Origin of the sequence: Solimonas soli DSM 21787, assembly GCF_000474945.1 — a bacterium.
GTDB lineage: Bacteria > Pseudomonadota > Gammaproteobacteria > Nevskiales > Nevskiaceae > Solimonas > Solimonas soli.
Map to the genome: position 1 here is coordinate 121,857 of NZ_KI440839.1, position 55,500 is coordinate 177,356.

At 70.2% G+C, this 55,500-nt stretch carries 55 protein-coding genes and 1 pseudogene (1 of these 56 cut by a window edge); 19 read left to right on the plus strand and 37 right to left on the minus strand.

The genetic code is table 11. From position 1 onward, the window contains the following. Positions 1–403 precede the first annotated feature (403 nt). The 9 genes from K344_RS0118335 to K344_RS0118375 all read right to left on the minus strand — a co-directional run bounded on the left by K344_RS0118335 (position 404) and on the right by K344_RS0118375 (position 7,851). A complete protein-coding gene (locus K344_RS0118335) occupies positions 404–1,543 on the minus strand; it encodes a flagellar basal body P-ring protein FlgI (RefSeq protein WP_157623107.1) in 1,140 nt (379 codons plus the stop codon). 17 nt (positions 1,544–1,560) lie between these two features. Then, positions 1,561–2,235 (minus strand): flagellar basal body L-ring protein FlgH, encoded by a 675-nt coding sequence (gene flgH / locus K344_RS0118340; RefSeq protein WP_245586265.1) that lies wholly within the window; start codon positions 2,233–2,235, stop codon positions 1,561–1,563. An 86-nt stretch (positions 2,236–2,321) separates the two neighbouring features. Next, a complete protein-coding gene (flgG, locus tag K344_RS0118345; protein ID WP_028081891.1) occupies positions 2,322–3,107 on the minus strand; it encodes a flagellar basal-body rod protein FlgG in 786 nt (261 codons plus the stop codon). 96 nt (positions 3,108–3,203) lie between these two features. Beyond that, entirely contained in the window at positions 3,204–3,947 is a 744-nt protein-coding gene (locus tag K344_RS0118350; RefSeq protein WP_028081892.1) for a flagellar basal body rod protein FlgF, read from the minus strand. 77 nt (positions 3,948–4,024) lie between these two features. Continuing rightward, complete coding sequence (flgE, locus tag K344_RS0118355) at positions 4,025–5,239, minus strand: flagellar hook protein FlgE (protein WP_028081893.1); 1,215 nt, start codon at positions 5,237–5,239, stop codon at positions 4,025–4,027. 12 nt (positions 5,240–5,251) lie between these two features. Further along, positions 5,252–5,926 (minus strand): flagellar hook assembly protein FlgD, encoded by a 675-nt coding sequence (locus tag K344_RS0118360; protein ID WP_028081894.1) that lies wholly within the window; start codon positions 5,924–5,926, stop codon positions 5,252–5,254. 18 nt (positions 5,927–5,944) lie between these two features. Then, the gene (gene flgC, locus K344_RS0118365; protein WP_028081895.1) at positions 5,945–6,352 is read right to left on the minus strand and encodes a flagellar basal body rod protein FlgC; all 408 of its coding nucleotides are present in this window, start codon (positions 6,350–6,352) and stop codon (positions 5,945–5,947) included. Positions 6,353–6,366: 14 nt separating this feature from the next. Continuing rightward, entirely contained in the window at positions 6,367–6,741 is a 375-nt protein-coding gene (gene flgB, locus K344_RS0118370; RefSeq protein WP_028081896.1) for a flagellar basal body rod protein FlgB, read from the minus strand. A gap of 162 nt (positions 6,742–6,903) precedes the next feature. Then, positions 6,904–7,851, minus strand: a complete 948-nt coding sequence (locus K344_RS0118375) for a chemotaxis protein (protein WP_028081897.1) — start codon at positions 7,849–7,851, stop codon at positions 6,904–6,906. 98 nt (positions 7,852–7,949) lie between these two features. Here K344_RS0118375 and flgA point away from each other — a divergent pair, with 98 nt between their 5' ends. Genes flgA through K344_RS0118390 form a run of 3 tightly spaced genes read left to right on the plus strand, consistent with a single transcriptional unit; the run spans position 7,950 to position 10,262 of the window. Next, entirely contained in the window at positions 7,950–9,053 is a 1,104-nt protein-coding gene (gene flgA, locus K344_RS23240; RefSeq protein WP_051362405.1) for a flagellar basal body P-ring formation chaperone FlgA, read from the plus strand. Continuing rightward, positions 9,050–9,523 (plus strand): flagella synthesis protein FlgN, encoded by a 474-nt coding sequence (locus K344_RS0118385; RefSeq protein ID WP_028081898.1) that lies wholly within the window; start codon positions 9,050–9,052, stop codon positions 9,521–9,523. Before flgA ends, K344_RS0118385 begins: the two co-directional genes overlap by 4 nt. 7 nt (positions 9,524–9,530) lie before the next feature. Continuing rightward, on the plus strand, positions 9,531–10,262 hold the full coding sequence (locus tag K344_RS0118390) for a PilZ domain-containing protein (RefSeq protein ID WP_028081899.1): 732 nt from the start codon (positions 9,531–9,533) through the stop codon (positions 10,260–10,262). A gap of 1 nt (position 10,263) precedes the next feature. On the opposite strand, the gene K344_RS0118395 is transcribed toward K344_RS0118390, so the two are convergent. Together K344_RS0118395 and K344_RS0118400 are read right to left on the minus strand one after the other, a co-directional pair. After that, positions 10,264–10,605, minus strand: a complete 342-nt coding sequence (locus tag K344_RS0118395) for a DUF3175 domain-containing protein (RefSeq protein ID WP_051362406.1) — start codon at positions 10,603–10,605, stop codon at positions 10,264–10,266. 2 nt (positions 10,606–10,607) lie between these two features. Then, positions 10,608–11,114: a hypothetical protein gene (locus tag K344_RS0118400; protein ID WP_028081901.1), complete on the minus strand. Its 507-nt coding sequence runs from the start codon at positions 11,112–11,114 to the stop codon at positions 10,608–10,610. 126 nt (positions 11,115–11,240) lie between these two features. Here K344_RS0118400 and K344_RS0118405 point away from each other — a divergent pair, with 126 nt between their 5' ends. From K344_RS0118405 to K344_RS0118415, 3 genes are read left to right on the plus strand one after another with little or no spacing between them, the layout of a single operon-like run. Continuing rightward, the gene (locus K344_RS0118405) at positions 11,241–11,756 is read left to right on the plus strand and encodes an O-acetyl-ADP-ribose deacetylase (protein WP_028081902.1); all 516 of its coding nucleotides are present in this window, start codon (positions 11,241–11,243) and stop codon (positions 11,754–11,756) included. A gap of 46 nt (positions 11,757–11,802) precedes the next feature. Then, on the plus strand, positions 11,803–14,109 hold the full coding sequence (gene rlmKL / locus K344_RS0118410) for a bifunctional 23S rRNA (guanine(2069)-N(7))-methyltransferase RlmK/23S rRNA (guanine(2445)-N(2))-methyltransferase RlmL (protein ID WP_028081903.1): 2,307 nt from the start codon (positions 11,803–11,805) through the stop codon (positions 14,107–14,109). Beyond that, a complete protein-coding gene (locus K344_RS0118415) occupies positions 14,106–15,743 on the plus strand; it encodes an MFS transporter (protein ID WP_028081904.1) in 1,638 nt (545 codons plus the stop codon). Before rlmKL ends, K344_RS0118415 begins: the two co-directional genes overlap by 4 nt. Before the next feature lie 9 nt (positions 15,744–15,752). On the opposite strand, the gene K344_RS24240 is transcribed toward K344_RS0118415, so the two are convergent. Then, positions 15,753–15,911 carry a hypothetical protein gene (locus K344_RS24240; protein ID WP_157623109.1) on the minus strand — a complete coding sequence of 53 codons (159 nt, stop codon included), beginning with the start codon at positions 15,909–15,911 and terminating at the stop codon, positions 15,753–15,755. Positions 15,912–16,078: 167 nt separating this feature from the next. Here K344_RS24240 and K344_RS0118425 point away from each other — a divergent pair, with 167 nt between their 5' ends. Further along, positions 16,079–17,317 carry a TCR/Tet family MFS transporter gene (locus K344_RS0118425; RefSeq protein ID WP_028081905.1) on the plus strand — a complete coding sequence of 413 codons (1,239 nt, stop codon included), beginning with the start codon at positions 16,079–16,081 and terminating at the stop codon, positions 17,315–17,317. Position 17,318: 1 nt separating this feature from the next. Here K344_RS0118425 and K344_RS0118430 read toward each other — a convergent pair whose 3' ends face one another. The 3 genes from K344_RS0118430 to K344_RS0118440 all read right to left on the minus strand — a co-directional run bounded on the left by K344_RS0118430 (position 17,319) and on the right by K344_RS0118440 (position 19,874). Beyond that, positions 17,319–17,831, minus strand: coding sequence for a GNAT family N-acetyltransferase (locus K344_RS0118430; RefSeq protein ID WP_028081906.1), 513 nt, complete (start codon positions 17,829–17,831; stop codon positions 17,319–17,321). Next, positions 17,828–18,427, minus strand: a complete 600-nt coding sequence (locus tag K344_RS0118435) for a MarC family protein (RefSeq protein WP_028081907.1) — start codon at positions 18,425–18,427, stop codon at positions 17,828–17,830. Before K344_RS0118435 ends, K344_RS0118430 begins: the two co-directional genes overlap by 4 nt. A gap of 538 nt (positions 18,428–18,965) precedes the next feature. Continuing rightward, positions 18,966–19,874 (minus strand): phosphoribosylaminoimidazolesuccinocarboxamide synthase, encoded by a 909-nt coding sequence (locus K344_RS0118440; RefSeq protein ID WP_028081908.1) that lies wholly within the window; start codon positions 19,872–19,874, stop codon positions 18,966–18,968. Positions 19,875–20,007: 133 nt separating this feature from the next. Here K344_RS0118440 and rpe point away from each other — a divergent pair, with 133 nt between their 5' ends. After that, positions 20,008–20,709 (plus strand): ribulose-phosphate 3-epimerase, encoded by a 702-nt coding sequence (rpe, locus tag K344_RS0118445; protein WP_028081909.1) that lies wholly within the window; start codon positions 20,008–20,010, stop codon positions 20,707–20,709. A 6-nt stretch (positions 20,710–20,715) separates the two neighbouring features. Here rpe and K344_RS22520 read toward each other — a convergent pair whose 3' ends face one another. Further along, the gene (locus K344_RS22520) at positions 20,716–21,891 is read right to left on the minus strand and encodes an MFS transporter (protein ID WP_169729324.1); all 1,176 of its coding nucleotides are present in this window, start codon (positions 21,889–21,891) and stop codon (positions 20,716–20,718) included. A gap of 289 nt (positions 21,892–22,180) precedes the next feature. Between K344_RS22520 and trpE the strand changes: the two genes are divergently transcribed. Next, complete coding sequence (gene trpE, locus K344_RS0118460) at positions 22,181–23,632, plus strand: anthranilate synthase component I (RefSeq protein ID WP_028081910.1); 1,452 nt, start codon at positions 22,181–22,183, stop codon at positions 23,630–23,632. A gap of 25 nt (positions 23,633–23,657) precedes the next feature. Beyond that, positions 23,658–24,017, plus strand: coding sequence for a hypothetical protein (locus K344_RS0118465; protein ID WP_028081911.1), 360 nt, complete (start codon positions 23,658–23,660; stop codon positions 24,015–24,017). Between the two features lie 33 nt (positions 24,018–24,050). On the opposite strand, the gene K344_RS0118470 is transcribed toward K344_RS0118465, so the two are convergent. The 3 genes from K344_RS0118470 to K344_RS0118480 form a co-directional block, all read right to left on the minus strand. Beyond that, complete coding sequence (locus K344_RS0118470; RefSeq protein WP_028081912.1) at positions 24,051–24,518, minus strand: MaoC family dehydratase; 468 nt, start codon at positions 24,516–24,518, stop codon at positions 24,051–24,053. A gap of 72 nt (positions 24,519–24,590) precedes the next feature. Beyond that, positions 24,591–25,574 carry a sensor histidine kinase gene (locus K344_RS0118475; protein WP_157623111.1) on the minus strand — a complete coding sequence of 328 codons (984 nt, stop codon included), beginning with the start codon at positions 25,572–25,574 and terminating at the stop codon, positions 24,591–24,593. Positions 25,575–25,600: 26 nt separating this feature from the next. Further along, positions 25,601–27,013, minus strand: coding sequence for a sigma-54-dependent transcriptional regulator (locus K344_RS0118480; protein WP_084197613.1), 1,413 nt, complete (start codon positions 27,011–27,013; stop codon positions 25,601–25,603). 212 nt (positions 27,014–27,225) lie between these two features. Here K344_RS0118480 and K344_RS0118485 point away from each other — a divergent pair, with 212 nt between their 5' ends. The 6 genes from K344_RS0118485 to K344_RS0118510 all read left to right on the plus strand — a co-directional run bounded on the left by K344_RS0118485 (position 27,226) and on the right by K344_RS0118510 (position 30,992). Continuing rightward, complete coding sequence (locus tag K344_RS0118485; RefSeq protein WP_043114947.1) at positions 27,226–27,549, plus strand: BON domain-containing protein; 324 nt, start codon at positions 27,226–27,228, stop codon at positions 27,547–27,549. 14 nt (positions 27,550–27,563) lie between these two features. Continuing rightward, positions 27,564–27,728, plus strand: coding sequence for a DUF1328 domain-containing protein (locus tag K344_RS23700; protein WP_028081916.1), 165 nt, complete (start codon positions 27,564–27,566; stop codon positions 27,726–27,728). A 63-nt stretch (positions 27,729–27,791) separates the two neighbouring features. Next, positions 27,792–28,277: a hypothetical protein gene (locus K344_RS0118495; protein WP_157623113.1), complete on the plus strand. Its 486-nt coding sequence runs from the start codon at positions 27,792–27,794 to the stop codon at positions 28,275–28,277. Positions 28,278–28,315: 38 nt separating this feature from the next. Further along, positions 28,316–28,501, plus strand: a complete 186-nt coding sequence (locus K344_RS0118500) for a hypothetical protein (protein ID WP_028081918.1) — start codon at positions 28,316–28,318, stop codon at positions 28,499–28,501. Continuing rightward, complete coding sequence (locus tag K344_RS0118505; RefSeq protein WP_043114949.1) at positions 28,491–28,922, plus strand: hypothetical protein; 432 nt, start codon at positions 28,491–28,493, stop codon at positions 28,920–28,922. Before K344_RS0118500 ends, K344_RS0118505 begins: the two co-directional genes overlap by 11 nt. Before the next feature lie 141 nt (positions 28,923–29,063). Then, on the plus strand, positions 29,064–30,992 hold the full coding sequence (locus tag K344_RS0118510) for a PAS domain-containing hybrid sensor histidine kinase/response regulator (protein WP_436278837.1): 1,929 nt from the start codon (positions 29,064–29,066) through the stop codon (positions 30,990–30,992). A 15-nt stretch (positions 30,993–31,007) separates the two neighbouring features. On the opposite strand, the gene K344_RS0118515 is transcribed toward K344_RS0118510, so the two are convergent. The 7 genes from K344_RS0118515 to K344_RS0118545 all read right to left on the minus strand — a co-directional run bounded on the left by K344_RS0118515 (position 31,008) and on the right by K344_RS0118545 (position 39,573). Further along, positions 31,008–31,712 carry a glutathione S-transferase N-terminal domain-containing protein gene (locus K344_RS0118515; protein ID WP_028081921.1) on the minus strand — a complete coding sequence of 235 codons (705 nt, stop codon included), beginning with the start codon at positions 31,710–31,712 and terminating at the stop codon, positions 31,008–31,010. 14 nt (positions 31,713–31,726) lie between these two features. Further along, a complete protein-coding gene (locus K344_RS0118520; RefSeq protein ID WP_028081922.1) occupies positions 31,727–33,190 on the minus strand; it encodes an efflux transporter outer membrane subunit in 1,464 nt (487 codons plus the stop codon). Further along, a complete protein-coding gene (locus K344_RS0118525; RefSeq protein ID WP_028081923.1) occupies positions 33,187–34,284 on the minus strand; it encodes an alkene reductase in 1,098 nt (365 codons plus the stop codon). Before K344_RS0118525 ends, K344_RS0118520 begins: the two co-directional genes overlap by 4 nt. Before the next feature lie 69 nt (positions 34,285–34,353). Continuing rightward, the gene (gene trxA / locus K344_RS0118530; RefSeq protein WP_028081924.1) at positions 34,354–34,698 is read right to left on the minus strand and encodes a thioredoxin; all 345 of its coding nucleotides are present in this window, start codon (positions 34,696–34,698) and stop codon (positions 34,354–34,356) included. A gap of 45 nt (positions 34,699–34,743) precedes the next feature. Continuing rightward, on the minus strand, positions 34,744–35,028 hold the full coding sequence (locus K344_RS0118535; RefSeq protein WP_028081925.1) for an SDR family NAD(P)-dependent oxidoreductase: 285 nt from the start codon (positions 35,026–35,028) through the stop codon (positions 34,744–34,746). Positions 35,029–35,137: 109 nt separating this feature from the next. Next, positions 35,138–38,317: an efflux RND transporter permease subunit gene (locus K344_RS0118540; protein WP_028081926.1), complete on the minus strand. Its 3,180-nt coding sequence runs from the start codon at positions 38,315–38,317 to the stop codon at positions 35,138–35,140. A gap of 35 nt (positions 38,318–38,352) precedes the next feature. Next, a complete protein-coding gene (locus K344_RS0118545; protein ID WP_051362408.1) occupies positions 38,353–39,573 on the minus strand; it encodes an efflux RND transporter periplasmic adaptor subunit in 1,221 nt (406 codons plus the stop codon). A 206-nt stretch (positions 39,574–39,779) separates the two neighbouring features. Between K344_RS0118545 and K344_RS0118550 the strand changes: the two genes are divergently transcribed. Both K344_RS0118550 and K344_RS23245 read left to right on the plus strand, forming a co-directional pair. Continuing rightward, positions 39,780–40,427, plus strand: a complete 648-nt coding sequence (locus tag K344_RS0118550) for a TetR/AcrR family transcriptional regulator (RefSeq protein ID WP_028081928.1) — start codon at positions 39,780–39,782, stop codon at positions 40,425–40,427. 70 nt (positions 40,428–40,497) lie between these two features. Then, a complete protein-coding gene (locus K344_RS23245; RefSeq protein ID WP_157623115.1) occupies positions 40,498–41,346 on the plus strand; it encodes a hypothetical protein in 849 nt (282 codons plus the stop codon). A gap of 151 nt (positions 41,347–41,497) precedes the next feature. Here the strand turns inward: K344_RS23245 and K344_RS22530 are convergent, their stop codons facing one another. Next, on the minus strand, positions 41,498–42,673 hold the full coding sequence (locus K344_RS22530; RefSeq protein WP_169729325.1) for a lipid A deacylase LpxR family protein: 1,176 nt from the start codon (positions 42,671–42,673) through the stop codon (positions 41,498–41,500). 243 nt (positions 42,674–42,916) lie between these two features. Between K344_RS22530 and K344_RS0118570 the strand changes: the two genes are divergently transcribed. After that, the gene (locus K344_RS0118570) at positions 42,917–43,564 is read left to right on the plus strand and encodes a TetR/AcrR family transcriptional regulator (protein WP_028081931.1); all 648 of its coding nucleotides are present in this window, start codon (positions 42,917–42,919) and stop codon (positions 43,562–43,564) included. Between the two features lie 35 nt (positions 43,565–43,599). Here the strand turns inward: K344_RS0118570 and K344_RS0118575 are convergent. From K344_RS0118575 to K344_RS0118620, 10 genes and pseudogenes are all read right to left on the minus strand, one after another. After that, a pseudogene (locus tag K344_RS0118575) lies at positions 43,600–44,292 on the minus strand (MBL fold metallo-hydrolase); the annotation flags it as partial. A gap of 28 nt (positions 44,293–44,320) precedes the next feature. Next, positions 44,321–44,782, minus strand: a complete 462-nt coding sequence (locus K344_RS0118580; protein WP_028081933.1) for a DUF6691 family protein — start codon at positions 44,780–44,782, stop codon at positions 44,321–44,323. Continuing rightward, a complete protein-coding gene (locus tag K344_RS0118585; protein WP_436278838.1) occupies positions 44,779–45,204 on the minus strand; it encodes a YeeE/YedE family protein in 426 nt (141 codons plus the stop codon). Before K344_RS0118585 ends, K344_RS0118580 begins: the two co-directional genes overlap by 4 nt. 64 nt (positions 45,205–45,268) lie before the next feature. Beyond that, positions 45,269–47,677, minus strand: a complete 2,409-nt coding sequence (locus K344_RS0118590; protein ID WP_157623117.1) for a TonB-dependent receptor — start codon at positions 47,675–47,677, stop codon at positions 45,269–45,271. A 65-nt stretch (positions 47,678–47,742) separates the two neighbouring features. Continuing rightward, positions 47,743–48,837, minus strand: coding sequence for an efflux RND transporter periplasmic adaptor subunit (locus K344_RS0118595; RefSeq protein ID WP_028081936.1), 1,095 nt, complete (start codon positions 48,835–48,837; stop codon positions 47,743–47,745). Beyond that, a complete protein-coding gene (locus K344_RS0118600) occupies positions 48,834–49,853 on the minus strand; it encodes an efflux RND transporter periplasmic adaptor subunit (RefSeq protein WP_028081937.1) in 1,020 nt (339 codons plus the stop codon). The genes K344_RS0118595 and K344_RS0118600 overlap by 4 nt, the downstream gene beginning before the upstream one ends. Before the next feature lie 7 nt (positions 49,854–49,860). After that, the gene (locus tag K344_RS23250) at positions 49,861–50,469 is read right to left on the minus strand and encodes an ankyrin repeat domain-containing protein (protein WP_051362410.1); all 609 of its coding nucleotides are present in this window, start codon (positions 50,467–50,469) and stop codon (positions 49,861–49,863) included. Next, entirely contained in the window at positions 50,466–51,371 is a 906-nt protein-coding gene (locus K344_RS22540; RefSeq protein ID WP_169729326.1) for a peptidylprolyl isomerase, read from the minus strand. The genes K344_RS23250 and K344_RS22540 overlap by 4 nt, the downstream gene beginning before the upstream one ends. Positions 51,372–51,473: 102 nt before the next feature. Next, a complete protein-coding gene (locus K344_RS0118615; protein WP_157623119.1) occupies positions 51,474–54,305 on the minus strand; it encodes a hypothetical protein in 2,832 nt (943 codons plus the stop codon). 206 nt (positions 54,306–54,511) lie between these two features. Beyond that, on the minus strand, positions 54,512–55,500 hold the end of the coding sequence (locus K344_RS0118620; protein WP_028081939.1) for an efflux RND transporter permease subunit. It continues 2,086 nt past the right edge of the window; 989 of the gene's 3,075 nt are visible here — the last part of the coding sequence; its start codon lies beyond the right edge, outside the window; it ends in the stop codon at positions 54,512–54,514.

The window sequence follows — 55,500 nt, forward strand, 5'->3', positions numbered from 1 at the left end:
AACAGACTCCCTCTCCCCGCTTGCGGGGAGAGGGTTGGGGTGAGGGGCGCTGTTGCCGTGGCTTTTGACTTTGGGCCCCTTTGCGAAGCGCCGAGAAGCGCAGCCGGGCCGGGGCTGTCCGGCGCTGACTGTCTGAGCGGGCGCAGCCCGCGAGTTTCAGCGACGGCCGGCCCGGCGAGCATCACAGGGCACCCTCCGCGCAGCGGAGGGCGCGAAAGCCAGGGTGTGCTTTCTTTTGGGTACTTTTCTTTGCACAAGCAAAGAAAAGTACCTCGCGCGACAGCGCGAAAGCGGAAAGCCGGATCAATGGCTGCGCGCGCAGCCACAGCACCGCTAATTGCCCTCGCCGAACTTCCCTCGCGGCGAGAGACGGGGAGAATCCTGGAAGGAGACGAGGCGCGCATCAGATCACCACCAGCTCCGCGCGCAGCGCACCCGCTTCCTTCAGCGCCTCGAGGATGGCGACCAGATCGCCCGGCGCGGCGCCGACCTGGTTCACCGCTTTCACCAGATCGTCGAGACTCACGCCGGCGTCGAACACGAACATGCGGCCGCTGCCCTCCTGCGTCACCTCGATCTGCGAGCGCGGCACCACCGTCGTCTGGCCATCCGAGAACGGCGCCGGCTGGCTGACCTGCGGCTTCTCGGAAATCGTCACCGCCAGCGAGCCGTGCGAGACCGCGGCCGGCATCACGCGCACGCGGTTGCCGATCACCACGGTGCCGGTGCGCGAATTGATCACCACGCGCGCCGCGGCATCGCCCGGCGCGACCTCGATGTTCTCGACCACCGACAGGAACGTCACGCGCTGATCGGCGTCGGCCGGCGCGTCGACGCTGACCGTCACCGCGTCCTCGGCTTTCGCGAAGCTGCCGCCGAGCGTGGTGTTGATGCTCTGCGCCATGTGCGCAGCGGTGGTGAAGTCCGGCGCGTTGAGATTGAAGCGCAGCGCCGGCGTCGCGGCGAAGCGGCTGGCGACCACGCGCTCGACCTGCGCGCCGTTCGGGATGCGGCCGGCGCTCGGCACGTTGATCGACACGCGCGAGCCGTCCTTGCCGGAAACGCCGAGGCCGCCGACCACGACGTTGCCCTGTGCGATCGCATAGGTCTGGCCGTCGGCGCCCTTCAGCGGCGTCATCAACAGCGCGCCGCCGCGCAGCGAGCCGGCGTTGCCGAGCGAGGACACGGTGACGTCGATCTGCTGGCCGGGCTTGGCGAAGGCCGGCAGCTCGGCGCTGACGGCGACGGCGGCGACGTTCTTCAGCTGCGGATTGACGTTGGCCGGCATGGTGATGCCGAGCTGCGCGAGCATGGACTTCAGGCTCTGCGTGGTGAACGGCGCCTGCGTGGTCTGGTCGCCGCTGCCGTCGAGGCCGACGACCAGGCCGTAGCCGATCAGCGGATTGCTGCGCACGCCTTCGACGCTCGCGAGATCCTTGACGCGCTCGGCGTGCGCCATGTCCGGCACCAGCATGAGCAGCGCGACCAGCGCCTGCTCGATGTGGCGGAGGCGGTTCCTGCGGCGCATGAGCAGATGGCGCATGACGGATCCTTCCCGCATCAGAACGGGAACAGCACGGAGTTGAAGAAGCGCGCGAGCCAGCCCATGGCATTGGCGTCGGCGACCGCGCCGCTGCCGGCGTAGCTGATCTTGGCGGCGGCGACGCGGTCGGAGCTGACCGTGTTGTTGGTCGCGATGTCGACCGGCCGCACGATGCCTTCGAGCGCGACGCGCTCGCTGCCCTGGTTCAGCGCCAGCTGCTTCTCGCCGCGCACGACGAGATTGCCGTTCGGCAGCACGCGCGTGACGAACACCGTCACCGAGCCGGACAGCGCGTTGGACTGCGTCGACGCGCCGCTGCCGGTGAAGGACTGGTCGGAACCGAGATCGAAGCCGAGCACGCCGGTGCCCTTGACGCTCAGCGGCCGGCCGAACAGCGTCGGGTTGACGATGTCGTCGCTGGTCTTCTTCGCGGTGCTGGTGTTGGCTTTCTTCTCGGCGTTGGTCTTCTCGACCAGCAGCACCGTCAGCAGATCGCCGACGCGGTGCGCCTTCTGATCCTCGAACAGCGCCAGGCCGGCGCCCGCCGCGTAGATCGAGCCGTCGCCGGACGGCGCGACCGTGGCCGCGGCTTCCGGCGGCACGACGAGCGAATCGTCGCGCGCCGGCGCCATGGCGCATGCGGCGAGCGAGGTGGTGAAGGCGAGGAGCGCAATGCGGCGGCCTCCCCTCACCCCACCGCTCTCCCGCTTCGCGGGCGAGGGACTTGCGTCGGCCGCCGAAGGCGGCCGTTGCCTGGCCAAGCGAAGCATGGCGCCGCTCACAGGTTCTGGGTGACGAACTGCAGCATCTGGTCGCTGGTGGCGATCGCCTTCGAATTCATTTCGTAGGCGCGCTGCGTTTCGATCATGTTCACCAGCTCCTCGACGACGTTGACGTTCGAGGACTCGAGCGCGCCCTGCTGCAGGGCGCCGAAGCCGCTCTGCGACGGCGCGCCGGTCTGCGGCGAGCCGCTGGCGGCGGTTTCGGTGTAAAGATTCTCGCCGCGCGCCTGCAGGCCGGCGGGATTGATGAAGTCGGCGGTCAGCAGCTGGCCGACCTGCTGCGGCGCGCTGTTGCCGGCGACCTGCACGGAGACGATGCCATCGGTGCTGATCGAGATGCTCTGCGCGCCGGTCGGAATCTGGATGCCCGGCTGCACCGGGTAGCCGCCCGCGGTGACGAGCTGGCCCTGGCTGTCGAGCTGGAAGCTGCCGTCACGCGTGTAGGCGAGCGTGCCGTCCGGCATCTGCACCTGGAAGAAGCCGCGGCCGTTGATGGCGACGTCGAGCGCGTTGCCGGTCTGCGACAGATTGCCCTGCGTGAAATTCTTGTCGGTGGCGACCACGCGCACGCCGGTGCCGAGCATCAGGCCGGTCGGCGACTGCGTCTGCTGCGAGGTCTGCGCGCCCGGCTGGCGCACCGTCTGGTAGAGCAGATCCTCGAAGGCGGCGCGGCCTTTCTTGAAACCGGTCGTGTTGACGTTGGCGAGATTGTTGGAGACGACGCTCATGCGCGTCTGCTGCGCATCGAGTCCGGTCTTGGCGACCCACAGGGCCTGGTTCATGGTTGGGCTCCCGACGGAAATCCGTCTGCTGCGGGAGCTCTACAAGTTCCGGACCAGCGATCGGCGCGGCGCAATGCCGGCGCGCGAACGGCGCGGTCAGCCGGTCAGGCGGGCCAGCGTCGAGGACGCGGCGGCGTTGTCCTCGGCCGTCTTCATCAGCTTGGTCTGCAGCTCGAACTGCCGCGCCAGGCTGATCATGTTGACCATCGCTTCCGGCAGGTTGACGTTGCTGCCTTCGAGCGCGCCGCTGGTGACGACGCTGCCGCTGGCGGCGTCGAGCGTGACGCCGGCCCTGGCCCGCATCAGGCCGTCCTCGCCGCGCTGCAGCTGCTCCGGCGTGGCGCGCACGACACGCAGGCGAGCGACCGCGGCGAGCGTTTCGCTGCCGCTGCCGAGCGGCTGGATGCTGACGGTGCCGTCGCCGCCGATGCTCAGGCCCTGGGCCTGCGGCAGCGTCAGCGGACCGCCGTCGCCGAGCACGGCGAGGCCGGACGCGGTGCGCAGCTGGCCGTTGGCGTCGATCTGCAGATCACCGGCCTTGCTGTAGGCCTCGCCGCCGTCCGGCGCCTGCACGGCGAGCCAGGCGTCCTCGGTGAACGCCACGTCGAGATCGCGCCCGGTCTGCTGGATGCTGCCGCCGCGCGCGTCCCAGCCCTCGACGCCGTCGGTCGCGTTGACGCGCGTCGGCAGGCCCGGCCCCTGCACCGCCTGCGCGGCGCTGGCGAGCAGTTGCGCGCGAAAGCCGGTGGTCGAGGCGTTGGCGAGGTTGTGGTTGTTGATCGCCTGCTGGCGCAGCGTTTCGCTGGCGCCGGTCATCGCGACGTAGAGGGCGCGGTCCATGTTCTTCTCCGTGATGCGTGATCGGTGATTCGTGACTGGCGACGCCCTTGCGCGAATCACCGATCAACCGGCACGAATCACCGGATGTTGATGATGGTCTGCGTGATCTGGTCGGCGGTCGAGATCATCTGCGCGTTCGCCTGGTAGTTGCGCTGCGCCGTGATCATGTTGACCAGCTGCGCCGAGAGATCGACGTTCGAGCCCTCGAGCGCGCCGGACTGGATCGCGCCGAAGTTCGGCGAATCGCCGCTGCCGCGGATCGGCTGGCCGGCGGCGAACGTCTCGCCCCAGCTGGTGTCGCCGAGCTGCTGCAGGCCCTGCGGGTTCGGGAAGCGCGCCAGGGCGATCTCGCCGAGCGGCGTCGCCTGGCCGTTGGTGTAGCGCGCCTGCACGACGCCTTCGGCGGTGATCTCGATCGTCGTCAGCGAGCCGGTCGTGTAGCCGTCCTGCTTCAGCGAGTTGACGGCGAACTCGTCGCCGTACTGCGTCGAGGCACCGACGTCGAGCGTCAGGTTCATGGCCGCCGCGCCGGTGCCCGGCGTGTAGGCCGGCAGCGTGATCTTGCCGCCCGCCGGCGTCAGCAGCGTGCCGCTGTCGGAATAGCTCATCGTGCTGGTGCCGACGTCGGTGCCGTCGACCTGCACGTGCACGTCCCAGGTGTTGGCGGCCGCGCCCTTGACGAAGTACATCGACGCCTGGTGCGCGGTGCCGAGCGAGTCGTAGACCTGCACCGAGCGCGTGTCGTTGTAGCTGGTCGCGTCGTTCGCATCGAACGGCGTGGTCGCCGGCGCGCTGGCGCTCGACGGCAGGTTGACGTTCGCGGTGATGCTGGCGGAGGCCTGCGGCGGGTTGGTGGTGGTCGACAGCTGCAGGTCGGCGAGGCGCGCGGAGTCGAAGCCGCCGCCGCTGGTCGGCGGAAACACCTGCAGGCGCTGGCCGGCGGCGTTGACCACGTAGCCGCTCTTGTCGGTGCCGAAGGCGCCGGCGCGGGTGTACACCATCGCGCCGTTGTCGGACAGCGTGAAGAAGCCTTCGCCGGAGATCGCCAGATCGAGCGTGTTGCCGGTGGTGTTGATCGAGCCCTGCGCGAGCTGCTGGGCGACGCGCGCGGTGCGCACGCCGACGCCGGTCGCCGTCGCGGCGAGGCCGTAGGCGGAAATCGGATAGAGATCGGCGAACTCGGCGCGCGACTGCTTGAAGCCGGTGGTGTTGACGTTGGCGATGTTGTTGGCGGTGACGTTGAGGTCGGCGGAGGCGGCGTTGAGGCCGGACAGCGCAATCTGGAATGGCATTGGAGGAATCCCTTAGAGAATCTGCATGACATCGCTGAGCGAAAAGGCCCCGAGGCCCTGCAGGTCGAGCGTCAGCCCGCTCGATCCGAATTGCACGCTTTGCACGGCACCGCGCGCGTAGGTGGTCAGCGCGGTTTCGCTCGTGCCCTGCACGAGCCGCGCCTGCAGCTTGTAGGCACCGGACGGCAGGCTTTCGCCCGCGCCGTTCTTGCCGTCCCAGGAGAAATCGACGACGCCGGCGCTCTGCGTGCCGAGATCGAGCGTGCGCACCACGGCGCCGCCGGCATCGAGCACGTCGACCTGCACGTCGCCGCCGCTGCCGGTGCTCACCGCGCCGTCGAGCGTGCCGTCGCTGCCGAGCCAGCCGGCGCTGCTCGGCACCAGCACGTCGTGGCCGACGAGCTGCGCCGCCTGCAGGGACTGGTAGCTGGACAGCGAGCTGGCGAGTCCGCTGAACGAGCTGTTGAGCTTGTCGATGCCGGACACCGTGCTGATCTGCGCGAGCTGGCCGAGGAAGGCGGTGTTGTCGACCGGATTCAGCGGATTCTGGTTCTGCAGCTGCGTGGTCAGCAGCTTGAGGAAGGCGTCCTGGCCCATCGCGTTGCCGCCGCTGCCCGCCGTCGACGACGTGCCGAGGCCGAGCGCCGCGTAGGGATTACTGTCGGTGACGCCGTTGGTGGTGCTCATGAGCGTTCTCGCGCCTGCTTACTTGCCCAGCGTCAGCGTGCGCATCGCCAGTTCCTTGGCGGTGTTCATCACGTCGACGCTCGATTGATAGGACCGCGAGGCGGAGATCATGTTGACCATCTCCTCGACGACGTTGACGTTCGGCGCATAGACGTAGCCCTCGGCGTCGGCCAGCGGATGGCCGGGCTCGTAGCGCTTCTCCGGCGCCTTGCCGCTCTCGACGATGCCGAGCACCTGCACGCCGGCGCTGTCCTGGCTGCCGGGCTCGACCAGCGTCTTGAACACCGGCAGGCGCGCCTTGTAGACCTCGTCGGGATTGCCGGCGACGGCGTCGGCGTTGGCGAGGTTGCTGGCGACCGTGTTGAGGCGCGCCGACTGCGCGCTCATGGCGCTGCCGGCGATGTCGAAGATGCGGAACGAGGACATGCGCTATCCCTTGCCTATTGCCCGCTCAGCGCGGTCATCAGGCTCTTGATCTTGCCGTCGAGGAAATTGAGGCTGGCCTGGTAGCGCAGCGCCGCGTCGGCGTACTGGCCCTGTTCGACCTGCACGTCGACGGTGTTGCCGTCGACCGCCGGCTGCAGCGGCACGCGGTACTGCGGCGTCGCGCCGGGCAGGTTCTGCACGAGGCTGCCGTCGCCGGCGGCGGCCGTGGCGTTCTGCGCGTCGGCCAGCACCTTGCGGAAATCGACGTCGCGCGCCTGGAAGCCCGGCGTGTCGGCGTTGGCGATGTTGGCCGCGATCAGCTCCAGGCGGCGACGCTGCAGCTGCAGCGCCTGTTCCTGGATGCCGAACGATGCATCGGTGATGGCCATGCCTCGGGTCCTCGCGCCGGGACGATTCCCGGCCTCTGGCTCGGCCTATACAAGCCATGTGCCAGACGGCGACGCCACCTGTGTCGCAATGACCGGCGGCGTGATCGGGCGCCGTCAGCGCGATGCATTTGCACGACCGGCGCCGGCCGAGGCGCCGCGCCGCTACGCGGCGGCGATCACCTCGTGCAGCCGCGCGAGCACGGCCTGGCCGAGATCGTCGGCATTGAACTTGGCGATGAAGTGGTCGGCACCGACTTTTTCGATCATCGCCTTGTTGAACACGCCCGACAGCGAGGTGTGCAGCAGCACATAGAGATCGCGCAGCTGCGGGTCGCGACGGATTTCCGTCGTCAGGCGGTAGCCGTCCAGCGTCGGCATCTCGATGTCGGAGATCACCATCAGCAGCTGCGCGCCGAGCGGGCCCTGCGCCGCCAGCGCGTGCAGCGTCGCCAGCGCCTCGGCGCCGTCGGTCGCCTCGATCGTCTCCAGGCCGAGCTGGCCGAGCACCTTGTCGATCTGCGCGCGCGCGACGCGCGAATCGTCGACCACCAGCACCTTCAGGCCGCCGGCGTCCATCTCCTGCGCCGAATCGCTGATCGCCGTCGACAGCGCGTGCGGCCCGCCGAGAATCTCGGCGAGCACCTTCTCGACGTCGATGATGCCGACCGCTTGCTGCTGGTACGGCACGGTCGCCGTCAGATAACCGTCACGGTCGTCGGCGCCTTCATCCGGCGGCCGCAGCTCGGCGACGTCGAGATGCGCGATGCGGTCGACCTGCGCGACGTGAAAAGCCTGCACCGAGCGGTTGAATTCGGCGACGATCAGATGACCGCGGCCGGCGCGCGCATCCGCCGCGCTGCTGCCGGCGCCGATCGCCGCGGCCAGATCGATGACCGGCACGATGCGTCCGCGCAGCTCGGCGACGCCGCAGATCTGCGCATGCGCGCCCGGCATCTGCGTCAGCGGCGGCGTGCGGATCACTTCCTGCACCTTGAAGACGTTGATGCCAAAAACCCGCCGCGTGCCGAGGCGGAACAGCAGCAGCGCGAGCCGGTTGTGGCCGGCGAGCTGCGTACTGCGGTCTATGCTTTCGAGAAGTCCGGTGGCCATCGCTGCGCTCTGTACGCAGCTGCTATCGGCGCCTGGCGCGCCGACTTGAGGCCGGCCGCAAGCCGCGCCGCTGGCACAGGGCTTGCCTCGGGCCGCTCATGTCGAACCGCCTGCTTCTGCCGATGGTGCACGGCCTCGCGCTCGCCGCGACGCTCGGCGCCGGCGGCGCGCGCGCCCAGGACGCCGTCGAGCCGCCGGCGCGGCTGCGCGCGCTCGCCGAGCGGGCGGTGCGCCAGGACCTGCCGGCGAGCGCCGAGGTCAGCGCCGAAGGGCTCGATCCGCGCCTGCGCCTGCCGGCCTGCGCGCAGCCGCCCGCGGCCACCGCCGATCAGCGCCGCGGCGCGCGCGTCAGCGTCACCCTGCGCTGCGCGGCGCCGCAGGCCTGGACCCTGTACGTGCCGGTCGCGGTGCGCGACGTGCGCGAGGTGCCGGTGCTGGCGCGCGCCGTGCGCCGCGGCGAGGCCTTCGACGCCGGCGCCTTGCGCAGCGAGCGCCGCGACGTCGCGCAGCTGCCGTTCGGCTGGCTCGAACGATGGTCGAGCGATGCGCAGGCCTACGCCGAGGCCGAGTTCCGCCGGCCACTGGCCGCCGGCCAGGTGCCGGGGCCGGACGATCTGGCGCCACGGCGCTGCGTGCGCCGCGGCGACGCCGTCACGCTGATCGGCCGCGCCGCCGGCATCGAGGTCCGTGTCGAAGCCAGGGCCCTGGCCGACGGCGCGCGCGGCGAGCGCATCCAGGTCGAGAATGCGCGCTCGCGGCGCGTCGTGCCGGCCATCGTCACCGGCCCCGGCACGGTCGAAGCGCCGGCGTCCGGCGGCGCCGTGGCGGACGGGCCTAAAGTTCTGCCGGCCGCCGCCGCTAGTGGTTCAGAACTCCCATCCAGCAGGACGCGTGTGATGACCAGCAAGATCGATGGCAACCCGGTGGCTCCGGCCTATGTGCCGCCGAGCCGGCCGGCAACGCCGGCGAGCGGCGGCGGCAGCCCCGCTTCGGGCGGCACGGCGCCGCGCGGCGATTCCCTCAGCCTGACCGACGATGCCCTGCTGCTGCAGCAGACGGCCGCCGCGGCGAGCGCCGCGAGCGGCTTCGATCAGGCCAAGGTCGATGCCGTCAGCCGCGAGCTGGCGAGCGGCAGCTACAAGATCGATCCGCAGGCGATCGCCGCGCGGCTGGTGAAGACGGAAGCGGAGATCTACGGATGACTGCGGCGGCCGGCGGCACGCTGGCGACGCAGCTGCAAGGCAATCTGCAGGCGCAGCGCGACTGCGCGCAGCAGCTGCTCGACATCCTGCAGGCGGAACGCGCCGCGCTGACGGCGACTGACGTCGAACGCCTCGAGGCGCTGACCCGCAGCAAGGCCGAGGCCGCCGGCCTCCTGCAGAAACTCGGCGCCACCCTGGTGCAGCTGCGCGGCGCCGCCCGCATGCCCGATTTCAATAGTTGGTTCGCGCAGCTGCGCCTGCCCTCGCTGGCGGCGCTGTGGCAGGAACTGCTGGCGCTCGCCGAGCAGTGCCAGCGCGCCAATCTCGACAATGCCGTGCTGCTGAGCACGCGCGAAGCGCAGCTCAAACAGACGCTGCGCGCCTTCCGTCCGGCCGGCGCGCCGGAGTTGTACGGCCGCAGCGGCTACGCGCCGCTGGATTTGCCGCCCCGTCATTTCGGCAGCGCCTGACGCGGCCGTGCCGGCGCCCGACGAACTCGACGCGATGCAGGGCCTGCGCGAACTGCGCGGCAGCGACATCGATGCCGAGCTGCGTCGCCTGTGCCGCTATCACAGCCTGCTCACGGTGCGCCGCAGCGGCGACACGCGCAGCCATGCCAGCGCCGTGCTGGCGATACAGCGCGCTTACAAGCAGCTGCTGCTCGACGCCCTGCCGGACGGCGAGATGGCGGCCGGTACCGCCCTGCACGTCTACACGCGCATCGACGGCGCCGAACTGGTGTTTTCGTGCACCGTCAGCGGCACGACCAGCTTCGCCGGTGAACCGGCGCTCGTGGTCAGCCTGCCGGACGCCATCCGCCGCCGCGACCGGCGCGCGGCGCGGCGCCTGCCGGTGGCCGTCGCCGCGCTGCCGCGCAGCACCGCGCGCCTGGATTGCGCGCCGACGCACATCAGCTTCGAGTTCGAGATCGTCGATCTCTCCACCGGCGGCGTCGGCGCGCGCCTGCGCCGCTCTCCCGGGCCGCTGCTGCCCGGCGACCGCCTCGAACTGCAGCTGCAGCTGCCGGCCCATCGCGTGCCGGTCAGCGCGACCTTGTGCGTGCACCGCACCGGGCCCGACGGCGGCGTGCGCCTCGGCATGGCCTTCGCCGAACTGCAGCCGCGCCAGCTCGACCAGCTGTCGGCGGCCCTGCTGCAGATCGAGCGCTACCGGCTGCGCAACCGCTTCGGCAGCCAGGACCTCGGCTGATTCAGGCGCGCGGCTTGCGCCCGTAGAGCCGACGCAGTTCGTCCTTGGCCTGCTCGAGCCGGCGCCGCTGCGCGCCGCGCAGATGATCGCCGGCACGGTTGATGAAGAAGGTCAGCATCGACATCGCCGAGCGGTAGGGCGAACTCTTGCGCCGCCCGCTGCGTTCCGCCGAGCGGCGCAAGGACCGCGCGATCGCCTTCGGGTCGGCGAGCTTGAACACGCCCTCGCGCAGGTCCAGGGCATCGCTGTGCTCGCTCACCTGCCGCGACCAGCGCCCGACGCCGCGCGCCTTCGACGCGGCGCGATGCCCGCCGCGTGGCGCCGCGTGCTTTCGCGTCGCCATGCTCAAGCCCTGCGCCGCGCCCGGGTTGCGGCGGCCTTGCGCGCCGCCCGCGAACGCCGCGCCGCGTCCTTGGTCCGCGATGCCTTGCGCGCCGCCGCGGCGCGCGCCGCCGGTCCGCGCCGCGCCGCGGCGGCGTGCGACTGGCGCGACAGCGCCGCGCGCGAGGCGGCGCGACGCGGCTTGCGCTTCAGGGCCGCCGTGCTCGCCGCCGAGCGCCGGCGCCGGCTGCCGCGGCTCTTCGACGGCGCGCCATGGCCGACTTCGCGGTCGCGCCCGGCCTTGCGCCGCGTCTCCGCCGACACGCCCTTGCCGGGCGCCGGCAGTTCGACACCGGCACGGCGCGCCTTCGACAGGCCGATGGCGATCGCCTGCCTGGCCGACGCCGCACCGTGCTCGCCGGCACGGATACGGTCGATCTCCTCGCGCACGAATTCGCCGGCCTGCGTGGTCGGCGCCTTGCCTTCGCGCCGGTCGCGACGCGCGCGTCTGATGGTCTTGCGTTCGGGCATCCGGTCCTCCTCGCGCATCGCTGCGCCTGTCGTGCGAAAAATGGCGGACGCGCTCGGCGCCCCTCATTGCGACTGCACGAACGCGCGAGAGTTGCATCGCCGCCGCGGCGCGCGTGCAATGCCGGCATGAACGCGAACCGAACGAAGCTCGTCGCGCGGCGGATCGACATCGCCACGCTGGCGCTCGACGCCATCGTCAACGCCGCCAACGAGAGCCTGCTCGGCGGCGGCGGCGTCGACGGTGCCATCCACCGCGTCGCCGGTCCCGGCCTGCTCGCCGAATGCCGCACGCTCGGCGGCTGCCCGACCGGCGAGGCACGCATCACCGGCGGCCATCGCCTGCCGGCGCGGCACGTGATCCACACGGTCGGGCCGGTCTGGCGGGGCGGCGCGCAGGGCGAGGCAGATCTGCTCGCAAGCTGCTACCGCAGCAGCCTCGCGCTGGCCGCCGCGCACGGCATCGAGACGCTCGCCTTCCCGGCGATCTCCTGCGGCGTCTACGGCTATCCCTGGGAAGAGGCGACGCGGATCGCCGTGCGCGAGGTGCGCGCGCACGCGGCGCCGGCCGGGCTGCGTGAAGTCATCTTCGCCTGCTTCAGCGCCGATATGCTGACGCTGTACGCGCGCCTGCTCGCCGAATAGCGGCGTCGCGCCGGCGGCCGCGGTTTGAGACATGAGACAATGGCGCATGTCCGTCCCTCCGCAAGATGCCCTACCGCTGTTCGTCACCTGTTCGCGCGGCGTCGAGGCGCTGCTCGTCGCCGAACTGACGGCACTCGGCGCGCACGAGGCGCGCGAGAAGCGCGGCGGTGTCGCCTGCGCGGCCTCGCTCGAAACCGCCTACCGCGCCTGCCTGTGGTCGCGGCTCGCCAGCCGCGTGCTGCTGCCGCTGAAGACCTTCGCGCTGACGGACGCGCAATCGATCTACGACGCCGCCGGCGACATCGTCTGGCCCGATCTGTTCGCCGCGCACAGCCGCTTCGCGATCGAGGTCGCCGGCCGCACGCCGGGCATCGCCAACACGCACTTCGCCGGCCTCAAGCTCAAGGACGCCGTCGTCGACGGCTTCCGCGCCGCCGGTCTTGAGCGCCCGAACGTCGATACCGACGATCCCGACATCCGCCTGCACCTGCATCTCGACCGCGAACAGGGTTCGCTGAGCCTCGACCTCGCCGGCGAAAGCCTGCACCGTCGCGGCTACCGCGCGCGCGGCGTCGAAGCGCCGCTGAAGGAGAACCTCGCCTGCGCGATCCTCGTGCGCGCCGGCTGGCCGGAGCTGATGACGCAGGCCGAGGCGCCGCTGGTCGACCCGATGTGCGGTTCCGGCACGCTGCTGATCGAAGGCGCCTGGATGGCCGCCGACATCGCGCCCGGCATCCTGCGCGCGCGCTGGGGTTTCGAGGCCTGGCTCGATCACAAGCCGCTGCTGTGGCAGCGCCTGCGCGAGGAGGCGCAGCAGCGCCGCGCCGCGGGCCTCGCGCAGCTGCAGCCACGCTTCTACGGCCGCGATCTCGAACCGCGCGCCATCGCCGCCGCCAAAGCCAACGCCGAGCGCGCCGGGCTCGCCGGCAAGCTGCGGCTCGAGACCGGCGACGCGATCGCGGCGCGCGCACCGGGCACGACACCGGGCCTGGTCGTCACCAATCCGCCCTACGGCGAACGCCTCGCGCACGAAGCCGAGCTGGTCAAGCTGTACTCGCTGCTCGGCGTCACCCTGCAGCAGCAGTTCGCCGGCTGGCGCTTCGGCTTCTTCACCGCGCGCGACGATCTCGCGCAGCGCCTCGGCCTGCGCGCGACCAAGATCTCCTCGCTGTACAACGGCGCGATTGCCTGCAAGCTGCTGAGGTTCGACATTCCCGGCGGCACCGCGCCGCATGCCGACGGCGCGCCGCCGGCCGTCGTCGCCGAACCGGCCGAGGACTTCGCCAATCGCCTGCGCAAGAACGTCCGCCATCTCGGCAAGTGGGCCAAGCGCGCCGGCGTCAGCTGCTGGCGCGTCTACGACGCCGATCTGCCCGAGTACGCGGTCGCCGTCGATCTGTACGAAACCGCCGAGGGCGAGCGCCACGCGCACGTGCAGGAATACGCGGCGCCGAAGACCGTCGATCCGGCGCGCGCCGAGAAACGCCTGCGCGGCGCGCTGGCCGGCGTGCAGTCGGTGCTGGAGATTCCGCCGGCGCGCCTGCACTACAAGCTGCGCCAGTCGCAGAAGGGCGCGAGCCAGTATCAGCGCCAGAGCGAAGGCGAGAATTTCCACGTCATCGTCGAACACGATTGCGGGCTGTACGTGAACTTCGACGATTACCTCGACACCGGCGTGTTCCTCGACCACCGGCCGATGCGCCTGCGCATCCAGAACGAGGCCGCCGGCAAGCGCTTCCTCAACCTGTTCTGCTACACCGCCTCGGCCAGCGTGCACGCCGCGCGCGGCGGCGCGGCGAGCACGCTGTCGCTCGACATGTCGAACACGTATCTGGACTGGGCGCAACGCAACCTGCTGCTCAACGACTTCCACTCGCAGCAGTACGAGCGCCCGCCGCCGCCGGGCGTGAAGCTGTCGCGGCACGCGCTGGTGCGCGCCGACTGCCTCGCCTGGCTGGCCGAGCGCGCCGGGCTGCCGGCGCCGCCGCAGTTCGACCTGATCTTTCTCGATCCGCCGACCTTCTCGAACTCGAAGAAGATGGAGGGCACGCTCGACATCCAGCGCGACCACGCCGGCCTGATCCGCCAGACGATGGCGCTGCTGGCGCCGGGCGGCACCCTGTACTTCTCGACCAACCGCCACGGCTTCAAGCTCGACGCGCTGATCGCCGGCCAGTTCGAGGCGCACGACATCACCGCGCAGACGCTCGACGAGGACTTCAGGCGTCCGCCGCCGGCACACAAGTGCTGGGCGATCCGGCGCCGCGAAGGCGGCGGCCTGCCGACCTTCGCGCACGTCGCCGTCGGCGCCGGCGAGAGCGACGAGGACGACGACGATAGCGGCGCGCCATGAGCGCGCCGTCGATCTTCGCGCCGCTGAAGCACGCGACCTTCCGCAACATCTGGATCAGCAGCACGGTGTCGAACACCGGCAGCCTGATCCAGGGCGTGGCGGCAGCGTGGACGATGGCGAAGATCGCCGGCGCCGACATGGTGGCGCTGGTGCAGGCCGCGACCTTCCTGCCGATCGCGCTGCTGGCGATTCCGGCCGGCGCGTTCGCCGATCTCTACGATCGCCGCAAGGTGCAGATGGCGGCGCTCGGTTTCGCCTTCGTCGCCAGCGCCCTCCTGGTCTGCGCTTCGCTGCTCGACTGGCTGGCGCCGTGGACGCTGCTCGGCTTCTGCTTCCTCGTCGCCACCGGCGGCGCCCTGTACGCGCCGGCGCGCGGCGCCTCGCTCGGCGAGCAGGTGCCGAAGGAGCAGATCCCGCAGGCCGTCGGCCTCAACAACATCAGCTACAACCTCGCGCGCAGCGTCGGCCCGGCGATCGGCGGCGTGATCGTCGCCACGCTCGGCGCCGCGGTCGCCTTCGCCGCCAATGCGCTCTCCTATCTGCCGATGCTGTGGGTGCTGCAGCGCTGGAAGCGCGCGCCGGAGACTTCGCGGTTGCCGCCGGAGGGCCTGCTGCGCTCGGTGAACTCGGGCCTGCGCTACATCGCCCACCTGCAGCCGGCGCGGCGCGCGGTGCTGCGCACCTTCCTCACCTCGTCGCTGGCCGCCGCGCTGCACAGCCTGATGCCGCTGATCGCGCGCGATCTGCTCGACGGCGGCGCGCGCACCTTCGGCGTGCTGCTCGGCTTCTTCGGCGCCGGCGCGGTATCGGGCATCTTCGTGCTGCAGCCGATGCGCACGAAGATCGGCAACGAGCGCACGGTCTCGGCCTGCTGTCTGGCCCTGGGGCTGGCGCTGGCGACGCTCGCCTTCAGCCGCGTGCTTGCGCTCGACCTCGTCGCGCTGCTGCTCGCCGGCGTGGCCTGGATGGTGCTGGTGACGACGGTCAGCATCGCCGTGCAGATGTCGGTGCCGCGCTGGGTGATGGGCCGCGCCATCGCCACCTGGAGCGCGCTCAACGCCCTCGGCATCGCCGCCGGCTCCTGGCTCTGGGGCCATCTCGCCGAACGCTACGGCGTGGCCTTCGCGTTCGAGATCGCCGCCGGCGCGCTGCTGCTGTCGCCGCTGCTCGGCCTGGTGCTGCGCATCGACGATCGCAGCACCTCGATCGAAGCCGACGAGCGCACGCCCGCCGAGCCCGACGTGAAGCTGCCGATCAGCGGCCGCAGCGGGCCGATCAGCATCGAGCTGCAATACCGCATCGCCAGTGAGCGCGCGCGCGAGTTCTATCACCTGATGCGCGAAATCCAGCGCATCCGCACGCGCAACGGCGCCTACGACTGGTCGCTGTCGCGCAACATCGCCAATCCCGACGAGTGGTCGGAACGCTTCCGCTGCGCGACCTGGGACGACTACCTGCGCCTGCGCAACCGCCGCACGCTCGACGACAGCGCCCTGCATCAGCGCGCCTACGCCATGCACATCGGCCTCGAACCGATCCGCGTGCAGCGCTGGCTCGATCGCCCGTCCGGCTCGGTGCGCTGGCGCGACGACGTGCCGGACCGCGGCGACGACTCGGCGCGGCTGCAGGTCTGAGGCGGCCTCTCAGCGTCCCGCCGCGGTGCGCGTGCGCCAGCGGTGGAAGTGGTTGGCGATCGGCATGCCGCCCGGCGCGGCGCCGCGCACGACGGCGGCGAAGCCGGCATGGAAGCCCGGGCTGACCGGCGCATGGCCGAGCAGGAGCAGGCCGGCGACCACGTTCACGAGGCCCCGGGAAACGTTCAGCAACGGATGAAAGAACGGGTCGTGGGAGCCGACAGGCTGTCGCAACGCTCGCGCCGCGCAACGGCCGGCGCGCGCCGTCATCCGGCGATCGGCGCGGTTCAGGCATCATGCCGGCCTTGCCGCAACGCACCTTCGAGAGGCTCTCCGTGTCTTCGCCTGTCTATGGCGGCCGTCGCGCCGCCATCGCTTTCATCTTCGTTACGGCGGTGATCGACGTCATCGCCATGGGCATCGTCATCCCGGTGCTGCCGGCGCTGATCGAGCAGTTCAGCGGCTCGAACGCGCGTGCCGGCGAGATCAACGGCCTGTTCGTCGCGCTGTGGGCCGGCATGCAGTTCGTCGCCTCGCCGATCATCGGCTCGCTGTCGGACCGCTACGGACGGCGGCCGGTGATCCTGCTGTCGGCCGCGGGCCTGGCCTGCGATTACCTGCTGATGGCGGTCGCGCCGAATCTCTGGTGGCTGGCGCTCGGCCGCCTCATCGCCGGCGTGACCTCGGCGAGCTTCACGACCGTGTTCGCCTACATGGCTGACATCACGCCGCCGGAAGGCCGTGCGCGCGCCTACGGCCTGATCGGCGCCGCCTTCAGCGGCGGCTTCGTGCTCGGCCCGCTGTTCGGCGGCGTGCTCGGCGAGATCTCGCCGCGCGCGCCGTTCTGGGCGGCGGCGGCGCTGTCCGGCCTGGCCTTGCTCTACGGCGCCTTCATCCTGCCCGAATCGCTGCCGCGCGAACGGCGCATGGCCTTCTCGTGGTCGCGCGCCAATCCCTTCGGCGCGCTGCGTCTGCTGCGCTCGCATCCCGAGCTGTCGGGCCTCGCCGTCGTCAACTTCCTGCTGTACTTCGCGCACCACGTGTTCTCGGCGGTGTTCGTGCTCTACGCCGGCTACCGCTACGGCTGGAGCGCCTGGGAGGTCGGCGTGCTGCTCGCCGGTGTCGGCGCGCTCGACATGCTCGTGCAGGGCGTGCTGGTCGGCCGTGTCGTCGAGCGCTTCGGCGACCGCGCGACGATGATCGCCGGCCTGTTCGGCGGCGCGCTCGGCATCGCCGTCATGGGCCTCGCGCCGAGCGGCGCGTGGTTCGTCGCCGCCATGCTGCCCAACGCGCTCTGGGGCCTGGCGATGCCGACCCTGCAGTCGATCATGACCCGGCACGTCTCCGAATCCGAGCAGGGTCAGCTGCAGGGCGCGACGATGAGCGTCGGCAGCATCGCCGGCGTGATCTCGCCGCTGTTCTTCGGCTGGGTCTACGCGCAGTCGGTCGGCGAATCGCCGGCGCTGCCGACGCCCGGCGCCGCGTTCCTGATCGCCGCGCTGGTGCTGCTCGCCGCGGCGCTGATCGGCTGGGCCGTCGCGCGGCAGGCCGAGCGCCAGGCCGCGGCCGCTTGATTCAGCGCGGCGCGTCGAGCACGCGCTGCAGCATCCACACGTCGAGCACGGCGCCGAACTTCACGCCGCAGCGCCGCATCAGGCCGATGCGCTCGTAGCCGAGCGCCTCGTGCAGCGCGAGGCTGGCCGGATTGCCGTCGACGATGCGGGCGATCAGGGTCAGCACGCCGATCTGCGGCGCGAGCCGCAGCAGTTCTTCGAGCAGCGCGCGGCCGATGCCGCGGCCGCGCGCGTCGGCGCGCACGTAGACGGCGTTTTCGGCGCTGCGGTCGTAGGCCGGCCGCGGCGACCACTGGTAGAGCCGGCCCCAGCCGACGACACCGGATTCGTCTTCGGCGACGACGATCGGATAACGGCCGCCAGGGTTGGTGCGAAACCAGTCGAGGCGTTCGGCTTCGCTCTTCGGCACGGTGTCGAAGGTCGCCGTGCCGTGCAGCACCTGTTCGTCGTAGATGGCGAAGATCGCCGCGAGATCGGCCTCGGTGGCGGCGCGCAGCGTCGGCGCCGGCGTCACGGCTTGTGCGCGTTCCAGAACTGCAGCACGCCGCCCATCATCATCTCGACGGCGATCGTCACCAGCAGCAGGCCCATCAGGCGCTCGACGGCGGTGAGGCCGCGCGTGCCGAGCACGTTCCGCAGCCCGGTGCTGGCGAGCATGATCGGCAGACAACCGCCCCAGGCCAGCAGCACGGCGCCGATCCAGGTCATCCAGCGCTCCGGTTCGCGGCTCATCATCAGCAGCACGGTGGCCAGCGCCGACGGACCGGCGACGTAGGGAATCGCCAGCGGCACGAGGAAGGGCTCGGCCATCGTCGCCTCCTCCTCGAGCGAGTGTTCGCGCGAGGGGAAGATCATGCGCAGCGCGATCAGCATCAGGATCACGCCGCCGGCGACGGTCAGCGCCGGCGGCGACAGGCCGAGCAGGCGCAGCAGATGGCCGCCGCCGAGCAGGAAGATGAGCAGGATCGCCAGCGCGAACAGCATCTCGCGCAGGATCACCTGGCGCTGCCGCGCCATCGGCACGTGCTTGAGCGCCGACAGGAACAGCGGCACGTTGCCGAGCGGGTCCATGACGAGGAACAGCAGCACGGCGGCGGAGAGGAAGGTCATGCGGCTATGGTAAGGGCCCCGCCAGCACGCAGATACGGTGGAAAGCCCCAGGGCGCCGTCGCGATCGGAAAGTGCAGGCGCCCGACGCTGACGCCCACCTCCCCCGGCCCCTCCCCCCCGCGAGCGGGCGGAGGGGAGAACAAAAGCAAAGCTCGCGAAAGACCTCTGCTCCTCTCCCGCAGGTAGCTGGAAGGGAAAACCGGAGCGATGCGCTTGCAGCACACCTCGCGCCTCTCCGCCCTTGGGGCGGAGAGGCCGGGTGAGGTGGGGCGTGCGGCGCGCGTTGCGCCGGATGCAATGCAGCACAGCGCCCGACGCCGACCCCAACCCCTCCCCTCCGCCAGCGGGCGGAAGGAGAAGAGAAGAAAAACATCCGCTCCTCTCCGCCCTTGGGGCGGAGAGGCCGGGTGAGGTGGGGCGTGCGGCGCGCGTTGCGCCGGATGCAATGCAGCACGGCGCCCGACGCCGACCCCCACCTCCCCGACCCCTCCCCTCCGCCGGCGGGCGGAGGGAGAAGAAGAAAGGTCGCGAGTCCGGCCTACGCGCCGATGAGCAGGCGCTGCGCCTCGCGGTACTTCGCCGCCGATTTCTCGATGATCTCGGCCGGCAGCATCGGGCCCGGCGCCTTCTTGTCCCAGTCCAGCGTCTCGAGGTAGTCGCGCACGAACTGCTTGTCGAAGCTCGGCGGGCTGATGCCGGGCCTGTAGGTGTCGGCCGGCCAGAAGCGCGAGGAATCCGGCGTCAGCGCCTCGTCGATCAGGTGCAGCGTGCCGTGCTCGTCGACGCCGAACTCGAACTTGGTGTCGGCGATGATGATGCCGCGCGTGCGCGCGTACTCGGAGGCTTCACGGTAGATGCGCAGCGTGATGTCGCGCACCTGCGCGGCGAGGTCCTTGCCGATGCGCGCTTCGACATCGGCATAGCCGATGTTCTCGTCGTGCTGGCCGACCGGCGCCTTGTCGGCCGGCGTGAAGATCGGCTCCGGCAGCCGGTCGGCCAGCTGCAAGCCGGCCGGCAGCGCGATGCCGCAGATGGCGCCGGTCTTCTGGTAGTCCTTCCAGCCGCTGCCGATGATGTAGCCGCGCGCGACGGCCTCGATCGGCAGCGCCTTGAGCTTGCGCACGACGTTGCTGCGGCCGGCGACCTGCGCCAGCTCGGCCGGCGTCAGGTACTTGGCGAGATCGACGTCCGGCGCGAGGTGGTTGGGCAGCAGATGCGTGAAGCGCGCCATCCAGAAATTGGAGACGGCGGTGAGCACGGCGCCCTTGCCGGGAATCGGCTGCGGCAGGATCACGTCGAAGGCCGACAGGCGATCGGAGGTGACGATCAGCATGTGCGCGTCGCCGAGCGCGTAGATGTCGCGGACCTTGCCGCGGTGAATGCGCGGCACGCTGGTCAGCGTCGATTCGTAGAGGGCGGCGACAGGCGCTGATTGGGGCGCGGACATGGGTGAGCGTCGGCTGGCAATGAGGCGCGCATTGTGGAGAAGCCGCATTGGGGGGTAAAGCCGGCCGGCCGCGCCGGGCCCATCCATCTGCGATAATCGCGCCCCTCCCGCTCAACGCCGCCCGGTCGCCCGCATGGCCAAGCTCGCTCCGCTGATCGCTCCCAGCATCCTGTCCGCCGATCTCGCCCGCCTCGGCGACGAGGTCAGGAACGTGCTCGCGGCCGGCGCCGACATCGTCCACTTCGACGTGATGGACAACCATTACGTGCCGAACCTGACCTTCGGGCCGATGATCGCCGAAGCGCTGCGCAAGTACGGCATCAGCGCGCCGATCGACGTGCACCTGATGGTCGAGCCGGTCGACGAGCTCGCCGCGCTGTTCGCCAAGGCCGGCGCCACGTACATCACCTTCCACCCGGAAGCGACGCGCCACGTCGACCGCAGCCTGCAGGCGATCAAGGCCGCCGGCTGCAAGGCCGGCCTCGTGTTCAACCCGGCGACGCCGCTCGACGCGCTGAAGTACGTGATGGACAAGGTCGACATGGTGCTGCTGATGTCGGTCAACCCCGGCTTCGGCGGCCAGAGCTTCATCCCGGCCGCGCTGAACAAGCTCGCCGAGGCGCGCGCGCTGATCGACGCCTACGTGGCCAAGAACCCGGGCCGCGAGATCCGCCTGGAGATCGACGGCGGCGTGAAGACCGACAACATCCAGGCGATCGCCGCCGCCGGTGCCGACACCTTCGTCGCCGGCAGCGCGATCTTCGGCGCCAGCGACTACGCGGCGACGATCGCTTTGATGAAGGCGGAGATCGCCAAGGCCGGTCGAGGCGCCTGACGGTGCCTACCGGTTCGCGCCCGGCTGCAGCCGTCGCGCCAAACGCATGATCATCGCCAGCGCCAGCGCACACAGCAGGGCCGCGGCGACATAGACCGGGCGGTAGTCCTGCGCGAGCACCAGGAGCCCGCCGAGCGGTCCGGCGAGGCTCATCGCCACGTCGCTGAACACCGTGTAGAGGCCCAGCGCGGCGCCGCGATTTTCGTCCGGGATGCGGCGCAGCGCCTCGACCGCCAGCGCCGGAAAAATCAGCGCGAAGCCGCTGCCGGCGAGCGCCGCGCCGAGCGTCGTCAGCCAGGCCGAAGCGGCGAACGCGACGAGCGCGAGCCCGATCGTCTCGACCGCGAAGGAGATCGACGCGACGCGATAGCCGCCGCGGCGGCGGATCGCATCGCTGAACAGCAGGCGCACGGCGATCATCGCCGCCGTGAACGCCGACAGGGCCAGCGCCGCACCGCTCCAGCCACGGCTCGCGAAATGCAGCACGATGAAGCTGGCGATCACGCCGAAGCCGGCACCGCCGAAGGCGAGCCCCATGCCGAACGGCGCGATGCGCGACAGCAGCCGGCCGAAAGGCAGCGGCCGGCCGGGCACGACCGCGACCGCGGCGCTGCGGCTCGCCAGACCGTGCATCGCCAGCGCGACGGCGATGCAGACCACGCCCACCGCCGGCAGTCCGCAAGCGCCGTCGAGCAGCACGCCGAGCGGCGCGCCGATGCCCATCGCGCCGTAGGTGGAAATGCCATTCCAGGAAATCGCCGTCGCCATCGATTGCGGACCGGCGCGGCGCGTCGCCCACATGATCGCCGCGGTGGCGACGAAGCTCTCGCCGACGCCCAGCGTCAGCCGGGCGGCGAGCAGCGCGGCGAGCGCCAGCGGCGGGCTGGCGACCAGCAGCGGCGCCAGCGTCAGCAGCGCGCCGCTGACGCTCACGCCGAGCAGGCCGCGCAGCGCGGCGTGCTTCGGGCCGTCGCGATCGACGAGCGTGCCGACGAAGCCGCGGCTGATCAGCGTCGCGAGGTATTGCGCGCCGATCACCACGCCGACCGTCACCGTGCCGTAGCCGAGCCGGAAGTGCACGAAGCCCGGCAGCGCGGCGAGCTGCAGGCCGATGATCAGATACGCGGTGAAGGTGCACAGCAGCGGCACGACGCTGCTGGACGGCGGGAGCACATGGCGCATGGATGAACGCATGCCGCGCGCGGCGCGCACGGTCGTGGAGGAACGCGCCTACTCTAGCCGAGCGGCCTTGCGCGCAGGTGAAGCGGCCCGCCGGTGATCGGCAGGTCGGCTTCGCGTATAGTGCGGCCCGATCCGATTGTCCCGGTGAGAGACCGACCCATGCTTCAGTCCCCGCAATGGACCGCGTACCCGCGCGGATGGTGGCGATGGCGCTGATGCGCGCCGCGGCCGTCCGGCCGCCCGTCCCCTTCCCTTGCTCCGTTTGCTCGCTGTCCCAGGACTGAAGACCATGACGCAATACAACCGCATCGCGCTGACGCGCGAGCTGCCCGGCGACCTCGACACGCCGGTCGGCGCCTATCTCAAGCTCGCACACCGGCCCCACGCCCGGGGGTATTCCTTCCTGCTCGAATCGATGGTCGGCGGCGAGCAGTGGGGCCGCTACTCGTTCATCGGCCTGCCCTCGCGCGAAGTGCTGCGCGTGGTCGGCCATGACATCACGGTGACGCGCGACGGCGAAACCGTCGAGACCGCACAGGTCGCCGACCCGCTGCCGTGGATCCGCGCCTACGCTGCCCGCCACCGCGTGCGGCCGGACGCGGCGCTGCCGCGCTTCTCCGGCGGCCTGGTCGGCTACTTCGGCTACGACTGCGTGCGCTACTTCGAGCCGAAGCTGGCGGCCACCAACCAGGACGATCCGCTCGGCGTGCCGGACATCCTGCTGATGCGCGCCGAAGAGCTGGTCGTGTTCGACACGCTGCGCGCGACCTTGACCATCATCACGCACGCCGATCCCGGCGACGCGGCCGACGTCGCGCGCGCAACGCAGCGGCTCGACGACATCGAGGCGCTGCTCGCGCGTCCGCTCGCGCAGCCGCCGCCGGCGCCGGCCGCCGGCGCAGGCGCGCTGCCGTTCACCTCGAGCTTCGGCGAGGAGCCGTTCAGGAAGGCGGTGCGCAGGATCCAGGACTACATCGCCGCCGGCGACTGCATGCAGGTGGTGCCGTCGCAGCGCCTGAGCGCGCCGTTCAGCGCCGACCCGGTGCAGCTGTATCGCGCGATCCGCCGCCTCAATCCCTCGCCCTACCTGTACTGCATGGACCTCGGCGATCACCACGTGGTCGGCGCCTCGCCGGAAGTGCTGGCGCGCGTCGAGAACGGCCTCGTCACCGTGCGGCCGATCGCCGGCACGCGCAAGCGCGGCAGGAACGTCGAGGAAGACGCCGCGCTCGCCGCCGAGCTGCTCGCCGACCCGAAGGAGACTGCCGAGCACCTGATGCTGATCGACCTCGGCCGCAACGACGTCGGCCGCGTCTCGCAAACGGGCAGCGTGCGGCTCACCGAGAAGATGGTGATCGAGCGCTACAGCCACGTGATGCACATCGTCAGCAACGTCACCGGCCAGCTCAAGCCCGGCCTCGACGCGCTCGATGCGCTCGCCGCGATCTTCCCGGCCGGCACGCTGTCCGGCGCGCCGAAGGTGCGCGCGATGGAAATCATCGACGAGCTCGAGCCGGTCAAGCGCGGCATCTACGGCGGCGCCGTCGGCTATCTCGGCTGGGACGGCAACATGGACACCGCGATCGCCATCCGCACCGCCGTCATCAAGGACGGCCAGGTTCATGTGCAGGCCGGTGCCGGCATCGTCGCCGATTCCGATCCGCAGTCGGAATGGGACGAGACGATGAACAAGGCGGCGGCGATGCTGCGCGCGGCGGCGTCCGTGTCGGTGTCCGGCTGAGCGTCGGCGCGCACGCCGCGTCGCCATGCGCAAACGGCTACTCGTCGCGATCGCCATCCTGCTCGCCGCCGCGGCGGCCGCGGCGGCTTACCGGCATTGGCGCGGCGCGCCCGTGGCGGCATCGGTGTTCATCGGCGCGCGGACCTGCGGCGTCGAGCTGCGGGGCGCGGCGCTGATCGAAGCCATGCGCTGCGCCGAGGTCGTGCCGTATCTGCGCGCGCATCTCGCCGGCAGCGGCGCGGATGTCGCGCTCGGCTACGTCGAAGGTCGCGACGATGCACGCGCCCGCGAGCTGTCCGCCGCCCTGCAGGCGGCGGGATACCGTCAAGCGATCACCACGGCGATCGACACCCCCTCTCCCGCCGGCAGCGCGACACCGCCCTGAACGGCCGCGGCGCTGACGGCACCGCGCGCCGGGCTACGGCCGTCCGGCCAGCATGCGCTTGGCGGTATAGACGAGCACCTGCTCGCCGCGCGTGTTGTGCACCTCGATCTCGCTCGTCACCACGGCGCGGTTGCCCTTCGACGTCGGCTTGACGTCGGTGATGGTGACGATCGCCCAGATTGTGTCGCCGACCCGCACCGGCTTGAGCGCCTTCAGCGACATCTCCAGCAGCGCGAGGCCGGTGCCCTGGATCATGGTCTGGAACAGAAGGCCCTCGATGAGGCCCTGCGTGAGGGCCGCCGGCACGGCGCGGCCGCTCATCGCCGCGCCCTCGAATTCGGCGTCGATGAAAATCGCCTCGAGCATGCCGGTGACCGAGATGAAGTTGACCAGGTCGGTTTCGGTCACCGTGCGGCGGATGGTGCGGAAGCGCTGGCCGGCGTGAATGTCCTGCCAGTAGAAGCCCTGGCCGAGCGGGGTCGGTTCTGCGGTGGCGCTCACGTCGGTTCCTTTGCGCTGTGCTGCCGTGGTTGGGCTGCCGGATCGCGGCGGCGATGCGGCCGCGGGCCGCCGCTATGATCGCATCGTCGCGGCGGCCGGCGCCGCGCCGAAGCACAGCCGCAGTTCACCGCCGTGCAGGGTCAGCGACAGCGGCTCCTCGTCGAGCAGCAAGGCCAGGGTGGCGACGACCGCGGCAGTGCTCGGCGGCCGGCCGCCCCACTCGAAGCCGCCGGCTTCGGCATCCGCCGGCGGCGCGTCGCGAATGCGCAGGACCGGCGCCGGCGCGGAGGCCAGCCATTCCGCGCGCAGTTCCTGCCGCGCCCCGGACAGGCCATCGCAGGCGAGCAGCAAGGCGGCGATGATGGCCAGCTCGACGTGCGCCGCCACGCGCGGCGGGCCGCTGCCTTCGAGCGCGTCGAGCGCATCGGCATGCAGGCGGATGTCGTGCAGCGAACCGTAGTTGCGCACCATGCGCAGCGCCGCGGCCACGATCGCCGCCATGTCGCTCTCGCCGCCCGGGCCCGGCGCTGCGAGCCACAGGGCGACCAGCGCATCCTGGCGCGCGGCGAGGTCGCGCTGGCGTTCGCGGATCACGCGGGCGCTGGCGTTCGCGCGTTCCACCGAATCGGGCATGGCGATCAGCCGGCCGAGCAGATCGGCGTGCAGCGACAGGGCGTTCATCGGATTGCGTAGCTCGTGCAGCAGCTGCGAGGCGAGGCGCTCGGCGAGCTGGCGGCGCAAGCGCATGAAACTGCAGCGGCGGCTCTCGCTGAGCGCCTGCGCGGCCCATAGCGCCACGGACGCGGGCGCGGCGACGCGACGCAGACGCCAGGTCGCGTCATGGCCGCGCGCCAGCAGCGTGTCGCCGATCGCCGCGCCGCGCATGCGCGCCAGCAGCGCGGTCGAGGGCTGCAGCGCGGCGGCGCCGTCGAGCGGCAGCAGCCCATCGTCCGTGACCAGATGGCAGGCGGCATCGGGCATCGCCGCGGCACGCCAGTGCGCGGGCACCGTCTCGTCGTCCGCGTAAGACTCCAGGGCCTGCAACATCGCGCGCATCGTCATCGGCTCCTTGCGCATCCCGCCTACACTGCGCGCTCGAAGCGCTTCAGCTTGTTGTACAGCGTCTTGACGCTGACGCCGAGCGCCGCCGCGGCCCGCGTGCGGTTGCCGCCGTGCAGCTGCAGGGTGCTCAGGATCAGCTCCCGTTCGGCATCGCGCAGGCGTCCGGACGCCGTCGATGCCGGCATCGCGACTGCACGCGCCGTGCCCGCGGCAGGCGGCTGAGCCGACACCGGCACGTCGGGCAGCAGGAGATGTTCGGGTTCGATCGTGCCGCCGCTGAGCAGGCAGGCGCGCTCGATGACGTTGCGCAGCTCGCGCACATTGCCGGGCCAGCGGTGCCGCAGCATCGCCGCCATGGCGTCGGAGGACAGGCTCTGCGCCTGCGCGCCGCGGCCGCCGAACTGCGCGATGAAATGCTCGGCCAGTGCCAGCAGGTCGGTGCCGCGCTCGCGCAGCGGCGGCAGGGTGATCGGAAAGACCTGCAGACGGTAGTAGAGGTCGAGGCGGAAGCGCCCGGCTTCGACGTCGCGCAAGGGATCGCGGTTGGTCGCGGCGACGATGCGCACGTTGACGGCGATTTCGCGGTCGCCGCCGACGCGGATGATGGTGCCGGTTTCCAGCGCGCGCAGCAGCGTGGCCTGCAGATCGAGCGGCATCTCGGCGATCTCGTCGAGGAACAGCGTGCCGCCTTCGGCGCGCTCGAAAATGCCGTGGTGGCGACGATGCGCGCCGGTGAAGCTGCCCTTCTCGTGGCCGAACAGCTCGCTGGCGATCAGCTGCGGCGAGACCGTGGCGCAATTCAGAGCCACGAACGGCCCGCCGGCGCGCGCCGAACGTTCGTGCAGATAGCGCGCCGCGACTTCCTTGCCGGTGCCGCTCTCGCCCTGGATGAAGACCGTGATTTCGCTGCCGGCGACGCGGTCGAGCAAGGCATGCACGCGTTGCATGGCCGGTGAACGGCCGACGATGACGGTCGGCGCCGGCGACGCGCTTTCGCCGGACGACGGCGCAGGGGCCGCCGCCGTCGGCTCCGGCGACGCGCGGCTGCTGTCGCGCGCCTTGCGCACGCGCGCCAGTGTGTTGCGCAGCTCGCTGAGATCGAGCGGCTTGGTCAGATAGTCGAAGACCTGGTGACGCAGGGCCTGCAGGACGTTGCGCACGTCGCTGTGGCCGGTCAGCACGACGAACTCGCGCGCGCGCTCGCGCGGCGTGTCGCGGATCAGCGTCATGCCGCTGCCGTCCGGCAGTGACAGGTCGACCAGCACCAGATCGTAGGCACGCTGGCGCAGGCGGGCGGCGGCATCGGCGAGCGTCAGCGCGCTGTCGACCGCATAGCCCTCGCCGCACAGATAGTCGGCGAGGCCGGTGGTCAGGTCCTGGTCGTCATCGACCCAGAGCACGCTCAGCGCGCCGGGAGGAGGGGGCTTCGGCATGGCGGCACTCGGTAATTTTCCGGACGAGTCGGAAATTCTTACACGCCATTCTTACCGCGTTACCGCGGCGGCGGGCAAGCCCGGTGCCGCGAGGAAAGCGCAAGTCCATGTAGCGCCGATATTTTCCCGGGCGGCCCGGCAATGCATTGACGTGGCACATGCCCTGCTCTTTTTCCTGTGTCCCACCTTACTGGCGCAACGAGGAGTCCATCATGGATGAGAAGCTGCTGCACCGTGTCCTGCTTTCCGCTTTTGTCGCCTGCACCCTGCTCGCGAGCAGCGGCTGCGCCGTGACCCGCGGCCAGTCGACGGCCGGCGAATACGTCGACGACGCGACCATCACCACCAAGGTCAAGGCGAAGTTCGCCGAAGACGCCACGGTGAGCGCGATGGCGATCAGCGTCGAAACGCTGCAGGGCGTCGTCCAGCTGTCGGGCTTCGCCAAGAACCAGGCCGAGAAGGACCGCGCCGCGCAGCTCGCCAGCTCGACCGTAGGCGTGAAGTCGGTCAAGAACGCCATCGTCGTCAAGAGCTGAGCCGGGAGCACGCCATGTTCTATTGGGCTGCCGTCTTTCTCGTCATTGCCGTCGTTTCCGCTTTGCTCGGTTTCGGCGGCGTCGCCGGCATTTCGCAGGAGATCGCCTGGACCCTGGCGATCGCCGGCATCGTCCTCGCGGTGGTGTCGTTCCTTCTGGGACGGCGCCGCATCGAGTGATGCGGCGTCGGTGATTCGCGACTGAGCGTTACGCAGCTGGACCACAGGAAAAGGATTTCCACCATGCTCGACGCAATCGATGTGACACCCGTGTACCAGCAGGTCGCCTACGAGGTCGCACCTTCCGCGTACACGCATGCAGCGAAGGGAAGCGCTGTGCCGCACATCGCGGTGGGAGCGGACACTCAGGCGCGGGTCACCGACGTACGCATTCATTGCGTGGTGAGCAACGCGAGCCGCGGGGAGGTCGCCGTGTGCGACAACGCCACGCTGATTTCGCTGGCGCACGCGCCGGGCGCGGTCGCGCGCCCCGCCGCGCTGCGGCAGGCGGCCGACGACCTCGGCGCGGCCCTGGACGGCAGCGCCGGACCGGCGCCGGCGGCCTACATCGTGTCGCGGGACGAGGACCCCAAGGCCTTGCTGGCCTACGAATCGCCGACGCGCCGCTGGCTGGCCGACCTGCTGCTCACGGCCGCCATCGGCCTGCTGCTGGTCAGCTGCTTTCTGTTCATCACCTCGCGCATCCCGCTGCCGGAACGGCCGCGCTGAGCGCACTCATCCGCAATCGCTACTCAGGAGGATCAGGCATGACCATTGAACAGTTCGCCCGGCGTCGCCGCATGATTTCCGAGTATCTCGACCATATCTTCAGCGAGCGCGACCGGCTCGACTGGGTCGGCGCCAAGGGAATGACGAATCCCAAGTTCCGCGACGTGGTCGCGGCGCAGGAGCGCCTGCTGAACGCCATGGAGGAGATGCTCCATGCGCGCTGAGCCCCTGGCCGTGACGGCGGCGCTCGATGATCGCAAGCGCCTGCTCGATCTGCTGCAGGCCTTCGCCGTCGAGCCGGTCGCCGGCCACCGCCGCGACCTGCTGCGCCTGGCCATCGACCTGTTCGACATCAACCAGCATTTCGAGACGCCGGTCGATGCCGGCCAGCGCGCCGAACTCGACGCCCTGTTCGATCTGATCGAGATCGTCGAGATGAGCGACCCGCGGTCGCGTCTGTTCGTCACCCGCGGCCTGGAACTCAAGGGCCACCTCGAGCGCTATCTGCATGCGCGGCCCCTGTCGCTCGCCGCGCCGCCGGCCGACGCCGAGCCGGCCTTGCTGGCGCGCTGCGAACGCCTGCGCGAACGCGCCGACCTGCTGCTCGAACGCTTCGCGCCCGCCACTCTGGCGATTGCCGCATAAGCGCCTCGCCGCTTCGTCGTTCGTTCATCGCCATCCGACCCGGGAACGCCCCTCGCCATGGCGTTTCCGAGTCGCTACGCTAACGCGACCACTCCTGCTCGACGGCCCTTGCAGACCGGGATTTCAGCCATCGCCGACGTACTGCCAGACCAGCGACGCGCCGTTCCCTTGCGCCTGCGCGATTCCTGGGCGGTATCCGATTCCGACTATCGCCTGCTCGTCGACGCGGTGTCGGACTACGCGATCTTCATGCTCGATCCGGGCGGCCATGTGCTGACCTGGAACACCGGCGCCCGCAAGCTCAAGGGCTACGAGGCCGAGCAGATCATCGGCCGCCATTTCTCGGTGTTCTATCCGCAAAGCCGCATCGACGAAGGCTGGCCCGAGCAGGAACTGCGCGCCGCCATCGAGCTCGGCCGCTTCGAGGACGAAGGCTGGCGCGTGCGCGCCGACGGCTCCCTGTTCTGGGCCAATGTCATCATCACCAAGCTGGTCGACCAGAACGGCGAGTTCCGCGGCTTCTCGAAAATCACCCGCGACCTCACCGAGCGCCGCCAGCAGGAGGAACTGCTGCGCCTCAGCGAGGAGCGCTTCCGCCTGATCGTCGACGGCGTCAAGGATTACGCGATCTTCATGCTCGACCCGGCCGGCCGCATCGCCAGCTGGAACGCGGGCGCGCAGCACAACACCGGCTACGAGGCGATCGAAGTCATCGGCCAGCCGGCGACGATGTTCCATCCGCCGGAACTGATCAGCAGCGGCACCGCCAACGACGAGCTGCGCATCGCCCTGCGGGAAGGACGCCACGAACGCATCGGCTGGTGCGTGCGCAAGGACGGCAGCCGCTTCTGGGCCAGCATCGTGCTCACCGCGCTGCACGATCCCTCCGGCCGCCACCGCGGCTTCGCCAACATCACCCGCGACCTCACCGATCGGCGGCGCATCAGCACGCTGGAAGATGAAAGCCGGCGCATCACGACCTTCCTCGCCATGCTCGGCCACGAGCTGCGCAATCCGCTGGCACCGATCGTCAATGCGCTGCATATCATGGAACGCGCCGATCGCGACGAGGAGGCGGCGCGCGGCGCGCGCCAGGTCATCGGCGGCCAGGTCCGGCACATCACGCGCATGGTCGACGACCTTCTCGACATCGGCCGGATCACCAGCGGCAAGATCCACATCGAGCGCAAGCCCTTGCAGCTCAGCGAAGCCCTGCACGAAGTGGTCGACACGCTGATGCCGGCCCTGCGCGAGAAGCGTCACAGCCTGCAGACCGAGATCGACGACGCCTCGCTGTGGATCCTCGGCGACCGCACGCGCGTCGTGCAGATCGTCAACAATCTGCTCGCCAACGCCATCAAGTTCACGCCGGAGGGCGGCCGCATCGGCCTGTCCATGTCTAAGCGCGGCGGCAAGGCGGAAATCTTCGTGCGCGACAACGGCCCCGGCATCGCGCCCGAACTGCTGCCGAAGATCTTCAACCTGTTCGTGCAGGGCGATCAGGACATGGCGCGGCCGCAGGGCGGGCTCGGCCTCGGCCTCAGTCTCGTGCAGCAGATGGTCGCCCTGCATGGCGGCGACGTGACGGCGCACAGCACCGGCAACGCCGGCGAAGGCGCCGAGTTCGAACTGCGCCTGCCCCTGATTCCGGCGCCGGCGGCGTTGCCCGGGCCGCGACCGACGCGCGCGCTGCGGCAACCGGCGCGCATCCTGATCGTCGACGACAACCGCGACGCCGCCGACACCATGGCCTACCTGTTCGAAACCTTCGGCTACGAGGCGACGACCGCCTACGACGGACACGCCGCGCTCGCGGCCGTCAACAGCCGGCGGCCGGATGTGGTGCTGCTCGACATCGGCCTGCCGGGTCTCAGCGGCCTCGACGTGGCGCGCATCATCAATGTCGGACGCGAGGCGCCGCTGCTGATCGCCGTGTCCGGCTACGGCCAGGACAAGGATCGCGCGGCCAGCCTCGAAGCCGGCTTTCGCGCGCACCTCACCAAGCCGGTCAATGCCAACGAGCTGCTCGCCTACATCGAGCAGCTGCTCGGCGAACGCGACAGCGCCTGAGCGGCGCCGCGAGGCTCAGCCGGCGGCGCGGATCCGCGCCGCATCCTGGCCGAACAGCACGCGCCGCGCCTCCTCGTCGACCGTCGGCTGCTGATTGATGGTCGCCGCGAGCGCATAGGCACGCTGCACGGCCGGACGCGCGGCGATCGTCTCGAACCAGCGCCTGAGGTTGGGAAAATCGTCGAGATTCTGGCCCTGTCCCTCGTGCGGCACGATCCACGGATAAGCCGCCATGTCGGCGATCGAGTACGCGCCGGCGACGAACTCGCGATCGGCGAGGCGCCGGTCGAGCACGCCGTAGAGCCGGTTGGTTTCCTTGACGTAGCGCTCGATCGCGTAGGGCAGCTTCTCGGGCGCGTAGTTGCGGAAATGGTGGTTCTGTCCCGCCATCGGCCCGAGGCCCGCCATCTGCCAGAACAGCCATTGCAGCGCCTCGAAGCGACCGCGCGTGTCGGCCGGCAGAAAGCGGCCGCTCTTCTCGGCGAGGTACGTGAGGATCGCGCCCGACTCGAACAGGGCGATCGGCTCGCCGCCATCGGCCGGCGCGTGATCGACGATCGCCGGAATGCGGTTGTTCGGCGCGATCTCCAGGAACGCCGGCCTGAACTGCTCGCCGCGGCCGATGTTGACCGGCACCACGCGGTATTCGAGTCCGGCTTCCTCGAGGAAGATGGTGATCTTGTGGCCGTTCGGCGTCGTCCAGTAGTGCAGCTCGATCATCGTGCGCGCTCCATTCAGTCCTTGCGTGAGACCGCCGTCGCCGGCGTCGCGTTCCAGCCGCCGCCGAGCGATTTGTACAGCGCGACCAGCGAGGTCGCCGTCCGCGTGCGTGCCTGCGCCAGCGCGTCCTCGGCTTCGAGCTGGCTGCGCTCGGCATCGAGCACGTCGATGAAATCGGCGGCGCCGGCCTCGAAGCGCACGCGCGCCAGCTGCACGGCGCGCGTGCTGGCCTGCGCGCCGGCGTCGAGCAGATCGAGCTTGCGGCGGTTTTCGCCGTAGGCGACCAGCGTGTTCGAGGTTTCCTCGAGCGCCTGCAGCACGCTCTGCTCGTAGCGCGCCAGCGCCGCATCGGCGCCGGCGCGGCGCTGCGCGACGCGCGCCCTGACGCGGCCGAGATCGAAGGCTGCCCAGCTGATGCTGGGGCCGAAGCTGTAGGCGTCGCTGCCGCCGTCGCCGACCGAACTCAGGTGCGCGACCGAGAAACCCGCTTCGCCGGTGAAGCTCACGCGCGGGAAATAGTCGGCGGTGGCGATGCCGATGCCGGCGGTCGCCGCGGCCAGTTGCCGCTCGGCGCTGGCGACGTCGGGACGCCGGCGCAGCAGATCCTCCGGCTTGCCGATCTGCACCAGGCGCGGCAGCGCCGGCAGCGCGGCCGCATCGACCAGCTCGGCATGCAGCGCCGTCGGTTCCAGACCGCTGAGCACGGCGAGGCGATGCTCGGCGTTGGCGAGCGCGATCTTCAGATCCGGAATGCGCGCGCGCGTCGCCGCCAGCTGCGCCTTGGCGCGCGCCTGGTCGAGCTCGGTGCCGCGGCCGTAGTTGAGGCGCGCCTCGGTGTAGTTCAGCGTACCGAGCTGGTTGTCGGCGTTGCCGAGCGCGACCGCGAGCCGCGCCTGCGTGCCGCGCAGTTCGAAGTAGGTGCGCGCGACTTCGGCGGCGACGCTGAGCTGCGCGGCGCGCAGGTCGGCGGCGAGCGCCTCCTCGTTGGCGCGGCTCGCCTCGTTCTCGCGGCGCACGCGGCCGAACAGATCGAGCTCCCAGGCGGCGTCGAAGCCGCCGCCGTACAGCTCGCTGCGACGCTGCTCGCGCGTCTCGCCCGGCAGCTGATCGGCGCTCTGCTGCGTCTTCGCCCAGCCGGCCCCGGCCGTCACCGTCGGCAGATCATCGAGGAACACTTCGCGGCGCAACGCGCGCGCCTGGTTGAGATGGGCGAGCGCGATGCGCAGATCGTGATTCGCCGACAGCGCGCGCGCCTCGAGCGCATCGAGCCCGGCATCGCCGAACACCGACCAGAACTGCGCCGGCGGTTCGCCGGCGTCGTAGAGGGAGACGTCGACGCCGGCATCGGCGCGCGCCGCCGGCAGCTGCGGCGCCTGATAGTCGGGGCCGGCGCTGCAGGCCGCCAGCGCGGCGCCGGCGAGCAGGGTCAGAAGCGCTTTGGACGCGCGGCGCGCGTCAGGGCCAGGATGCCTGTTCATGCGAGGGCAGGTTCGTCGAGAGACGTCGGCTCGAGCGCGGGATAGTCGATGTAGCCGCGCGGGCCCGGCGTGTAGAGCAGCGAGAAATCCGCCTGCGCGAGCGGCGCGTTCTTGCGCAGCCGTTCCACGAGGTCCGGATTGGCGATGAAGGCCTTGCCGTAGATGATCGCATCGGCGCGGCCGCGCGCGAGTTCGGCGCTGCCGCTGTCGCGGTCGTAGCCGCCATTGCGCAGCACGAGGCCGCGGTAATGCAGGCGCAGGATGTCGTAGAGCGCCTCTTCCGCGGGCGCGTCATGGCGATCGTGGCGGAAGTCGAGGAAGGCGACGGCGCGCCGCTCGATCTCCTGCGCGAGGTATTGCAGCAGTGCGGGCGGGTTCGAGTCGCTGATGTCGTTGAACGCCACCAGCGGCGAGATGCGCAGGCCGACGCGGCCGGAGCCGAATACGGCGATCGCCTCGTCGAGCACGGCGAGCAGCAGGCGCGCGCGCTTCTCGATCGAGCCGCCGTATTCATCATCGCGATCGTTGACGCTGTCGCGCAGGAACTGGTCGAGCAGATAGCCGTGCGCGCCGTGCACCTCGACGGCATCGAAGCCGGCGCGGCGCGCGTTCTCGAACGCGTGGCGGAACTGCGTGATCACCTGGCCGACCTCGGCGGTCGTCAGGCGGCGTGGCGTGTCATAGCCCTTGCCGGCCGCCCGCTCCTCGTCACTGGCGCGGATCGCGCGGTCAGTCGATGACACCGGCTGCACGCCGTCGTTCATCGCCGCATGGCTGGCGCGGCCCGGATGGAAGGCCTGCAGGGCGATGCGGCCGCCGGCGTGATGCACGGCGTCGACGACCCGCTTCCAGCCGGCCACCTGCGCCTCGCTGTAGATGCCTGGCTCGTTCATGTAGGCACTGCTGCCGGGCGCGACCAGCGTCGCCTCGGCGATGATCAGGCCGGCCGTGGCACGCTGCGCGTAGTGCGTCGCCATCAGCGCGCCCGGCACGTGACCGGGTTCTGCCCGCGTGCGTGTCAGCGGCGACATGATGATGCGGTTCGGCAGCTGAAGATCGCCGAGCTGCAAGGGGGAAAAAAGCGTCGTCGTCATGGGGATGTCCTTATTTGTGGTCCGGATGCGGTCTCATGCGGCGCGCGGCAGGGCCGCGCGCCGCGCCGGTCAGGCGGCCGCCTCGATATGCGGCGCGACGAAGGCGGCGAGCTGCGACTTCGGCACCGCGCCGACCTGGGTCGCCGCCAGCTCGCCATCCTTGAACAGCATCAGGGTCGGAATGCCGCGAATACCGAGCGAAGCCGGAATCTGCGGGTTCTCGTCGACGTTGAGCTTGACGATCTTCAGGCGTTCGCCGTTCTCGCTGGCGAGCTGGTCGAGCGCCGGTGCCACCATGCGACAGGGGCCGCACCATTCGGCCCAGAAATCGACGAGCACCGGCTGCACGTTGCTCGCCTGCCTGACGTCCTGCTCGAAGCTGGCGTCGGTGACGTGGGAAATGCGTTCGTTCATGACTCTGCTCCTGTGTCCAAAAAGGCGGAGAAGCGGTGCCGGCGCCTACGAGGCGAGGGCCGCTTCGTCGACGACGACGTCGAGATGGCCGTGGCGACGGACGATCTGCTGCTTGGCGGCCGTCAGCGCCGTTGCGTCGCGGCGCTCCAGATGCAGCGCCTCCGCCGACAGGCCTTCGAGCTGCAGGCGCAGGGCGGCATCGACCGCCTTCGCCCATTCCGGCGCGGCAACCACGACATGCAGGCCCTGTCGCGCCAGCGCCCGCGCCTGGGCGAAACGTTCGTCGCGCTGCGCGTCGGTGATCAATGCAATCTTTTCCGTGGACTTCATCGTCGACTCCTGTGCGGTCCCGCGACCGCGTCTTGCGTAACTCTCCGGGGGCTTACCAGGGCAGCACGTCGCCGCGGTGGATCAGCTTGCCGTTCCTTGAATGTCTGTCTCAGTGCGAAGCGGCGGGCTCGACGGCCGGCGGCACGGTGGCAGGCGCCGGCTGCGCACGGCGCCGCGCGAGCTTGCCCAGCACCACGTAGAACAGCGGCGTGAAGAACAGGCCGAAGAAGGTCACGCCGATCATGCCGGCGAACACCGCGATGCCCATCGCCTGCTGCATCTCGGCGCCGGCGCCGCTCGCCGCGGCGAGCGGCAGCACGCCGAAGATGAACGCGAACGAGGTCATCAGGATCGGCCGCAGACGCAGGCGGCAGGCTTCGAGCGCCGCATCGAACGTGCTCATGCCGCGCGCCTCCAGCTCGCGCGCGAACTCGACGATGAGGATCGCGTTCTTCGCGGCGAGCGCGACCAGCACGAACAGGCCGATCTGCGTGAAGATGTTGATCTCGCTCTTCATCAGGAAGACGCCGGCGAGCGCCGACAGCATCGTCATCGGCACGATCAGGATCACCGCCAGCGGCAGCACCAGGCTCTCGTACTGCGCGGCGAGCACCAGGAACACGAACAGCACGGCCAGCGGCAGCACGATGGCGAGCGCCTGCGCCGCGCCGATCTGCTGGAACGCGAGCTCGGTCCATTCGATGCCCACGCCCGGCGGCAGTGTTTCCTGCGCGACGCGCTCCAGCGCCGCCATCGCCTGGCCCGAGCTGTAGCCGGGCGCCGGGCCGCCGTTGATGTCGGCACTCGGGAAGCCGTCGTAGCGCTCGGCCATGTTCGGACCGAAGCTTTCCTTCAGCTGCATGATCGAACCGAGCGGCACCATCTCGCCCTCGGCGTTGCGCGTCTTCAGCAGCAGTGCGTCCTGCGGCCGCACGCGGTACGGCTCGTCGGCCTGCGCGATGACGCGGAAGGTGCGCCCGAACTGGTTGAAGTCGTTGATGTAGTACGAGCCCAGATAGACCTGCATGGTGCGGAACACGGCGTCGAGGTCGATGCCGAGGCGCTTGGCCTTGACGCGGTCGATGTCGGCGTACAGCTGCGGCGCGTTGATGTCGTAGGTCGAGAACACGCGCGCCAGCTCCGGCGTCTGCCGCAGCTTGCCGACGAAGGCCTGCGCCGTGTCGTACAGCGCCGCCGGACCGGCGTTGTTGCGGTCGACCAGGCGTGCCTTGAAACCGCCCGAGGTGCCGAGGCCGAGAATGGCCGGCGGCAGCACGGCGATCACCAGCGCGTCGTCGATCGCGCCGAGCTTCTGGTTCAGCTGCGCGGCGATCTGCGGACCGCGCAGGCCCTTGCGCTCCTTGAAGTCCTTGAGCGGGAAGAACACGACGGCGGCGTCCGAGGAGCGCGTGAAGCCGTTGATCGACAGGCCGGGGAACTGCACGGCGTGCTCGATGCCCGCCTGCGTCAGGCCGATCTCGCCGATACGCTTGACGACCGCCTCGGTGCGCTCGATCGACGAGCCCGGCGGCAGCTGGATCACGGTGACCAGATACCCCTTGTCCTGGGCCGGGATGAAGCCGTTCGGCACCTTCATGAAGCCGACGCCGGTCAGCAGCAACAGGCCGCCGTAGAGGACGAGGCTGATGGTGCCGAAACGCAGGACCTTGCGCACGCCACGCTGGTAGCCGCTCGCCGACTTGTCGAAGAAGCGGTTGAACGGACGGAACAGCCAGCCGAAGCTGCCGTCGATGATGCGCTGCAGCCGGTCCGGCGCCTCGCCATGCCGGCGCAGCAGCAGCGCCGCGACCGCCGGCGACAGGGTCAGCGAGTTGAAGGCCGAGATGATCGACGCGAAGGCGATCACCAGCGCGAACTGCCGGTAGAACTGGCCGTTGAAGCCGCCGACGAAGGCCGGCGGCACGAACACCGCGCACAGCACCAGCGAGATGGCGATGATCGGTCCGGCCACTTCGTCCATCGAGCGGTGCGCGGCGGCGCGCGGCGTCAGCCCTTCGGCGATGCCACGCTCGATGTTCTCGACGACGACGATGGCGTCGTCGACCACGATGCCGACCGCGAGCACCAGACCGAACAGGGTCAGCGTGTTGATCGAGAAGCCGAAGGCCGACATCGCCGCGAAGCTGCCGATGATGGCGACCGGCACGGCGATGATCGGGATCAGCGCCGCGCGCCAGGTCTGCAGGAACAGCACGACGACGATGACGACGAGCAGCAGCGCCTCGAGCAGCGTTTCGATGACGGCGTGGATCGACTGGCGCACGAACACCGTCGGGTCGTAGACGATCGAATAGTCGACGCCCTGCGGGAACTGCTTCTTCAGCTCGGCCATCGTCGCACGCACGCCATCGGCGAGTTCGAGCGCGTTGGCGCCCGGCTGCAGGAAGACCGGCAGCGCGACTGCCGAGCGGTTGTCGAGCAATGAGCGCAGCGCGTATTCGCCGGCGCCGAGTTCGATGCGCGCGACATCGGCGAGGCGCGTGATCTCGCCGTCGGCGCCGCTCTTGATGACGATGTCGCCGAACTGGCGCTCGTCCTGCAGGCGGCCGCGCGCGTCGATCGTCAGCTGGAAGGCCGGGTTGCCGCCGAGCGGCGGCGCGCCGACGCTGCCGGCCGCGACCTGCACGTTCTGCTCGCGCACCGCCTTGACGACGTCGTCGACGGTGAGATCGCACGAAGCCAGCTTCTGCGGATCGAGCCACAGGCGCATGGCGTAGTCGCCGGCGCCGAAGATGCGCACATCGCCGGCGCCCGGCAGGCGCGCCAGGCGGTCGCGCACCTGGATCACCGCGTAGTTGCGCAGGTACAGGCCGTCGTAGCGGCCGTCCGGCGAGAACAGATGCACGACCATCGTCAGGTTTGGCGAGCTCTTGCGCGTGGTGACGCCGGCATTGCGAACCTCTTCCGGCAGGCGCGGCAGCGCCTGCGAGACGCGGTTCTGCACCTGCACCTGGGCACGATCGATGTCGGTACCGAGCTTGAACGTCACCGTCAGCTGCAGCGTGCCGTCCTGCTGCGCCTGCGAGTTCATGTACAGCATGTCCTCGACGCCGACGATCTCCTGCTCGAGCGGCGTGGCGATGGTTTCCGACAGCGTCTGCGCCGTCGCGCCCGGATAGCTGGCGGTGACGACGACGGTCGGCGGCACCACTTGCGGCAGCTCGGAGATCGGCAGGCGGAACACCGCGATCAGCCCGGCAACGAAGACCAGGAAAGAGAGCACGCCGGCGAAGATCGGCCGCTCGATGAAGAAATGGGTGAGCTTCATGGGAGCCTTTGGCTCGTCTCGCGGACGCGCCTCAATTAGTTGACGGCGAACGCCCTGACGTCGCGCGCGTCGGCGGTCGGCTGCGGCGCGGCTTCGACGCGCGCCGTCACCGCCGCGCCCGGTTGCACGCGCTGCTGGCCGGCGACGATCACGCGCTCACCCGGCTTCACGCCGTCGCGGATCACGCGCAGGCCGTCATGCACGCCGCCCAGCGTCACCGCGCGATACTCGACCTTGTTCTGCCCGTCGACGACGTAGACGAACTTCTTGCTCTGGTCGGTGCCGATGGCGCGCTCGTCGAGCAGCGTCGCCGCGTAGCGGCCGCTGCCGACCAGCTGCAGGCGGGCGAACAGGCCCGGCGTGAAGCGGCCGTCCGGGTTCGGCAGCACGGCGCGGGCGCGGATCGTGCCGGTCTGCGGGTCGAGCGCATTGTCGAGGAAATCGATCTTGCCGGCGTGCGGGAAACCCTCCTCGTTGGCGAGTCCGACGAACACCGGCAGCGCCGCTTCGCGCTCGCTCGGCCGCTCGCCGCGGCTCGCCTGCTCGGCGTACTTCAGGTAGCTCTGCTCGTCGCCGTTGAAGTAGACGTAGATCGGATCGACGGAGACGACCGAGGTCAGCACCGTCTGCCCGGCCGTCACATAGTTGCCGGCGGTGACCGCGGCGCGCGACACGCGGCCGGCGATCGGCGCGGTGACACGCGTGAACTCGAGATCGAGCCGCGCCGCTTCGACGGCGGCGCGCGCGGCGCGCAGGTTGGCGGTCATCTGGCCGCGATTGCTGACGCGCGCGTCGTACTCCTCCCTGGAGATGGCATGCGCCTGCAGCAGGTTCTCGGCGCGTGCCGATTCGCTGGCGGCCAGCTCGCTCTGCGCGACGGCGCGCGCCAGCTCGGCTTCGGCCTGGTCGAGGCGCGCCTGGTACGGGCGCGGGTCGATCTTGAACAGCAGGTCGCCCTTCTTGACGAGCTTGCCTTCGTCGTAGGCAACCCGGTCGATGTAGCCGGTCACGCGCGGCCGCAGCTCGACGCGCTCCACGGCCTCGAAGCGGCCGCTGTACTGATCCCAGTCGACGATCTGCTGCTGCACGGCGGCGCGCACCGTGACTTCCGGCGCGGCCGGTGCCTGCGCGGCGTCGGCCTGCGACTGGCAGCCGGACAGGCCGATCGCGGCGAATACCAGCAGCGCCAGCGGCAGCAGGCTCAGCGTAGAATTGCTGATGGTGCGGCTGATGAAAGGACGGACTTGCGAGCTCATGCTACGTCTCCAACAAGCTGGAGCGCCGGCGGGCGCACCCCGGGGATGGGTCTGGCAGCCTTCCGTGCCGTCCGGTTGACGTCCGTGTCGAAACGGGAGAAGCTGCGTGCGTTACCGGTCAGTAACGTTTGATGTACGTTACCGGCCAGTAACATCCTCTGTCAAGAAGTCCGGTGCGGTTTTTTAGGCGGAAGAGGTAAAAAGTTATGAGCGAAGACAAATCGCGGTCGTCGGCGGCGCCGGAAGGCGGCGGTCGCGTCCGTGATCGCATCTTCCAGACGGCCCGTGAGCTGTTCTATCGGCAGGGCATCCGCGCCGTCGGCGTCGACGCCATCGCCTGCGGCGCCGGCACCAACAAGATGAGCTTCTACCGCAGCTTTCCGTCCAAGGACGATCTCGTCGCCGAGTGCCTCAAGGCGCAGGTCGCCGAATCGTGGGAGCGCTGGGACGCGGCGATCGCCCCATACGCCGGCAATCCGCGCCGCCAGATCGAAGCGATCTTCGAGATGATCATGAACAAGGCCTGCGGCGACGATGCCTGCGGCTGCCCGCTCAGCAACGCCGCCGTCGAGCTGCGCGAGGCCGAGCATCCCGGTCATCAGGTGATCCGCGGCCACAAGACCGAGGTGCGCCGCCGCCTGCGCGCGCTCGCCGCCGAAGCCAAGGCCAGCGATCCCGACTCGCTCGGCGACGCCTTGATGCTGCTGCTCGAAGGCAGTACGACGACCCGCCTCACCTTCGCCGGTCGCAGCGGCCCGCTCAGCAACGCCCTGAACGCCGTGCGTACCCTGCTCGATGCCTATGTGCCACCCACCGCGACGGCGGCAAAGAAGCGGAGCAAGGCCGCCGCCTGACCCAGGGCGGCGCGTCAGACGAAAGCCGGCTGCGTCAGTAGCCGGCTTTTTTGTTTCCCGCGACGATCGAATGAAGCGTCTGCCCGCGTCCAAGCGCAGCAGCCTGGCTGCTGCGGCGCTCATCTGCTTTGCCGTCGACCAGCCGGCCCTTGCCCGGTACACCGCGTCCGACACGCCGAAGCCGCCGCGACGCAGCGGAATCGTCCGCCGGCATCGCCGCGATCATCGTCACTTCGCAGCATCGCGAAAAAAAGCTGAAGGACGTACCGATCGCCGTCACCGCCGCCACTGCCGAGCAGATGCAGGCGCAGGGCGTCAGCAATGCCTTCGACACTGGCCGCAAGGTCGGCACGGGCCGGTGCGCATGGAAGGCGCTGCCGGCGATCCGCTGACGCTCGACGACGGGCGTGCGGTCGTCATCGCCGAAGATCGCCTGCAGGTCATGCTCGACGCCAAGCGCACGGTCCGCTCGATCAGCGCGAATCGCGAGATCGCGTCGCTTCAGGATCTCGTCGGTCGTCCGTCGATCGACGGTCTGCGCGGCGCCATCGCGGAAGCGCTGTCCGGCGAAGCCGCGGCGGGCGCGCCCTATACACGCTCATCGGCGCCCTCGCTCGTACACCTGGACGATCCGCTCGGCTGGCATGCGCTTCCGCCGGGCCGCGGCATGGACCACTGCCGCTACCGCCGCATCGACGCGTGGATCGAACACGATCTTATCCGCGTCGACTCGATGACCCAGGACAGCGCCGCCGCGCCCGACGATGCGCGGGAGGCGGCGCACGAATGCGCGCTGCAGGCGACGACCGATGCGCGACGCGAGAGCCGATCGCGGTCGACGCCCGGCCGCACATCCTGCCGTATCGCGAATGTCCCGGCGCCGTCGGCAATCTGCAGCGAGTCGTCGGCGCACCGCTGAACGGGCTGCGCGCACCTGCTCGGAACCTTGCGCCGCACGGACGGCTGCACGCACCTCAATGACGCGACACGCGCACTGGCGGAGATCCCGCAACTGCTGCGAGCGCCGCGTGACGCCGGGCCGGCGTAGGCGCTTCCGGCGCGTTTCGCGCTCAGAGATCGTGCGAGAGCACGAGTCCACCCCACAGCATCGAGCGATCGCCGGGCTCGCGCTTGAGCTCGGAAGTCTGGTAGCGCACCACCCACGACAGCCGGTACTCCTCGTACAGCTGCGCGGTGACGCCGATCCACCCTTCGCCGATCAGCGGCCGCACGTCGCTCTCGCCGTAGTCGAGATCGCTGTCGCGGAACTGGCCCTGCAGGAAACTGTTGTAGAGGCGCGCGTGCAGCTTCACGCCGCCCCACACGTAGAACTCGCGCGAACCCGGATTCATGACGCTGCCGCCGGTCGACGGCGCCGGCTCGGCAATGTACTCGACGCGGTCGGGCGGACCCGCCCACCACGGCGTGTTGATGCGCCCCCAGCGCCAGGACAGCGCGGCGGTGCCTTCGGTCAGGTAACCGACGCTGCCGGCGGCGGCGCTCTTCACCTCGTAGCGCGTGCCGCCGCCGGTCGTACCGGCGAAGCGCAGGTCCTGCCGTGTCAGCGTGTAGCGGAAGGTCGGCTCGCCGCCGTCGGCGATCTGATGATCCCAGCCGCGTGGCTTGCGCGCGCCGATCATCTCGTGGAAGCGGTCCTGAAACTCGGGCACCAGATGCGTGCCGAGCACGCCGACCGACAAGCTCGTGTGATAGACGGTGCTTTCGTCTCCGGTGATGTAGCTGCGGCCGTTGGCCACATAGGCGAGGCTCGCGTAAGGCCGGTCGCCGTCGCGCAGCTCGGCGTCGGCGATGTCGCCCGGCGTGAAGGCCAGCGCCCCGAACTGGATGCTGTGCAGCTGGAAGGCACGGCCGGCGGTCGGGACGAACAGGTTGTCGATCCAGCCGAGCGGCTTGTCGAGCGACAGCCACATCGTCTGCGCGCGGCGGCCGGCGAGCGTGACGGCGATGCCGCCGGTGTAGTCCTCGTCGCGCTCGGTCGGCGTCAGCGTGTCGTTGTCGAAATAGAAGGTCCAGCCGGTGTCGGCACGTTCGCGGCCGGTTTCGTCGAGCACCACGCCCTTCAGCGGTTCGCTGTTCGGAGGCTCGATCTCGCCGTTGCTCGCCTGCGCGCCGTGCGGCGCCGCCCACGCCAGCACCAGCAGCAGCGCGGTACCGCGCAAGGCGCGGCGCAGACCGGCGGCGGCCGGTGACGAAGCTGCATCCTGCTCCTCTTGTCCGGATTTCATTTTCAGTTTCTCCGCATCCGGTGTACCCGTTCCGTGGCCCGGCGCTGCGCGAGGCTGCGGGTCTGCTGCCGCCCTCGCGTCTTGACGCCCGGACCGATCAGCGGAACCCGCTAAGAAAATCGGGGTCGGCGAGTGACCGGTCAGTAACATTATGGTATAAAGTTACCGATCGGTAACGCTCAAGTCAACGGGCACTGTCACCGGGCACTGTCAGGCCGGACACCACGGCAGGAGGTCACCGCCATGAGCCAGCACAAACCGCCGCCGCACGACGCGGCGCCGGCCGGCGAGCGCGTGCGCGACCGCATCTTCAGAACGGCGCGCGAGCTGTTCTATCGGCAAGGCATCCGCGCCGTCGGCGTCGATGCGATCGCCAGCGAAGCCGGCACCAACAAGATGAGCTTCTACCGGAGCTTCGCCTCTAAAGACGAACTCGTCGCTGAATGCCTGCGGGCGCAGGAGGACGAGTACTGGTTGTGGTGGAACACGGTCACGGCGCCGCACGCCGGCGACCCGCGCGCGCAGATCGAGGCGCTGTTCGCCGCCAATGCCGAGCGCTCGCGCCGGATCGAGAGCTGTGGCTGCGCCATCAACAACGCCGCGGTCGAGCTGCGCGACGAAATGCACCCGGGTCACATCATCATCCTGGAGCACAAGGCGGAAGTGCGCCGTCGCCTGCGCGCCCTCGCCGCGGCCGCCGGCGCCGAAGACGCCGACACCCTGGGCGATGCCCTGATGCTGCTGCTCGAAGGCAGCGCCGCGACGCGGCTTACCTTCGACGACTGTGACAGCGCACCGCTGTGCAAGGCCTCGGCCGGCGCCCGCGCGCTGCTCGATGCCTATCTGCCGGCGGCCGGCGAGCGGGCCGCCAAGCGACGCGGCGCCGCCTAGGACCGGCGAACGCCACGGCCGCGTCAGGCGGCGCGGCCGCAGCGCAGGTTCGCCGGCACCGCAATGTCCATCAGCTTCGGCGAGGCGAGCCTGAGGTTGTTCATGATCGCCACATACTCGTCGGCGCTGTTCACCTGCAGACGCGGGTTGTGCGCACGCTCCTCGGCGATCGTCGACACCGTGTGGCCGCGATAATCGTGCGCCGGATAGACGAAGGTATCGTCCGGCAGGCACAGCAGCTTGTTGAAGATCGAATCGTAGGAGCGGTTCGGGTCGCCATTCTGGAAATCGGTGCGGCCGGTGCCGCGAATCAGCAGCACGTCGCCGGTGAAGACGCGCGCCGCGTTCGCCGCGTCGCCTTCGTAGTGCAGGCTGAACGATTCGTCGGTGTGGCCCGGTGTATAGATGGCGCGCAGATGCAGGCCGTCGATGGCGATCCGCTCGCCGTCGCGAAAACGCGTCGTCACGCATTCGGCGCGGCTCTGCTCGCCCATCGCCGTCACGCAGGCGGTCGCGTCGCGCAGCGCGCCGAGCGCGGTGACGTGATCGGCGTGCGTGTGCGTGTCGATCGCCAGCACCAGCCTCAGACCGAGCTCGTCGATCAGCTGCAACAGCTCCTCGGTCTTTTCCAGCACCGGATCGATGATCAGCGCCTCGCCACCGGCGCGCGAGGCCAGCAGATAGGTGTAGGTGCTCGACTCGCGCTCGAACAGCTGCCGGAAGATCATGCCTTTCATCTCGGAGGGAACGAGTCGCTCAACCGCACGCGGCGTCGCCGTCGCTCGCCTGCGGCGCGCGCTTCGACGCGCGGCGCGGCGCGCAGCGCGACGCCAGGCGCATGCCGATCGCCATGGCCAGCACGAAGACGATCGCGCCGAGACTGCCGCCGCTGGCGACCACCAGTACCGGTCCCGGGCAGAGCCCCGACAGTCCCCAGCCGATGCCGAACAAGGTCGCGCCGACCAGCAGCTGCGGCGTCAGCGGCGAGCGCGGCGGCAGCACGATCGGCTGCGCGCCGATCAGCGTGCGCGGATGGCGCCGTGCATACGCGAAGGCCGGCAAGGCGATCGCCAGTGCCGCCGCCATGACGAAGGCCAGCGACGGATCCCAGGCGCGGGTCACGTCGAGGAAGGCCAGCACCTTGTGCGGATCGGCCATGCCGGACACCAGCATGCCGGCACCGAACAGCAGGCCGGCGACCAGCGGTACGAGCCTCATGCCAGACCGCCGAAGCCGAGCGCGACGACCAGCGCGGCGACGCCCATGAAGATCAGCGTCGCCGTCAGGCTGCGCGGCGACAGGTTGGCGATACCGCAGATGCCGTGACCGCTGGTGCAGCCGGTGCCGATGTTCGTGCCAATGCCGACCAGCAGGCCGGCGAAAACCAGCTTCGGCCACACCGGATCGGCCAGAAAATCCGGCCGCGTCCAGAACCCGGCGAAACTCGCCAGCCAGGGCGCGGCGAGCAGGCCGACGATGAACCACAGCGCGACCGGCGTCGCCCGCCCGGTGACGAGCGAGCCGAACAGGCCGCTGATGCCGGCGATGCGCCCGCTGCCGAGCAGCAGCACCGAGACCGCAGCGCCGATCAGCACGCCGCCGATCAGCGCGTGAATGACGGAATCCGTCGTCATTCCCATCATCACGACTCTCTCCTTCACGGTGACGGCATCTTGCCGCCGCACCATCGTCGAACCGGAGCGCTCAGAAGTCCAGATTGAGCCGCACGCCCCAGGTGCGCGGCGGCGCCAGCGAGTCCTGCCGGCCGAAGTCGGTATGGAACTGCGCGAGGTTGTAGCGCTCGTCGCCGAGATTGTCGCCGAACAGCGTGATGCGCGCGCCGTAGCGGCGATACAGGTAGCTGATGCGCGCGTTGATGATGTCGTAGGCGTCCTCGAAGGTATCCGGCGTGTTCTGCGCGAGGTAGTAGTAGCCCGAATTGTAGTACCAGTCGCCGGCGATCTCGAACTGGCCGCCCGGCACCTCGAAGCTCTGGCTGATCGACGCCGAGCCGCTGAACTTCGGGGTGCGCACGATGCGGTTGCCGGAGAAGTCGTGGCAGGTCGTGAGCGTCGGATCGTAATCACCTTGCGCGTCGCGGCAGTCGCTGCGGTACGCGATGCCGAGACTGCCGAAGCCGCGGCCATTCTCGTAGTCCAGATACTTGGCATTCAACCAGCTCGCATTGCCGCTGATCAGCAGGCCCGGATCGAAGGACGGCAGCGGCTGCCAGATCGTCTCCAGCTCGGCGCCGCGGATGCGCGCCTTGCCGGCGTTTTCCAGGTTGATCGCGCCGCCGGAGGTGAACGACATGAAGCCGGTCTGCAGATCCTTGATGTCATTCTGGAACAGCGCGGCGTTGAGACGCAGGGTGCGGTCCAGCCATTCCGACTTCAGGCCGAGCTCGTAGGCCGTGACCTTCTCCGGCTCCACGTACTCCGGCTGCACGAAGATGTTGATGATGTTGTACGTGCCGCTCTTGAAGCCCTGCTGGAAGGAGGCGTACAGCAGCAGATCCTTCAGCGGCCGGAAATCGAGCGAGACCTTCGGCGAGAAATTGCTCGCGCTGGTTTCCTCGGGCGAGAACGAATAGCCGAGCAGCGCGTCGTGCACGCCGACGTCGACGTCGGATTGCGCGAGGCGGCGCTGCTCGCGCTGCCAGCGGCCACCGAGCGTGATGTCGAACCAGTCGGTGACGCTCGCCGTGCTCTGCAGATAGGCCGAATACGATTCGGTCTCGAGCAGGCCGGTGAAGTAGAAGGTCAGCGACTGCGGCAGACCGAGCCTGCCGATCAGCTGGCCGAGCGGATTGCCGAGCGCGGGCGGCAGCGCCGAGACGATGCTGTCGAGCGGCAGGCGCACGACATCGAGCAGGCGCAGATAGCCGGGATCATAGCCGCCCTCGCTCCTGAGGTAGTACAGGCCGCCGACCCACTTCAGCCAGCTCGAACCCCAGCTGTCCTCGTTCGAGGTGAACTGCAGCTCGCTGGTGTAGAAGCGCTGGTATTCGTCGTCGGCGCCGTAGGTGGCGATCGGCTGGCGCGTGTCGTCGAAGTCGTAGACGTAGTGGTAGGCGCGCACGAAGTACCAGCTGCCGAGCAGCTTGGTGTCGACGCCCGGGTGGTTCCAGTTGAGGATCGCGTAGGCGGCGCGCGAGTCGGTCGTCAGCTTCGGCTCGGAATTGGCGGTGACGACGTACTCGCGCGTCTCCGCCGGCAACGTCGCGCCGAGCACCGCGGTCGGCTCGACGTTGGCCGAAGCGGTCGTGCTGGTGCCGCGCTGCTGGGCGACGAAGCCGGCGAGCTGCAGCGATACTTCGTCGCTGAAATCGATGCCGATCTTCAGGCGCGCGCCCTTGCCGATCTCCGGCGGCAGATGATCGCCGGTGCCGTTGTCGAGCTTGTAGACGTTGTCGGCGCGGTTGTAGTACGCCGACAGGCTGGCGGCGAGCCCGGAAGCGACCGGCAGGTTGGTGTAGACGCGCGTGCGCGTGTCGTCGAAGCGTGGCGCATAGCTGGTCTGGATCGAGGTCTCGGCCTGCGCGCCCGGCGTCTTGCTCCAGATCGACACGGCGCCGCCGGTGGAGTTGCGGCCGAACAGCGTGCCCTGCGGGCCCTTCAGCACTTCGATGTGATCGATCGCGCCGAAGGACTGCGCGAGGCTGTGGCCGGAGGGGAAATACACGCCGTCGATGTAGGTCGCGACGCTCGGCTCGGACGACGGAATGAAGATGTCGGTGCCGATGCCGCGCAGATAGATCATGTTGTAGCCGCCGAGATCGGTGACGGTCAGGCCCGGCACCACCTGCTGCAGATCGCGCACATCGTCGAGGCCGCGCGCGTCGAGCTGATCGCCCGAGAACGCCGACACCGAGACCGGCACGTCCTGCACCGGCTCCTTGCGCTTGCGCGCGGTGACGATCACTTCTTCGAGCGCGCGCCTGTCGGCGGCCGGCGCGGGCGTCTCGAGCGGCGGCGGCGCCTCGGGCGGCAGGGCGATCGTTTCGAGTCCGCCGTCGGCCGGCGGCGGCGCGTCGCTCGGCGCCTCGCTCTGCGCCCAGGCGCTCGGCAAGACCAGCAGCAAGGAAGCGCCGAAGCGGCGCCAGCGATTCATGTCCCCAGGCATCGTCAAAACCCCGTCTTTATGTTTATGTCCCTGCGTACCGCCATCGGCGCCGCTCAGCGGTACTGATCGAGCAAGGCGGCGCCAGCGCAGGCGACGCGCGCGCCCGCCGGCGCGCCGCGCACGGCGATCGTCTCGCCCTGCGCGGCGACGACGCGTACCGCGCGTCGCGTGAAATGCTCCGGCGCGTCATGCACCCAGATCCAGGCCTCGTCGCCGGCGCCGCGCACGCTGCCGCGCGGCAGCAGCACGGTGTCGGCGCCGCCGGCGACGATCGGCGCGCGCAGGCCCAGGTCGACGAGCGCGCCGGGCGTCAGGGCCGGCGCCGCGCCGTCGAAATCGAACCAGAGCGTCCAGCCGGCTTCCGGCAAGGCCGGCGCCTGCGCCACCGCGTGCAGCGCGTAGCTCTGTCCGTCCACCGCCAGGCGCGCGGCGCCGGCACCGCGTGCCAGCGCCGCATCGTAGACACGCACGGCGAGGCGCGGTCGCGCGACCGCCAGCTCGAACAGCGTCTGGCCACGACCGACCACCTCGCCCGCCGCCACCGCGACGCGCTGCAGGCGGCCGGCGCCCGCCGCGCGAATCTCGACGCGGCCATCGAGGCTCTGCTCGCCAAGCTCGATCTGCCGACGCAGCGTCTCGTATTCGGCTTGCGCCTGCTCGCGATAGGTGTTGCCTTCGGCGCCGATGCCGCTCATGCGCTGCTGCAGGTCGAGGCGCTCGACGTTGACCTGCGCGATGCCGAGCTTCTGGCGCAGGCCGGCGATCTCGACCTGGCGCTGCGCACGCTCGCGCTCGCTGAGCGCCGGCCGCAGCAGCGCCAGCAACTGCCCGGCGGCGACGTTCTGCCCGGCCACGGGCCAGGCCTCGGCCGCGGCCTGCAGGCGGCCGGCTTCCGGCGCCTGCAGGCGCCAGCCGGCCTCGGGGCGCGGCAGCACCTCGGCGACCGCCTGCAGCGGCGCGCCCTCGTCGAGCGGCGTGGCGCGCACCGTCGTGATCGCCAGCGCGCGCTGCAGCGGCTTGGCGAGGCTCAAGGCCGCGGGCCGCGATGCGGAAGGCGCCGGCGCGTCGTCGCCGTGCGCGGCGGCGGCCAGGGGCAGCAACCACAGGCTGGCGCGCAGCAGGCGCGCGACCGCCGCGGCGCGGCTCATGGCGGCACCTGCCGCAGCAGCGCGCCGGCGTCGACGACCACGCGATCGCCGGGCCGCAAGCCGTCCGTCACTTCGAGCTGCTGCTCGTCGAAAGCGGCCGTGCGCACGGCGCGCGCCTCGAAGTCCTCGCTGCCCTGATGCACCCAGACCCGGGTGCGACCGTCGCGCTCGAACGTGCTGCGCCGCGGAATGCGCAGCACCGGGCGCGCCAACGGCACGCGGAGCTCGACGGTCTCGCCCGGCGCCCAGGCGAGCGCCGCGTCGGCGGCGTACACCGCGCGCGCCGCGCGCAGCGTCGTGTCGTAGCTGTCGCCGATCAGGCGCAAGGGCGTCGCGCCGCTGCACGCCGCGTCGAGCCGCAGCGGCGCGTCGGCCTCGTGCAGCAGCTCGACGACGATGGCCTCGGCGGCGGCGCCCTCGAACAGCGCGTCGCCCGGCGCCGCCAGCTGTCCGCGCTGCGCGAGGCTGGCGAGCAGCACGCCGGCCGCCGGCGCGCGCAGCGCCACGCGGTCCTGCAAGGCGCGATCGAGCGCCGCGCCGCGCAGCTGCGCGGCGTGATAGTCGGCGACGATCTGGATCGACGGCGTCGGCAGGCTGATGTCGATGTCCTTCTCGGCGTCGATGTCGAAACGGCGAATCTGCACCTGCGCGAGATCGAAGTCGCGCTGCTCGGCGCGCCGCGCCGACTGCAGATCGCGCCGCTCCGGCGCGCTCATCGCCGGACGCAGCCAGGCCAGCACCTGTCCGGCGGCGACACGCTGGCCGGCCAGCGGAAAGCCGCCGGCCGGCGGCTCGAGCACGCCGGGCTGATCGCTCATCGCGCGCCAGCGCCGTCGCGGATCGACCAGCACGCGCGCCGGCAGCGTGCGCGCCGCCACCTGCTCGGGCAGCGTGGTGACGATGGCGAGCTGCCGCTGCTGCGGCTTGCCGAGCTGCACGCGCAATGGCGCCTCCGCCGCCGCGCGCGCGGCGAGCGGCAACAGGGCACAGAGCGCGAGGAGAAGCGCGACGCGCATCGCCGCTTCAGGGCACCGCGGCCGGCCTGGCTTCGAGCAGGGCGACGATGTTCTTCAGGCCGCGCACCTGTGCGACGCGCAAGGGCGTGTAGCCGTTCTTCGAGGCGATCGACGGATCGGCGCCCCTGGCGAGCAACAGCTGCACCTGCGGCTCGTGGCCGGCGGCGCTGGCCAGATACAGGGCCGTCAGGCCGCGGTCGTTCTGCGCGTTGATGTTGGCGCCGCGCGCCAGCAGCAGCTCGATGATCTGCGTGTCGCTGCCGAAGTAGGCGGCGTGGATCAGCGGCGACCAGCCGGCGTGATCGGCCAGATTGACGTCGGCGCCGGCGTCGAGCAACCGCGCGACGCAGGCGACCTGGTTCTGCGCGATGGCGGCGAGCAGCGGCGTCTGGTCGAGCGTGTCGAAGCCGTCGATCGACGCCCCGGCCTTCACCTCGGACGCGATCTGCTCGCACTTGCCGTGGCGGATGTCGTTGACGAACAGTGCAAAGCGTTCCGCCGTGTACGGCTCCGGCGACGCGGCGTGCGGGGCGACAGGCGCCTGCGCGCAGGCGGCGAGCAGCGCGGCGACGAACGCGGGCGCGGCGGCACGGACGATCGAAGGGGCGGCGCTCATTGGCCGCTCCGCGCGGTGGCGCTGCCGGCGGCGCCGGGGCCGGTGACCTTGGCGTTCTTGCTCAGCTGCGCGGTCAGTTCCTCGATCTTCAGCTGCGCGGTGCGCTGGCGCAGCGCCTCGCGTGCGCTGTCGTCGAGCGCGTCGTAGGGCTGCGGCTTGGCGACCGGGCGCGGTCCTTCCTCGAGCTTGATGACGTGCCAGCCGTAGCGGCTGCGCACCGGCGTCTTGCTGTACTCGCCCTTCTTCAGGCTTTCGACCGCGTCGCTGAAATGATGGTCGACGAAGATGTCCGGCCGGAACCAGCCGAGATCGCCGCCGTTCTCCTGGCCGCCGGGATCCAGCGTGTAGCGCTTGGCGACGGCGGCGAAATCCTCGCCCTTGTCGAGGGCGGCGAGCGCCGCCTGCGCGTCGGCGAGCTTGCCGGTGAGAATGTGGCGCACGTGGTACTCGCGGATCTTGCCGTTGGCGCGGTTCCATTCGTACGCGGCGCGCAGCGTGTCGTCATTGATCGGCTGCGCGGTGAAATAGTCCTCGAGATAGGCGCGCGACAGGATCAGGCGCTGCTGGTAGGCCAGCTGGTCGGCGATCTCGGGCTTCCTGTCGAGGCCCTTCTTGCGCGCCGCCTGCGCCAGCACTTCCTCGGTGATCAGCTCGGCGCGCGCGGCATTGCGCGACTCCTCGCTGCCGGCCTGGCGCGGATCCTTCTGCTGCTGACCGATGCCGGCCGCCATCAGGCTGACGTGGTTGACGCTGATCGGCTGGCCGTTGACGTAGAGGTCGGCGGCGAGACCGCCGTTGTCGCCGGCGGCGCCCGGGGTCTTGTCCCGCGCCTTGTCGGCCGCGGCCGCGACGCCGGTCGCGAGCACGGCGGCGAAGGCCAGGGGTTTTGCATATCGGAACACGTAAATTCCTCTTCTCTGCGTGCTGCTCATTAATGCGTGAAAGCCGCAGCGCTCCTGCCGTACCGCTGGCAGGAGCGCCGGGCTGCAAGGGACCGCGTGCTCTTACAGATCGCCGTCCGGATTGACCGGCGCGGCCGGGAAGTAGCCCGGACCGAACAGGTTGGCGCCGTCACGCTCGAAGATCGCCGCGTGCGGCTTGGCGCCACCCTTGGCGCCACGCGCGCCGGGCCACAGCCATGCATCGCGCGCCGCCGAGTCGAAGTCCAGGCACGGCGTGCCGAGCAGCTCGTCGGTGAACGAGGTGTCGAGCACCGTGGCGCCGGTGTTGCGATCGACCTTGCCGAGGCAGACCGTGCGGTCGCCGTCCGACCCGGTGCCCGGCAGCGGCACGTGATTCAGCTCGACGAAGTACTGGATGAACAGGAAGCGTTCGCTGCCCGTCACCGGCGGCTTGCCGATCACCTGGTCGCGCGGCGTCTTCGACGCGCTCGGCGTGAGGTCCTTGTAGCCACCCTCGCCCGACGGCGTCGCCTGATAGCCGACGCGATCGAAGTTGGTGAAGTGCGGACCGCCGTGCGTGTAGAGGTTCTGCAGCGAGTTGAGATTGCCGCTGCCCGGACCGCCGCCCGTCGTGCCCGAAGGTTCGCCACCCGCGTGCGCGTCGGTCACCAGGATGCCCTGCGGCGTCAGCGCGCGGACTTCGGTCACCGCTTCGGCGAGACGGATGTAGCCGACGCCGGTCTGGCTGACGTTCGACGACGCCGTGGTCGCCAGGCCGACGCCGGTCGGGCCGGTCTCGAACTGGCCGATCGCGCCACGGATGCGCGGGCAGTCGTCCGCCTCGTTGTTGTGCTTGAGCACGTTGAACGCGGCGCTGACGCCGCCCGACAGATCGGCGCGCCTGGCCTTGATGCCGAGCGAGGTGTTGGCGGTGCGGCTCGGATCGGCCTCCGGGAAATCGCAGGCGATCGCCGTCGCGACGGTGCCGGCAGTGCCCTTGGCGAACAGCGGACGAACGTCGAGCGTCAGGATGCGGCGGCTGTGCTCGCGCGGATAGTCGCGATCGAAGTCGATGCTGCCGGCGGCGTCGATCGACTTCGGACTTTCGATGCCCGAGATCGGCAGGATCAGGAAGCGATCATCGTCGGTCAGCTGGAAGTAGCCGACGCCCGTGCACGGACCGGCGTCGTAGACGGCACGCCAGTAGGGGCCCTTGCCGCCGAACACATTGGTCTCGTCGCCGCTGATCGTGAGATCCGGGCTGTAGTACAGCACGCCGCCGCACATGCTCGCCGCGAAGGCGCCCTTGTGCGGCACGTAGTCGGCGCTGCCTTCGCTGCAGCTGTCGGCCGTCTTCGTGCTGGCCGCGTTGGCGGCGACGCCGCTGGCGCTGACCGCCTTGTCGAAACTCGGATCGCCGCTGTTGATCCAGCCTTTCTGTCCGACGCAGTGATGCGACTGGTGCGGCGTGCCGAAGCCCATCAGACCCTCGTTCTCCTCGTGGATGAGGATCGGCTCCTGACGCGGACCGTCCGGCACGGCGCTGACCGAGCGCAGGTACGGATTGCCCTGGTAGACGCCGGCTTCCTTGAGCGAGTCCTTGGTCTTGCCGTGCGTGTAGCTGCCGCTGGTCTCCCAGACGCGCACCGACGAACCGAAGCTCGACCCGCAGATGCCGAGCGGGCCGATGCCGGTGCCGGTGCCGCCATTGGCCTGGCTGCCGCACAGCTCGCCGAGCGCGCCGTTGATGGCGGCCGCGCCGATCGACGCGGCGACCGCGTAGTCGGACGTCGCCAGGTACTTGCCGTCATAGGTCAAGGCCATGCCGTGCGGCACGGATTCGAGGCCGGCGTCCTTGTTGCCGAGGAAGAACAGGCCCTGGTTGGCGGTGCGGGTCTGCCGCGTGTCCGGCGAGCTGGTGTACGCGGTCGGGTTGCGCGGCTGGTCCGCGCGCACCGCGCCGACGTACTCGGTGATGCCCTTGTGGCCGAGCAGCGGATTGTCGTCGGCACCGACGCCGAGATTGGCGATCAGGCCGAACTGCGCGAGATTCTCCAGCGCGCCGGTCACCGACGGCACCGACGGCAGGCAGGCGCCGAGCGCGGTCGGCGCGACGCGGTCCGGATCGATTTCCGTCACCGTGCCGCCCGGGCCGTACACGTAGTTGCTCATGTACGTGTAGAGGATCTTGTGGCCGCCGGTGTTCGACGGCATGACGACGAAATCGTCGGTCAGCGACGAACGCCGCGGCTGCGTGCCGCACACCGCGATGTCGGCCCTGCCGACGCCGCGCACGCTGGTGATGTCGTAACGGAACACGTTCTTCGAGATCACGCCGCCGGCGAAGGTGTACTTGTGGCCGGCCTTGAGGCCGTCGCTGCCGTCGGAGATGTACGAGGTGTACGACAGCATGTGATGCGGATCGTTGTGCGCGTCCGAGGCCAGCGCACCGGCGATGTTGCCGGCCACGTTCGAGGCCAGCACGCTCGGCAGCTCGGCGGTCCAGATCACGTTGCCGTAGGTCGTCGAGTTCGGTTCGGCGTCGACCACGGCGAGGAAATCCTGCGCGGTCTTCGGATTGCACAGCGGCGTCGAGCAGCCGTCGCCGGTCCAGATCAGCAGCACCGTGCCGTTCGGAATCTGCGCGCCGGTGTACTTGTTGATCGCCGGCGGCGCGCTGCCGCCGGTCGCCGCCGCCGCGGCGTCGCGCGTGCTCAGCACGTTGGTGACGGACTGCGCGGTGTTCTGCACGATGCCGGTGGTGGTGTTGACGACGTTGCCGAGCAGGCCTTCGGTGACCAGCGGCACGCCGGCGGTCGCCGCCGGGGCCGACAGCAGCGACGCCGCCGCCAGACCCGCCGACGCCGCGGCGAGCGCCAGCGGACGCAGGCGCGCCCCGCAGCCGGGCGGACGCAATAATCCAAACAGACTCATCTTTCACTCCTTGACTAAGCGATCGTTGGCTTAACCGATGCGGGTGGGTCCGCACCGCCTCGTCTCGAGGCCCGCCGGGTTATCTTTTTTCGCTTCCCCGTCCCGGCAGTGCGCGCAACGATACACTCGCAAAGCCATGTTGGTTCCCAGGCAATTAGAACTTTTCAGGAGTTTTTCGAAGAGTTCTTTCATAAGAACCGGCGTTTCTAAAATTCGTAGGAAATCTCCGAACGCGCTGTCAGCATTGCGGGCAGCCAACGGTCGAGCAGCAGCGGCGTCACGAAGCTGTCGAGCAGCGTGCCGCCGATCAGGCCGCCGAAGATCACCAGCGCGACCGGATGCAGGATCTCCTTGCCGGGCGCGTCCGCCGCCCACAGCAGCGGCGCCAGCGCCAGCGCCGCGACCAGCGCCGTCATCAGCACCGGCAGCAGACGCTCGCTGCAGGCGCGCAGCACCAGCGCGCGATGTGCAGGCAGCGGCGCCTGCGCGGAGAGGCGCAGGCAGTGGCCCAGCTTGAGCAGCGTGTTGCGCGCGGCGATGCCGAACAGCGTGATGAAGCCGATCGCGCTCGCCGCGCTCAGCGGCGTCGCCGTCAGCCAGAGCGCGGCGATGCCGCCGATCGCCGACAGCGGCACGATGCCCATGACGATCGCCGTGGCGCGGCGATCGCGGAAGCGCGCATGGACCACGGCGCTCATCAGCAGCAGCGACAGCGCACCGAGTCCCAGCAGGCGCCACAGTGCGGCGCGCTGCTCGGCGCCCTCGCCCTCGATGCGCGCCTCGTAGCCGGCCGGCAACTGCAGCGTGGCGACCGCGTCGCGCACGGCGTCGGCGGCGGCGTCGAGCGTGCCGGCGGCGAACACGGCGACGACCAGGCGCCGGCGCAATGCCTCGCGCTCGATGCGGCTCTCGCCCTCGCGCAGGCCGACGTCGGCGATCGCCGCCAGCGGCACGGTGCCGTTCGGCGATTCGATCAGCAGCGACGGCAGCGCCTTGCTCGTGCGTTGCGCTTCCGGCAGGCGCAGCACCAGATCGAAGCGCCGCTCGCCGTCGATCACCGCTCCGAGCGTCTCGCCGCCGGCGAGGATGCCGATCTGCTCCTGCACGCGCGGCGGCGACAGGCCCCACAACGCCGCGCGCCGCGTATCGACGCGCGCCTGCCATTGCCGCACCCGCTGCTGCGCGTCGGGCGTCG

Bases quoted from the DNA above. Each gene is read 5' to 3' on its own strand.
- K344_RS0118570 (WP_028081931.1), top strand. From the start codon at position 42,917: ATGAGCCAGCACAAACCGCCGCCGCACGACGCGGCGCCGGCCGGCGAG.
- K344_RS0118600 (WP_028081937.1), bottom strand. From the start codon at position 49,853: ATGCGCGTCGCGCTTCTCCTCGCGCTCTGTGCCCTGTTGCCGCTCGCC.
- K344_RS0118440 (WP_028081908.1), bottom strand. From the start codon at position 19,874: ATGTCCGCGCCCCAATCAGCGCCTGTCGCCGCCCTCTACGAATCGACG.
- K344_RS0118615 (WP_157623119.1), bottom strand. From the start codon at position 54,305: ATGAGTCTGTTTGGATTATTGCGTCCGCCCGGCTGCGGGGCGCGCCTG.
- K344_RS0118545 (WP_051362408.1), bottom strand. From the start codon at position 39,573: ATGAGCTCGCAAGTCCGTCCTTTCATCAGCCGCACCATCAGCAATTCT.
- K344_RS0118585 (WP_436278838.1), bottom strand. From the start codon at position 45,204: ATGGGAATGACGACGGATTCCGTCATTCACGCGCTGATCGGCGGCGTG.
- K344_RS0118590 (WP_157623117.1), bottom strand. From the start codon at position 47,677: ATGAATCGCTGGCGCCGCTTCGGCGCTTCCTTGCTGCTGGTCTTGCCG.
- K344_RS0118335 (WP_157623107.1), bottom strand. From the start codon at position 1,543: ATGCGCCATCTGCTCATGCGCCGCAGGAACCGCCTCCGCCACATCGAG.
- K344_RS0118525 (WP_028081923.1), bottom strand. From the start codon at position 34,284: ATGACGACGACGCTTTTTTCCCCCTTGCAGCTCGGCGATCTTCAGCTG.
- K344_RS23700 (WP_028081916.1), top strand. From the start codon at position 27,564: ATGTTCTATTGGGCTGCCGTCTTTCTCGTCATTGCCGTCGTTTCCGCT.
- K344_RS22520 (WP_169729324.1), bottom strand. From the start codon at position 21,891: ATGCGCCATGTGCTCCCGCCGTCCAGCAGCGTCGTGCCGCTGCTGTGC.
- trpE (WP_028081910.1), top strand. From the start codon at position 22,181: ATGACGCAATACAACCGCATCGCGCTGACGCGCGAGCTGCCCGGCGAC.
- flgG (WP_028081891.1), bottom strand. From the start codon at position 3,107: ATGAACCAGGCCCTGTGGGTCGCCAAGACCGGACTCGATGCGCAGCAG.
- K344_RS0118400 (WP_028081901.1), bottom strand. From the start codon at position 11,114: ATGCCCGAACGCAAGACCATCAGACGCGCGCGTCGCGACCGGCGCGAA.
- K344_RS0118540 (WP_028081926.1), bottom strand. From the start codon at position 38,317: ATGAAGCTCACCCATTTCTTCATCGAGCGGCCGATCTTCGCCGGCGTG.
- trxA (WP_028081924.1), bottom strand. From the start codon at position 34,698: ATGAACGAACGCATTTCCCACGTCACCGACGCCAGCTTCGAGCAGGAC.
- K344_RS0118535 (WP_028081925.1), bottom strand. From the start codon at position 35,028: ATGAAGTCCACGGAAAAGATTGCATTGATCACCGACGCGCAGCGCGAC.
- K344_RS0118395 (WP_051362406.1), bottom strand. From the start codon at position 10,605: ATGGCGACGCGAAAGCACGCGGCGCCACGCGGCGGGCATCGCGCCGCG.
- K344_RS0118505 (WP_043114949.1), top strand. From the start codon at position 28,491: ATGCGCGCTGAGCCCCTGGCCGTGACGGCGGCGCTCGATGATCGCAAG.
- rpe (WP_028081909.1), top strand. From the start codon at position 20,008: ATGGCCAAGCTCGCTCCGCTGATCGCTCCCAGCATCCTGTCCGCCGAT.
- rlmKL (WP_028081903.1), top strand. From the start codon at position 11,803: ATGTCCGTCCCTCCGCAAGATGCCCTACCGCTGTTCGTCACCTGTTCG.
- K344_RS23245 (WP_157623115.1), top strand. From the start codon at position 40,498: ATGAAGCGTCTGCCCGCGTCCAAGCGCAGCAGCCTGGCTGCTGCGGCG.
- flgE (WP_028081893.1), bottom strand. From the start codon at position 5,239: ATGCCATTCCAGATTGCGCTGTCCGGCCTCAACGCCGCCTCCGCCGAC.
- K344_RS0118595 (WP_028081936.1), bottom strand. From the start codon at position 48,837: ATGAGCCGCGCCGCGGCGGTCGCGCGCCTGCTGCGCGCCAGCCTGTGG.
- K344_RS23250 (WP_051362410.1), bottom strand. From the start codon at position 50,469: ATGAGCGCCGCCCCTTCGATCGTCCGTGCCGCCGCGCCCGCGTTCGTC.
- flgA (WP_051362405.1), top strand. From the start codon at position 7,950: ATGTCGAACCGCCTGCTTCTGCCGATGGTGCACGGCCTCGCGCTCGCC.
- K344_RS22530 (WP_169729325.1), bottom strand. From the start codon at position 42,673: ATGAAATCCGGACAAGAGGAGCAGGATGCAGCTTCGTCACCGGCCGCC.
- K344_RS0118485 (WP_043114947.1), top strand. From the start codon at position 27,226: ATGGATGAGAAGCTGCTGCACCGTGTCCTGCTTTCCGCTTTTGTCGCC.
- K344_RS0118375 (WP_028081897.1), bottom strand. From the start codon at position 7,851: ATGGCCACCGGACTTCTCGAAAGCATAGACCGCAGTACGCAGCTCGCC.
- K344_RS0118385 (WP_028081898.1), top strand. From the start codon at position 9,050: ATGACTGCGGCGGCCGGCGGCACGCTGGCGACGCAGCTGCAAGGCAAT.
- K344_RS0118405 (WP_028081902.1), top strand. From the start codon at position 11,241: ATGAACGCGAACCGAACGAAGCTCGTCGCGCGGCGGATCGACATCGCC.
- K344_RS0118500 (WP_028081918.1), top strand. From the start codon at position 28,316: ATGACCATTGAACAGTTCGCCCGGCGTCGCCGCATGATTTCCGAGTAT.
- K344_RS0118495 (WP_157623113.1), top strand. From the start codon at position 27,792: ATGCTCGACGCAATCGATGTGACACCCGTGTACCAGCAGGTCGCCTAC.
- K344_RS0118580 (WP_028081933.1), bottom strand. From the start codon at position 44,782: ATGAGGCTCGTACCGCTGGTCGCCGGCCTGCTGTTCGGTGCCGGCATG.
- K344_RS0118360 (WP_028081894.1), bottom strand. From the start codon at position 5,926: ATGAGCACCACCAACGGCGTCACCGACAGTAATCCCTACGCGGCGCTC.
- K344_RS0118520 (WP_028081922.1), bottom strand. From the start codon at position 33,190: ATGAACAGGCATCCTGGCCCTGACGCGCGCCGCGCGTCCAAAGCGCTT.
- K344_RS0118550 (WP_028081928.1), top strand. From the start codon at position 39,780: ATGAGCGAAGACAAATCGCGGTCGTCGGCGGCGCCGGAAGGCGGCGGT.
- flgC (WP_028081895.1), bottom strand. From the start codon at position 6,352: ATGTCCTCGTTCCGCATCTTCGACATCGCCGGCAGCGCCATGAGCGCG.
- K344_RS0118465 (WP_028081911.1), top strand. From the start codon at position 23,658: ATGCGCAAACGGCTACTCGTCGCGATCGCCATCCTGCTCGCCGCCGCG.
- flgB (WP_028081896.1), bottom strand. From the start codon at position 6,741: ATGGCCATCACCGATGCATCGTTCGGCATCCAGGAACAGGCGCTGCAG.
- K344_RS0118515 (WP_028081921.1), bottom strand. From the start codon at position 31,712: ATGATCGAGCTGCACTACTGGACGACGCCGAACGGCCACAAGATCACC.
- K344_RS0118350 (WP_028081892.1), bottom strand. From the start codon at position 3,947: ATGGACCGCGCCCTCTACGTCGCGATGACCGGCGCCAGCGAAACGCTG.
- K344_RS0118415 (WP_028081904.1), top strand. From the start codon at position 14,106: ATGAGCGCGCCGTCGATCTTCGCGCCGCTGAAGCACGCGACCTTCCGC.
- K344_RS0118435 (WP_028081907.1), bottom strand. From the start codon at position 18,427: ATGACCTTCCTCTCCGCCGCCGTGCTGCTGTTCCTCGTCATGGACCCG.
- K344_RS0118480 (WP_084197613.1), bottom strand. From the start codon at position 27,013: ATGCCGAAGCCCCCTCCTCCCGGCGCGCTGAGCGTGCTCTGGGTCGAT.
- K344_RS0118475 (WP_157623111.1), bottom strand. From the start codon at position 25,574: ATGCGCGCGATGTTGCAGGCCCTGGAGTCTTACGCGGACGACGAGACG.